Genomic DNA, 56283 nt, shown 5'->3' with positions numbered 1-56283 from the left:
TATGGCAAGCTCGCGTCAGAATATGGCATCAATGTCGTGCATGACTGGGCCGTGGATGTGGACCGCGATGCCAAGACGGTTGCGCTGGCAGGCGGCGGATCGGTTCCTTATGACCGGCTGATCCTGTCGCCCGGCATCGACTTTGTCGACGGCTCTGTCGCGGGCTGGGACCAGTCCTCGCAAGATGTCATGCCGCATGCCTATAAGGGCGGCACGCAGGCTGAACTGCTCAAGGCGCAGGTCATGGCGATGCCCGAAGGCGGCACGTTTGCGATGGTCGCCCCGCCCAACCCCTACCGCTGCCCGCCCGGCCCCTATGAGCGGATTTCGATGGTTGCGCACCTGCTGAAAGAGGTGAACCCGACCGCCAAGATCATCGTCGCGGACCCGAAAGAGAAGTTCTCGAAAATGGCGCTGTTCCAGGAAGGCTGGAACGACCATTACGCAGGTATGATCGACTGGATCGGCTCGGATTTCGGCGGCGGCAATGTCGAAGTGCGCCCCGACACGATGGAGGTTGTAATCGACGGGGAGGCTACCAAGGTTGACGCTGCCAATGTGATCCCTGCGATGAAAGCAGGCCTGATTGTGGAACGCGCAGGGCTGACCGAGGGCAACTGGGCACCGGTTGTGCCCGCGACGATGCAAAGCCGGATGGATGAAAACATCCACATTTTGGGCGACGCGTCCAGTCAGGGCGACATGCCAAAATCCGGCTACTCGGCCAATTCACAAGCGAAAGTGGCTGCAATGGCCGTGCGCGGTGCGTTGACAGACAGCCGGGTGTTCCCGGCCAAGTTCTCGAACACCTGCTGGTCGCTGATCGACACCAATGACGGTGTGAAGGTCGGCGCCACCTACGAGGCCACGGACGAGAAAATCGCCAAGGTCGATGGCTTCATCTCGGAGACCGGCGAAAGCGACGAGCTGCGTAAAGCCACCTACGAGGAAAGCCTCGGATGGTATGCAGGCATCACGTCCGACATGTTCGGCTAAACCAAAGCGCGGGGCGCAACACATGCGCGCGCCCCGCCTCTTTTTAAATCACTGACAAGCAAGCACATTCTGCCAGATGGTTCACCCGCTGTGTCGTGCTGCCTTGCAACAACGATCCCACAGAGCCCAGCCCGCGCCGCCCGGTGACAATCAGATCTGCGCCCACCTCTTTGGCGGTGGCGATGATCTGATCACCCGGATCGCCCATCTCCATATGGGTCTGGGTGACGCTCTGCCCCATCTCTTTGGCAATGGCGCGCGCGGCGTCGAAAATCTTCTCGCCCGCCGCTTTGACCTCTTCCTGGGACGGCATGGTGGTCGCCATGTGATAGCCCGCCACAGCGCCCATGGCGAAGGCAACCGTATGCGGCTGGGGCGTGTGTACCAGATGCAACTCAGAGCTATATTTACCTGCCAGATCGCACGCCAGACGCAAGGCGCGCTCTGACTGTTCCGATCCATCCAACCCGATCACGATCTTCCCAAACATCGTCTCTCCTCCCTCATGTGAAATGTGGCACCCAGCCTAGAGACAAAGCCCGCGCGGCGACTTGACCTGCGTCAATGTCGCATCAGCGCAGGGCCGTCATGGTGGCGGGCAGGAGGATATCTCATGAAAACCCAACTCATCGCAGCGCTTTGCCTGGCCGCCGCTCCGGCCTTTGCGGACGGCCTCACGACCTACCCGTTCGAGGGCAGTTTCGACGACGCCACCTTCGCCGTGGAAAGCGCAATTGTGGGCCAGGGTCTGGTGATTGATTATGTCTCCCATACGGGCGAGATGCTGAACCGCACCGGCGCGGATGTGGGCAGCGATGTGCAGCTTTTCACGGCGGCTGACATCTTTCTGTTCTGCTCGGCAACGCTGTCGCGCAAAGTGATGGAGGCGGACCCTGCCAATATCGCGCATTGCCCCTACGGTATTTTCGTGACCGATAAAGACGGCAGCGTCGAGATCGGCTATCGCCACTATCCCGAAGGCCCGATGCAAGAGGTGCAGGCCCCGCTGGACAGCATCGTTCAGAAGGCGCTTGAATAGCCGCCAGCCCTAAAAGTTTTCAGAAGACTTTTTAGAAAAGTCTTCCAGCGCTTACTCGAACTCCATCTGCTCAAACACCCGGCCTGCATTCTTCGTGGCCAGTTCTTCAAACGTGTCGAGATGGGTGTAGGGTGTTTGATCGACATAATAGGCGTCTTCCAACCCGCCCCCTGCTTCAAGATGCGCACCCACCTGTTCGCGCAGATAGACAAGGTAATCCTTCGTGTAGCGCCGCACCTGATCCATATTCGTAGGATGCCCGTGGCCGGGGATCACGTAGGTCGCGCCCAGCGGCTCGAACGCGGTGTCCCACGTCTCGATCCACTCGGCAGTGTAGGTATGCTCGAAAATTGGCAGCATGCGTTCGTGAAATGCGACATCGCCTGAAATCACCATGCTCTGACGCGGTAACCAGACAACGATATCACCGGGCGAATGGGCCGGACCCAGATAGCGCGCTTCGATCAGAAACGCGCCCAGCTCGACCGTATAGACATCCTCGAACGTCTCGGTCGGGCCTTGCAGTTCGGTGCCCTCGGACTTGTCGCGATTATAGCGCTTCATGTTCTCGAGGATTTGCGGTCCGTATGCCGCGAACTCCGCAGCCGCATCGACATGGGCGACAATCGGAACGCCCTGTTCGGCCCAATAATTGTTGCCAAGCATCGCATGGCCTTGCCCGTTTTCATTGATCACCAGAACCACCGGCTCATCTGTGATCCCCTTGATCTCGTCATGCAAAGCGCGGGCCAGACCATAGGCTGCGCCGCCATTGATAACGACAACGCCCTCTCCGGTCACAATGAAGGACAGGTTATTGTTATGGCCGGAGTTTTCATAGGTCGGCGGGGCCGTCGCCCCGATGGCCGAAAACACATGGGGGATCACCTCGACCGGCTTTTGATACAGCATCGAGCCCGGATACTGATCCGCGATATCCTCGCTCGCCTGTGCCGCGAAACCCGCAACAGCCAACGCGCATGCGCCTAGAAAAATCCGCACCCCATCCTCCCATTCAACTTCTTGAATAAGATGCGAAAGCGCGTCTCAAGTCAATGAAAAGGCTTATTCGGCCGGAACCGCCACAGCCCCTTGCGCGCCCGTCAAAACGCGATCTGCCAGCAACGCGCCGACGATCACGAAGACCAGCACCAGCGCGGCCGCAAAGCTGAGCGTCGCTGTGCCGGACAGGCCCGCGCCCACGGTGCAACCGCCCGCCAGAACGCCGCCAAAGCCCATCAGCGAGGCACCCAGCAAATAGCGGCCCGTCTGACGCGGTGTCTCGAAACCCTGCCATGCGAACTCGCGCGCGACCAGCGCGGCGATCAGGCTGCCGCCGATCACGCCCGCAGTCAGACCCACGCCGAAGCCCGCCGGAATAGCGCTGCTTGCAATGGTCCAAAAGAGCGTGTCCGCCCAAGGCAGCGTAAACGACAGCGACTGCATCGCAATCGGATCGAAATCATCAAAGAGCACAAAGCCCGTGCCGACCCAGCCTGCCGGGATCAACAGGCCAATCGCTCCGCCCATGGCCAAGTGCTGCCACTTCGCGCCGGACCGCGCCGCGATGCCAAAAGCCGCGATTGCCAGAACGGCGGTCCAAAGTGCTGCGCCGCCGGGAAGCCCCGCGAAAGAGGTGATCCCACGATCCACCGTCAGCGACCCGACGCCTGTGCGCACCGGTGCCAACACGCCCTTGAGCGTCGCATGGGCGACCAGCGCAAAGGCAGCAATCACAATCAGCGAGCGAGTGTTGCCCGTGCCCAACAGCACCGTCTGGCGCGAGATACAGCCCCGCGTCAGGACCATGCCTGCGCCGAACACCAACCCGCCCAGCGCGATGGAGGCCAACGGCAACGAGTCTGCCATAAACCGATGACCTGCAAAGGAAATCAGCCCGGCAGCGACAGCCGCCTGCGTGCCCAGAAGCGCTGTCGCCAGCGCCATAATCCATGTGCCAAAAGCTTGCCGACGGTCGGTGCTTTCCGACACCAGGCCGCGACGGATGCAAAAGCGAGACCGTTGCCCGAGTGCACCGAACAAAAGCCCCAGCACCGCGCCCAACAGAATCGAGGCGGTCAGCGGGGTCATGTCTCCAAGATTGAGATCGGCAAACATCGGATATCTCCTAAACGGGCAGCAGCGTCGGCTTTCACCACATCTTTCTATGGGGTGCAAACGGGCGAGATAGAACATCGTTCCGTCAAATCCACCCAGGTGAAGACAGCGTTCCGCACCTTCTGCACCGCAGAAAACCGCACCGGCATCTCTTTGACCCGCCGAACCATATGGTCCTTTTTTGCACCTTTCCTTGCCTGCGCCCCTGTGTTCAGGTCAGCCCATCACAGGAAAGGCACGCCTATGTCCCCTCTCGCCGGTCTTAAAGTCATCGAAATCGCCCGCATTCTGGCTGGCCCCTGGGCAGGGCAGGCGCTGGCCGATCTGGGGGCGGAGGTCCTTAAGATCGAAGCGCCCGCAGGGGATGACACCCGCCGCTGGGGTCCGCCCTTTATCGAGCGGGATGGTGACAAAAGTGCCGCCTATTTCTACGCCTGCAACCGGGGCAAGACCTCGCTCGTGATTGATTTCTCAACAGACGCAGGTCAGGCCGAGCTACGCGATCTGGTCAAAGACGCCGACATCCTGATCGAAAATTTCAAGGTCGGTGGCCTTGCCAAATACGGCCTTGATTACGCGTCTCTCAGCGCCCTGAATCCGCGCTTGATCTACTGCTCCATCACCGGGTTCGGTCAGAACGGCCCCTATGCTGATCGCGCGGGCTATGACTTTATGATCCAAGGGCTTTCCGGCCTCATGTCGATCACCGGCGCTCCCGACCAGCAGCCCCAGAAGGTCGGCGTCGCCGTCACCGATATCGTCACTGGCCTATATGCCACGACCGGTATCCTCGCCGCGGTGGAGCAACGCCACCGCACCGGAAAAGGCCAGCATATCGACATGGCGCTGATGGATTGCGCCACCGCGCTTTTGGCCAATCAGGCGATGAATTACCTCGCCACCGGCACCGCGCCAGAGCGTAAGGGCAACGCGCATCCCAATATTGCACCCTATCAAGTGTTGCCGACCGCCGACGGCCATATCATCGCCGCTGTCGGCAATGATGGCCAATTTCAGCGGTTTTGCGGGCTGCTGGGCTGCCCCGGTCTGGCCGAGGATGCGCGCTTTCTGAGCAACCAGCTGCGCGTGGAAAACCGAGACGCGCTGACAACAGCCCTTGAGGCCGAAACCTCCAAATGGCCCGCCACAAAACTGCTAAACGCATGTGATGCGGCCACCGTCCCTGCTGGTCCGATCAACGATATCGCGCAGGTTTTCGACAACCCGCAAGTGCAGCATCGCGGCCTTCAGATCACCCCGGATGGCGTCCCCGGTGTGCGCGGCCCTTGGCGGTTCTCGGACGCCGAGTTGAGCCTGGCGCGCACGGCCCCTGTCTTGCCAGTTAGGTATTTGGAGACAAAGGAAGACTAGGGCTTCACCCCACGCCAACCCGGCCTAAGTGATATGGCAGGTTGAAAAGGGCGTGAAAAAGCCGTGTTACAGGTCGAAAACTTAACTAAAACATACCCTTCCGAGGACGGCGTTCAGACCGTTTTGCGAGAGGTATCGCTGTCACTGGATGCGGGCGCCAGCCTTGCGCTGACCGGCGAAAGCGGCTCTGGCAAGAGCACGTTGTTAACCCTGGTGGCCGGTCTGGACGCGCCCGATAGCGGCGCGATCCGCTTTCAGAACCACGATCTGACGCAAATGGATGATGCCGCCCGCGCCGATTTGAGGCGGGGCGAGATTGGTGTGATCTTCCAGCAGTTCAATCTGATCCCGTCGCTGGACGTAGCGGCGAACATCGCCTTTCACGCCCGTCTTGCGGAGCGCGCCGATGCCGATTGGTGTTCGGAATTGGCGCGCCGTTTGGGTCTTGCCGGTCACCTGACCCGCTATCCTGAGCAGCTTTCTGGTGGCCAGCAACAGCGCGTTGCGATTGCACGCACACTCGCCGCGCGCCCGAAACTGGTGCTGGCGGACGAGCCCACCGGTAACCTTGATGAAGACAGCTCTGACACGGTGCTTGATCTTTTGATGAGCGGCGTTCGCGACACCGGTGCCGCGCTGCTGATGGTCACGCATTCCTTGCGCCAAGCCGAAAAGCTCGACCGGTGTCTGCATCTGTCCCACGGTCAGGTCAGCCCATGAGGCGCGCCGCCTTCAGCGCCCTGATCTCGCATTGGCGCAAGCACCCGATCCAGTTGGTCAGCCTTGTGCTGGGCCTCGCGCTCGCCACGGCCCTGTGGTCTGGCGTTCAGGCAATCAACACCGAGGCGCGCGCGAGCTATGATCGCGCCGCCGGGATCCTCGGTCAGGACGAACTCCAACGGCTAGAGCCGCGCGCTGGCACTATCCCTCTCTCCGACTATATCGCGATCCGTCGTGCTGGCTGGTTGGTCTCCCCCGTTATGGACGGCGCCATTAACCTTAACGGAAGTCGGGTCCGTCTGATCGGAATTGACCCGCTGACGACACCGCCGCAAAGCGCCCCTGTTGATCTGTCCGGTGACGGCGATCTGCAGAGTTTCATTCTGGATGGCCTCCTCTTCGCCCACCCAGACACGGCCGCCCAGATCCCCGACACGCTGCCTGCCGTCCGCGCCACCGAAACGCTGACCCCCGGCGTTATCATCACCGATCTCAGCACCGCTGCCGATCTGCTTGAGACCGACAGTTTCGCCCGTCTGATCCTCGCGCCAGCGCAACCGATCAACCTGCTTCCGCTGTCCGAGGTTGCGCCCAACCTCCTCCTCGTCGCGCCGGACGAGGGCAATGATATCGCCCGCCTGACCGACAGCTTCCACCTGAACCTGACCGCTTTTGGTCTGCTTTCATTTGGCGTCGGCCTCTTCATTGTCCATGCCGCCATCGGCCTCGCGTTCGAGCAACGTCGCCCCCTGTTTCGCACACTCCGCGCCCTTGGCTTGCGCAAATCCACCTTGCTCACGCTTCTGGCAACCGAGCTGTTGAGCCTCGCCCTCATCGCCGGAATGCTCGGTGTCGCGCTTGGCTATCTCGTTGCTGCCGCGCTGCTGCCCGACGTCGCCGCGACCCTGCGCGGCCTGTACGGTGCCCAAGTCTCAGGCGTGCTCACCCTGAATCCTGCGTGGTGGCTCTCCGGCCTCGCCATCGCCCTTCTCGGCACCGCCGTGGCGGGCGCGCAAAGCCTCTGGCGGACCGCACAATTGCCAATTCTGGCACCAGCCCAACCCCGCGCTTGGGCCATAGCCTCGCTGAAATCTCTCAAGCGCCAAGCCTTTGTTGGCGCAGGCTTAATCGTTTTCGCAGCCCTCCTCGCCACTTATGGCTCGGGCCTTACCATCGGCTTTGTCTTGCTTGGATGCCTGCTTGTCGGAGCCGCTCTCACGCTTCCGCTCTTCTTGCATCTCGCTCTCAATCTTGCTTCGAAATTCAGCCGGACCGCGTTGTCGGATTGGACCCTCGCCGACACCCGCCAACAGGTGCCCGGTCTGTCGCTTGCGCTCATGGCGCTGCTGCTTGCGATGGCCGCGAATATCGGCGTCGGCACGATGGTCAGTTCCTTTCGCGTGACCTTTACCGGCTGGCTCGACCAGCGATTGGCCGCGCAACTCTACGTTACCGCGCGCGATGAAACCGAGGCTGAAGACCTTGCCAGATTGCTCGACGGTCAAGTCGATGCGATCCTGCCAATCCGCTACATTGACGCGCAAATCGAAGGGGCACCCGGCCAGATTTACGGTATCATCGACGATGTCACCTACCGCGAAAACTGGCCGCTTCTGGCCGCCACGCCGGACGTCTGGGACCGCCTCGCCGCAGGCGATGGCGCGCTGATAAACGAGCAACTCAGCCTGCGCGAAGATCTCGCGCCCGGCGATCCCGTGACCCTCGGCGCTGCCCAATTCCCGGTCCTCGGTGTCTATTCCGATTACGGAAATCCTCGTGGCGAGGCCATTCTATCCCTCGCTCAACTCCGCGAGCAAGACGTCGCGATCAATGGCCTCAACTTCGCCCTTCGCCTGCCGGAAACCCGGATCGAAGACGTCACAAACCTGCTCACCAATGCAGGTCTTCCAGCCCGAAATATCCGCGATCAAGCCGCGATCAAAGCCTTCTCCCTCGACGTGTTCGAGCGCACATTCACCGTCACCGGCGCCCTCAATGTGTTAACACTTGGCGTTGCGGCACTGGCTCTTTTGACCAGCCTGTTAACCTTGTCCACCATGCGCCTGCCCCAGCTTGCCCCCGTCTGGGCGATGGGGCTGACACGCGCCAAACTAGCCCGGCTTGAGCTGCTTCGCGCTGTCATCCTTGCCGCGCTCACCGCCTTCATCGCCCTTCCCGTCGGCCTCGCCCTTGCTTGGGTTCTGCTTGCCATCGTCAACGTCGAAGCCTTCGGTTGGCGCCTGCCCATGACGCTCTTTCCCGGCGACTGGATCGGCCTTTTTCTGGCAGCCCTCATCGCCGCGGCGCTCTCCGCAGCTTGGCCAGCACGCCGCCTTGCGACCCGTCCCGCCGCCGATCTCATCAAGGTGTTCGCCCATGAACGTTAGCCCCCTCGCCCTTCTGCTTTGGCTCTGGGCCACCGCCCTTTCGGCTCAAGGCTTCGCCGGTCTCGGCACCGATGCGGAAGGCTTTGCGATCCCTCAACAAGGCACCGAATTAACCTTTCCAAACGACCACGGCGCACATCCCGACTACCGCATCGAATGGTGGTATCTGACCGCTGTGCTGGAGGGCGAAGACGGCCTCGACTACGGTGTCCAGTGGACCCTTTTCCGCTCGGCCCTCCAACCAGAAGCGGGATCCGGCTGGGATGCCCCCCAGCTTTGGATGGGCCACGCGGGCATCACGACACCCGACCGTCACTTTGTCGCTGAACGCCTGGCGCGCGGCGGGATCGGCCAGGCCGGTGTTGTCGCAAACCCGTTTGAAGCCTGGATAGACGACTGGTCCATGACGAGCACGGCGGAAGCGGGCGACCAACTTGATGCGTTAACCATAACTGCCCGCGGGATGGAGGCCGCCTACACCCTCGATCTGACCGCCGCAGGCCCCCTCGTCTTCCAAGGCGACCGCGGCTATTCGGTCAAATCCGCGTCCGGCCAAGCCAGCTATTACTATTCCCAACCCTTCTACGAGGTCTCCGGTGAACTTACGCTTCCAGGCGGCACGGTCAGCGTGACAGGCAATGCCTGGCTCGACCGCGAATGGTCCTCGCAACCGCTGGCCGAAGATCAAACCGGCTGGGATTGGTTCTCGTTGCATTTCGAAGACGGCGCCAAACTCATGGGTTTTGGCCTGCGCAGCGCCAGCGAGGTCTTCACCTCTGCCACCTATATTACCTCTGACGGAACCCCCACACCTTATGGCGACGGCGCATTAACCTTAACGCCGTTAACCTTAACGGATGTCGCAGGCCGCCAAATCCCAACCGAATGGCGGGTTCAGCTTCCCGCACACGGCATCGACATCACGACAAAACCGACCAATCCCCAAAGCTGGATGGACACGCTTTTCCCTTATTGGGAAGGCCCACTCCGCTTCACCGGCTCGCATACGGGCGTCGGCTATCTGGAAATGACCGGCTATGAGTGATCCCTTCCACCAGTTGGACAGCACCCTCACCCAAGTCTGGCAACGCCTTGCCCGCGGCACCAAGGATCGCCGTGCCGCAACCCGAAATCCGACGCTTGCCACAGTCGGCAACATGGGCCCTCAAGCCCGCACTGTCGTGCTGCGCGCTGTCGATCCAAACGCAAAAACCGTCGAGATTCACACCGACCGCCGCTCCTTAAAGGTCGCTGAGTTAACCAAAAATCCAAATGCGGCGCTTCACATCTGGGACGCCAAGGCCAACCTGCAAATCCGCCTGCGCTGCACGGCGACGCTCACCCATGCCGACGCAGAAAAATGGGCGCAAATCCCGGAAAATGCGCAACGCGCCTACGGTGGCTCCCCTGCGCCCGGCCACGAAATCCCTCGGCCAGACGCCCACGATCCGGCACCGAACCGGGATGACTTTACCACGATCACCCTGCACATCACCGAGATTGAAACTCTCCATCTCGGCTCCGACCTGCACCGGCGTGCGCGTTTTGCCGCCCCAAGCTGGCAAGGCCACTGGATCGCTCCCTAAACCCTTTCACTGCAGCGCAAATAACCAATTCGACTTCGCCCAAATACTCATTCCAACATCGCCTTCAGTGCCGCCAAATCCACCTTGCTCCCATGTCGCGCATCCATCGGAATCGCGTCCACAACCCGAATGTCCAACCCCTCCGGAACAGGCCAATCACGCAAGGCATCGGCCTCAATCGCCAATACCGACGCCCCTGCAATCTCCACCAAAGCCGCGCGCCGCACTCCCCCCCAAAGCCGTGCAGCAACTTCCACCTGAAATGGATAAAGCCACCCATCCTGCCACGTCACACGCGCGCTATGCCGGCCCAGCAACCACAACCGCCCTGTCGCATCCAAGCGCCCCGCATCACCAGTGCGATGCCAAATACGCCCCCCCTCGTTAACCTTGTTCGCGGCATCGTCCACCGGGTCCAGATACCCCTCGTTGACATGCGCTCCCGCAACCCAAATTTCATCGTCTTCCAACCGAAGCTCGACCACTGGCACCGGCTTGCCCACCAGCAACCCATCCCCCGCCGCCATCGCTGCCCAATCCGCCTCTGCGATATCCAACGCCGAGATTTCGGCAATCGGCTCTGCCTCGGTTGAGCCATAGACGGCCGTCACCCGGCACTGTGCTGCCAAGGCGCGCATGACATCGGGAAAAACCGGCCCACCTCCGGTGAACACATCCGTGACGGCTTCTGGCACGCCGACCTCGCCCAGCCGTTCGCAAAGCGCTGGCGGTAACAACGCCCGCGTGGCGCCCGAATGGTTAATCCAGTTAACCAAGTCTGTGCCCGTCACATCCCCCTGCTTCGACAGTTTCCAGTTCGGCAGGACAGAGCATCGCCCCGCCGCCAATCCCACCAACACGAACACCGGAAACGCCACCAAGTCCCGCGCGCCCTCCGCCTCCAGCAGCGGCGCCACTGCCGCCCGCTGCCCCATCAAAAATCCGTGGCTGCGCATAATGCATTTCGGCACGCCGGTTGAGCCTGACGTGAAAGACATCAGCGCCGGATCGTCCCTTTCAAATGCCACCGCCTCTGGCGCCCCCACTCCGCCCGGACGCAGCCCTTTCGCCCGCCAAAGCCCTGGTAATAAACGCAAAAACCTATACGCGCCCGTCGCCACCATCAGCTTTGGCCGCGTCACCCGCACCGCATGGCGCAAGCCTTTCAAGCCCAAGGCCGGCTCTGGAAAAACCGCCACCGCGCCTACCATCCACAGGCCCGCCAAAGCTGCGTAAAGGTCCGCGCCAACGGGCATGGCGACCAATGCGCGATCGCCTTTTCGCACGCCGCGCCGCTGTAAATCCGCGGCGAACCCTTCCGCCCGCGCCAGCAAATCCGCAAAGGAGACAGGCCGTCCATCACCCTCGATCAGCGCCACTGCGTCGCCGCGCGCCGCGACCGCATCTCGAAAGGCATTAACCAAGTCAGCCAAGCCGTCGCCCCATCAACCCATAGCGCCGGATCACGCCTGCACCTTCCTGCCGCGACCGTGTGGCAGATAGGTTATCTTCATGGATAAGCGCATGAATCGCATGGGAAAATCCGATCTGATGCGCCGTTGCATGAAACTGCTGCGCCAGCATCGCACCTGCCCCTTTCTGCAAGCTCGCATAGGTCTTCAAGATCACTGAAGATGGCGCGCGCCCCTCTGCGTAATTTGGCAGACCGAACAAAAACCCCGCCAACTCGCCCTGCTGTCCACGCGCAAACAAGATCAAATCTGGCACCAACATCGGCACATAAGGCAAATACATTGCCAGAAAATCCGCCTCAGATATCGGTTTATACAGCACATTTCCCGAAAATGCGTTCAGCGAAAGCGCATGCACATCCCGAAAAAATCCTTCCGGATCAGTGCCATCCCAAGTCTCCACCCACAGCGCCTCTGTCGCCTCCGGCATCTCATGAGCTTGGCTTTCTATCGCGACACGGGCCGAGAAATATCGCTCGATCACCTCAAAACCGGCCTTCTCGAACGCCGCCAAATTCTGTGGTTTCGACTGTGGCTCCATCACAAACGGTGCCGATCCGTCGCTCTCCAAAACCAAACGATAGGCATGCCAAGTAGAGCCATCCATGGGGCCAATGACGCTCTCAAACCCCTCTGATTTCAGCGCATCGCAGGCCTTGCTCAACATCTCGGCACCCGCTTCGGCATCTTCGCATTTGAATTTACCGACCGTCGCTGTGCGCCCCCGCCAAACCGGTGCATCCCGGTAAATCGTTAACGACGTCTTACCAGATATTAACGTTTCTTCGGTCATCGAAGCCCTCCGAATTGCAGCCCATACGCCCCCAGCGGAACGATCAGCGCCAAGACCGTCAGTTTCAGAACTCTAAGCCGCAGAAACGCCTTCGGTCGAAGGGCGGCCAAGGCCACGATCCCGGCGACGGATACAGCGCTGAGCGGCACGAGGAACGCACCTGCGGCTTCCCCGCTCAACGGCACGAATATCGCGCAGGCCGCAACCAAAAAAGCGCCTGCCAGAACGCCCCAGAGCGGCCTGCCCAAAGCGACCAGGCCCGCTGCCAAACCTGCGCATGTCATCGCATAAAAACCAAGCGCATTGGGACCCATCGCAAAGCCCAGGGCCAGCCATCCAAAGCTAATCAGGGCCAACCCGGCGACCACGTCCAACTCGGGAAACGGGTCCTCACTGGGCGCGATCCGGCGGGTCAACAGATGCGCCGCAAGCACGCAGGCGGGCAGCACCGCATTGCTCCATTCCGTAACCGACAGGATCAAGAAAAACGCCACCAGATAGACCCGCGCGACATGCGACGTGATCCTCAAAGAGCCCGAGATCAAAGGCACCATGACAAGTGCAGCGACATAGACAAGCGCCATCGCAAGAAGCGTCTCTACGGCGCTGTCACGATGAATCGCCAAGATAATCAAAAGACCTAATGGCAGGAAAAGATTGTCAAATCCGCGCCAACTATCCGCTTCGAACTGTGTGCCAAACACCGCAACGAGAAGTGCCAGAAGCAAGGTCTCAGGCCCGGTTTGCGCTTGCGTCAGGATCAGGACACTCATCGCAATGACAAGTGTCACAAGAAAAAAGATAGCGCTGCCTTCAAACGATTTGCGCCCGTCCTCGACCGTGTAAAATCGGCGCCCATAGGCTGATCCGGTCAGCGCGGCAGCAGCATCCGACAAGGTCAAAACGGCCAAGGGCAATGTGTAAAGCAGCATGTCGCGTTCCGACAAAAGCAACACCGCGCCAATGGCGACGGCAAGCAGGTAATCGCCGTAGCTGTTACGCTCAACACTGTGCAACGCCCCGCCTAAACCGCCCTTCGCAAAGCGCAATCCGGTCATCACGATCAGCGCCAAACCAAGAAGCAGATAGATCGGCCAGTTCTCAGCAAAAAGCCAAGGCAGTGCCAGCGCGTAAAGCCCGGTTCCAATATGCACCAGCTTGCGTTGAAGCTCGGCAGGCCAGCCCTGCCTTTGCGCCGCAAATCGCACAGCCGCTATCAGCGCCGTAAAGATGCCGACAGAGGCGAATGCCAGCCCGATTTGCAGCCCAAAACTCACCCCAAGACCTCTTCAATCACGAAATCTGAATAGAAAAACGCGTTGTCCTGGGCTTTCAGTTCGTTTTCGAGATGTGAAAGCGTTTTAACCTTCGTCAACAGCGCATCCGGCACCCTGCGCGGGGCCATCATGTTCCAATAAACAAGCCGCGCGCCGGGGTTTGAGGCTTTCAAAAGGCTTTCGTAAACCTGCGCCGCGATCTCGGGCGACATATACTCGAAAATGTCCGACAGATTATAACCATCGGCCTTTTCACCGCTCTCGACAAAGGCCTCCAAAGCGCCAAGGCGGATATCAAGTCGATCCAGCCTGTCGCGGATCGTATGAAAGTGCTCTTCTCGCCACGGCATGGGCAGGGCGTTGCCATGATCACCCTTCAAAATCCAATGTAGATACGGGTTATCCACAGGGTCCAAATCTATGGCGGCATGACGGATACGGCGAGCGACGTGATCGGAAACGGAGCCGTCCACATGATCAAAAAACGCCTTATCACGCCCCATTCGCCCCATCATGAAACGGGAAAAAAAGAGCTTGAGAAGTGTGTTCCAACGCCATGTCTCAAAACGATTTTCAAGGAAGACTTTTCGTTCGCTCTTTGGCTTGGAAACGAAGATTTCGTCCACCGTCGCACGGCTATGAGCAAGAGGCAGCACCACCTGTCGAAAGAGGCGGAAGTAACGCTCGAACTTGCCAACACCCCCCGCGCCATGGGCTTGCACATCTGCGACTTTATCCATCCAGAAGGCTTGTGTTTCGCTATCAAGCGGGGCCACCGCACGATCCAGCAGTGCTGCGCGGTTTTTGGCGGGCCGTGCGCCCATGAGGGCCAGGAACTCACCATGATGCAGGGTCTGAAACGCCCCAATCCGCAGCTTTAAACAGGCGATTTGAGCGGGGGATAAGTCCAGCACGACAACCTTCGCCGGATTTAGCGTCAGCAGGCTGAGCGCATTGTCTCCAGCCGAGCAGATTGACACCAATGTCCCGCCGACCACATCGCCCATCGCCTTGGTTAAGACGTCCGCATCCTCCCACAATTGGGCGTAGCGGATGATGTCGAATTGGGCGCGTTTGGCAATATCGGCTTGGCTCATGTCAGCTTCCTCACGGTGCCGGTTTCTCCATTTACTTCAAGGGTTTCGCCCGAGATGACCCACTCGGTTGCGCCCTTTAGACCCACGACGCAAGGAATGCCCAGTTCCCGCGCGACGATGGCGGAATGCGACAGCAGCGAACCACGCTCAACCACGATGGCGGAGGCGTTGGAAAAGACCGCGATCCAGCCGGGGTCAGTGTTGCGGGCGACCAGAATTTCGCCAGGCGTCAGGCTTTCGGTGCGCGGGTCAAGGATCACGCGGGCTTTTGCCGTGATCACGCCAGCCGAACAGCCGGTCGCCTGCTGCACATCGCCCGTGGGCGGGGGCGGTGCGGATGTGGCAACGGGCGCGGTGATCGCGGCGCCGCGGATCGTCAGGCGTTCATCGGGATCAGGGCGTGAAGCGGAGGCCTCTGTTTCCGCTTTTCGTAACGAAACCAATGCATTGAGGTCTTGTGTTAATCCTGATCCTTCGATGCTGCCCAGAACCTCGTCCACGGTCAGGAAGAACACGTCGCGCGGGTCGGACAGCTTGCCCAACGCGGTTAATTCGCGGCCCATGGCAAGGAAGATGCGGCGGGCATGGCCGAAGATGCGGGTGCGCTCGAACCGCAGGTTTTCGCGGTCGCGGACGCGGGCTTTGGCCCATGTGGTGACGGCCTTGGCGACGGTCCGTTTGAGGGGGTTCGCGATCAGCACGGACCAATCTGGATCGGTATGTTCGTGGACTGTGACGGGGCGCGCGGCTTGGGCGCTGATGGCGGCGTAAAGCTGGGCGGGATCGTCTGACAGCGGGATCGATTCCAGCTTGAGTTCTTGCGTGCAGCGGTCACCGAATTTGGCAAGATAGCTTTCGATCTCGGTGGCGATTTCGGGGTGTTGTTTCGCTGCGAATTCAGCGTCGGTCTCGCCTTTCGCCGCTACCATTGCGCCGATTTTTGCGATGCGTTGGGCGGGCTCGGCAGAGACGATATCGCCCTGCCCGATCATCACGTCATTGTGGAAGCTCAAGCCCTTGGGACCGGCCCATTTTTCCAGCAAGTTACGCGAGAGGCCGAAGCCGATCATGCACAGAAAATCGTTGACCAGCGGGGCGTCCCACTGGTCGAGCAGCTCGCTCTCAATCGCGCGGTATTCGGCGGCCAGTTCGGTGAGATTGGCGGTCTTGTAAGCGTCCCCACGAGAGAGGGCTTTGTTGAGCCGCGCATAGAAGCGCGCGCGGGTGCGGGGGAGGCGAATGGCTTGCCAGATCAGGCCGCCTCCGACCCGTGCGACGCGTCCGTAATCGCGCCATTTGGCCCAGCCTTCAAGGTCGGGGGGCGCGATGGCTTGGGTCAGCTCTTCGGGGAGGGGTTCATCGACGCCCATCATGGTTTCCATAAAGGCGCGGTTGAGGGTGAATCCGGGCAGCAATGCTAACGCGCGATACCAGTTTCCGAGGTTATAATAAACGCGGCCATCGAGGCGGGCGAGCATGTTGTCGAAAACGGCTGCGTTGGTCGCGATCTGGGGCTCGGAGACGCCCAGAAGGCGGACAAACGCGCGGTAGACGCGGGCATAGACGTATGTGGCAAAACTGTAAGTCAGGGGGCTGACGAGGCCGGGATAGCTCTCAACGATGTTGGAATTGTCGAGGATCACGAGGTTTGTGTCGCGCTGCGCAGGGGGCTTCAGGTCGGTTGTGATGGGGCGCGATTGCAGCATGTGGAGCGTGCCGTCCGCGATGGCCCATTCGATGTCTTGAGGCGCGCCGAAAGCGGCCTCAGCGGCGCGTGCGAGGGCGGCGACTTCGCGTGCTTGGTCTATGGTTAACACCTCTGGCGTTTCGGGCGCGGTCAGCGGGGTGTCTGCGGCATCGAAAAGCCAGTCCTCGCCGTCTTTTTCGCCGCTGACCAAGGCTTCGCCCAGCCCTTTGATGGCCGAAATCACGACGTGGCCCCGCAGGCCCGTGACGGGGTCGGCGGAGAAGGCGACGCCTGCGGCCTCGGCGGGGATCATTTGTTGGATGACGATGGCGGGCGGCTCTGCCGCGTCGCCAGTTTTGAGGTCGCGGTAGGTGGTCACGGTCGCAGCGAAACCGGAGGACCAGACTTGGGCGGCGGCGTCAAGCAGGCCGGTTTTCGGGACGTTCAGGACGGTGTCGAATTGGCCGGCATGGGAGTGCTCGGCCCCGTCTTCGGCGCGGGCCGAGGAGCGGACGGCGTAGGGGCCGGGGCCGAGGGTTGCGGCGGCTTTTGCGAGGGCGGTCTTCAGGCCGCGTTTTGGGGTTGGTTTGGCAGGGTCGCCGGAGAAGGCGTTGGCCTCAAGCACGCAAAACGGCGGGACGTGGAAACCGGCTTTGGTGAGGGCTGCGAGGGACGCGCCTTTGCCGCCTGCGGTGGCGGGGTCTGTGGCTTGGGTTTCGGTCAGGATCATGTCAGCACCAAGGGGAGAAAGCCTGCGGCGCCGTAGCAGATCAGGACCCAGAGGCCCGCCATGGTGTCAGCGCGTTTTTCGGCTTTGACGGTGGGATGTTTCGCGTATGAAACCGCGGTGGCGAGGGTGATAATGGCCCCTGCTCCGCCAATCAGGGCCATGGGGAAGAGCAAGCCGAGCGCGTGGCCGACGCCGAGAAGGAGGGCGTAGGCGAGGAGGATGAAGGCAGCCCAGACGGCGGCGGCGCGTTGCGGGCTCCAGAGTTTGGAGTAGGTCTCGACCCCTTCGCGCTCGCTTTCGGGCGCCCAGAGTTTGCGGCCGAGTTCGAGGACGACTCCGTTCACGAAACTCAGCGCGAGGAAGAGCCAGAGGGCGCTCGCGGGGCCGCCGCCGGGACGCCATTCGAGGCCGGTGAGCAGCAGGTCAATGAGCGGCATGATCGCCATGTGGCTCAGCAAATAAAGGACGGGGCGGGCCTTGAGCCATGCAGGCACGCCAAACTCTAACGTCATGGCGGCGAGCCAAGCCCATGTGAGGAGCAACAGAGTCAAGACGTCTGCGGGGACGGCAGCTAGCACTGCGATGGGGATTGTGGCGAGGCCGCAGATCACGATGGTTCGCAGCGAAACCAGACCGCGCGGGATCGGGCGTTCGGGGCGGTATCGGGCGTCGTCATCGGCGTCTTTGACCTCGTCCGCGACGCGCATCTGGAAGAAGAGGATCAGCGCAAGGGCGAAGCCGGTGAGGTAGGTCGGCAGGCCCGGCAGGTCTCTGCCTGCGAGGAAGGCGGAGACGTTGATCGAGGCGGCGGAGAAGACGGCCAGCAAGGGCACCGTTTTGGCGAGCGGGAAACGCTCGGACTGGTAGATCCAGAGGGTTTTGGCGAGGTTCATCGTTGGCGGGCCAAGCTATCGTGGGCACGGGTGAAATGGCCTGCGGCCATGGCGGCGACGATGGAGATTTCACCGCACAGACACAGGGCTGCGGTGACTTCGGCAAGGGCGGCTCCGTTGCCTGCGCCCTTGAGGCCGAGGATGTTGAGGCCCGCGGTTTGGGACGGCAGGGAGGTGCCGCCGCCGACGGAACCGACAAGGATATTTGGCATGGTGACAGAGCAGAAAAGACCACCCTCGCGCCGCTCCATCCGTGTGAAACCGACAGCGGATTCAGCAACGCAGGCGGCGTCTTGGCCGGTGGCGATGTAGAAGGCGGCGAGGCCGTTGGCGTAGTGGGCTTGCGCGCCCAACTGGCCCGACAAAAGCGCCCCGAGATTGGCGACGCGGGCGTAATCCAGCATCTCGTCGGTGGTGGTGTGCAGGGCCTTTTCGATCAGCGGATCGGGGAGCGTGACGGCGGCGGAGACCTTGCGGCCCCGGCCCGTGATGGTGCCGAGGGAGGAGGCTTTCTTGTCGCCGGAGAAGTTGCCTTCGACATACCAGCGTTTGATCGGGACGGGGCAGTGTTCGGCGATGGTTTCGCACAGGGCGTTGGTGGCGATTGTCACCATGTTTTGCCCTGCAGCGTCGCCGGTGGTGTAGCGGCACAGCAGGAAGGCGACGTTGTTGTCGATCACGGGTTCGAGCGAGGTGAGTTTGCCGTGATTTGTGGTGGCCTCGGCGGCCTCTTTCAGCAGGTCTGCGTTGCCGACAACCCAGTCTATGAAGGTGCCCGCCTGAAGCAGTGTGTCGAAGGTGAAGGCGGGGGTTCTGAGGACGCCTTCGTAAAGGACAGCGGTGGAGATGCCGCCCGCCTTGGTCGCCACGTAAGCGCCGCGCGCGTAGGAGGCGACAAGCGCGGCCTCGGACGTGGCCATGGGGATGTGATAATCGCCATCGGCGTAAAGGCCGTTGATGCGCAAAGGGCCTGCGATGCCAACGGGGAGCTTCACGGTGCCGATCATGTTTTCGATGTTCGCGGAGTAGTGGTTCGCGCGCGAAACGGTGTCCGGATCGGCGATGGCGGCTTTGTCGGCGTCCGTGGCGGGGCCTTGGATCAGGCGGGTCCAATAGCGGTTGATCGACGCCTCGGTCGCGGTGCGGACGGGGCGCAGGGTGGTGAAATCATCGTCTTTGGGGAGCATGCGGGATTCATGCCCCTGCTCGAAAAACCGCGCGCGGACACGTTTTAGCATCTCGGTGACGTGGAATGGAACGACCATACTGTAACCCCTGCCCCTTTTGTTAACCCTGATATTACACCGCTTTGCCGGGATTGGGACGGGAAATTGGCGTGTTAAGGAACCTTGCTTGCGGCCGGGTTTCGCACGCGAAACCGCGATGGCGAGCGCATTGGTTTGATTGAAAGATTCCCAATGCGCGTCGGTATTATGTTATGTTTCAAGCGTGCGGTCTGTTAAGAAATCCCCTCTTTTTCAGAGAGTTATACTGCCGCGCACGCGAGAGTTCGCCGAAGACTGGCAAGACCGGATCGCGCGACCGATATTTAGAACAGTGTCGACAGAAGGAGCCTTGCGATGATTACGGTGAACTTCACATCCCCGATTTCCGCCCCCCGCCGCGCGGCGTTTGAGCGTTCAGCCCAGCGCTGGGATGAGACGCTCAACACCAGTTTCGCGCCGGTGACAGTGGATGGGGTCACGATCGACGGGGTGACGATTGACGCGGCTATCACGCCAATTGACGGCGCGGGGGGCGTCTTGGGGCAAGCAGGGCCGTCGGTGCTGCTGCCGGGCAGCGAATTGCCCGCGAAAGGCGTGATGGAGTTCGACACGGCGGATGTGGAGCGGCTGGAGGCCGAGGGAAGCTTTGAAGACGTGGTGCTGCATGAAATGGCCCATGTGTTGGGCTTCGGCACGCTTTGGAGCCGCTTGGGGCTGATCGCGGCAAGCGGGACGAACAATCCGATTTTCACAGGGCCCGAGGCCGCCCGCGAATTTGGCGCGCTGGAGGGCGGATCGGCCCGGGCGGTGCCGATCGCGAACACAGGCGGGACCGGCACGCGCGAAGGGCATTGGCGCGAGCTGGTTTTTGGCGATGAACTGCTGACAGGATTTCTGTCAGGAGCGGATCGGCCCATCAGCCGTATGTCATTGGGATCATTCGCGGATATGGGCTATGAGGTGGATTACGCGGCGGCTGATCCGTTCGAGCTACCGAGCTTTCGCAAACTGGCCGAGATGGGGATCACCGAGGCCGTGCGGATCTGCGATCTGTGCCGGATGGGGCGGCCTGAACCTTGGGTTTTGGGTAGCTAGCACGCGCCAGGGCCTGTATGGGTTTGGCGACGGTCAGCGGCGCTGGCAAAGGTTCAAACAGACGGGGTTTCATCATGGCAAACAGCAAACGGATCGTGCTTTCGAGCGACCACGCGGCGATTGAGCTGCGCCAGGCGATCGCAGCGCATATCGCGGAACGCGGGTTTGAGGTGAACGATATCGGCCCGGTGAGCCCGGAAAGCACGCATTACCCCAAACATGGCGAGGCCGCTGCGCGGGCTGTGGCGGCTGGCGACGCTGATCTGGGGATTGTGGTGTGCGGGACAGGGCAAGGCATCATGATGGCCGCGAACAAGGTCAAAGGCATCCGGTGTGGCGTGTGCTCGGATACGTTTTCGGCTCAGATGATCCGCACGCATAATGACGCGAACATGCTGGCCCTGGGCGCGCGGGTGCTGGGCGAAGGTCTGGCGCTGGAGGTTGTCGATGCGTTTTTGAGCGCAGAGTTTGAGGGCGGACGGCATGGGCTGCGGGTGGATATGATTAAGGGGATTGAGGGGTAGATCGCTAACTTAATCAATGAACAATCAACCAGATGATTTAATCGCGCCTCGTGCGCCGCCCAAGAGGCCCTGGCGTTGGGTTTTTCTGATCCTGTGCGTGGCTATGGTCTTTTCGGCATATTTGATCTTCGTGCATCGGCAGAGCAGCACACTTAGCGAGATGCTTGAGGACGGCGTCCGGTTATCAGCACTCGACGATCACTTCGCACTATTCGACACAAGCTGGCGTCAGGTCGGAAGTAAGTACGAGCTTTCGGGCGCGGTTATCGTTTTTGCCAAGTCGCGCACTGAAACCTATTATTCTATCAACGCGACTTTCCTGCGCGCATTATGTGGCTCCGTTTTGACGGCTATAATCCAAATGCCAGAGGCACCTACGGAGCGAGGCGACGTTTTTCAGCTAATCCTTTGGTTCCCAGCTTTCGAAGACGGCGAACCAACAGGTGAGATTTGGGGTGGGCAGAGATTTAAGCTTCCTTTGACAAACGGCGTCTGTCCGACGCTTCAAGACTTAAATGACCTCGTCTTGATGCCGGTATTTGAGGCATAAGTGTTTAAGACACAAAGCGTTTTGTCTTGGCATAGCGATTGTTTGCTTTTGAGCCTCTATGTTGCGTTTTGCAGCCCTCGCCCGGACACAAGCCTAAGGCGCCGGGTATCGGCGACCCGTTCCACGGGGAGGCGCAAGGCTGAAAGAGGTCCCGGATCAGGTCCGGGACGGGGTTAGTGGGAGTGCCCACCCGTCGGGTCCATGCCCTCAATATCCCCATGCACGGCAAACTGGTCCAGTCCTGCGTCTTGGGGTTCGATCATGCGGAAGCTCTCTTTGACGCCGGCCTCGGTGAGTTCGCGCGCGACGGTCAGAAGCGTATTAGGCTCCTGGTCCTCGCAGAGCTCCATCATGTGGGCGATTTCTTCGCGGGCGGCGGGCATGGCGGCGTCTACGGAAGGCGCGCCGTACATGGCGACGAAGTGATCGGCCAGCGCGGCGGTTAGGATTTCGACCTCGTTTTCCTCGACCACGGTCACGGCGACGAAGGTGACGCGGCCGAAGGTTTCGACGCCGAGCCAGCCGTTAGAGAACGCCTGGCGGGCTTTGCCGGTCAGGTCGGCCTCGGACCAGTTGGAGAACTCGAAACCGCCGGAGATGCACCATTCGCCGGTGCGCGCGGGGTTGTGGAAGACGCGCTGGTCGCTTTCGTCAAAATGAATGGCGCGGGCCAGTTTCATCTCGGGCTTGGTGTCGAATTTCATGGCTCAGGCGTCCTTCAACTGGGTTGAGAGCGGGATCAGATCGGTGGTGTCCGCGTGGCGCAGGAGCATTCCGAAGCGCTCATCAACGCCAAGGAAGGTGCCTTTTTTTTCCATGATCTCAATCTCTTCGCCGATATTGCGGGCGAGACCACGCCATTCAGCATGCAGGGCTTGGACGCCATCATCGGACCAGCGGTTGATCCAGACCAGCGTGTGGCGCGACCAGCTTTCGAGAAGGCGGACGGGGTCAACCTCAACACAGCCTTCGTCGAAAAGGGAGGTGCGATCGGGGGTCAAGCCGGGATCGTCGGTGTCGGGGATCAACGGGACTTCGAGCCCGATGACCAGCCATTCGGGGTCTTCGCGCGGATCGGCGGTGTTGGCGGCGGCTTTGAGCGTGCCGCAGAACGCGCCGTTCACCGTGATGGGACCGGCCCAATCAAGGTGCACCGCGACCTCGGGCGGGGCAAGTGCACCCAGCGCGTTCTGATAGCCGACACCGCAGAGCGGCAGCATCGCCATCGCCTCTTCCAGCGGGACCTCGGGGGCGAAGACAATGGCGGCGCGCAGGTGGCTTTCGGTGATCTTGTAGAACACAAGGCCGGGATCGCAGCCCAAGGCGGCTTGCGCGCAGGCCTTGGTGAAGGGGTCGAGCGCGCCGTCGACGCACTCGCCTTTCAGCAGAGGTGGGAAGGTCGGCTCGGTCATGCGTTTCCGTCTGCGATCAGTTGCTTGGCCACGCTGCGGAAGGCTTGAGCCTGAGCGCTTTGGGGCTTGGAGACGACAAGGGGCGCGCCCCCGTCGGCGGCCATGCGGATGTCGAGATGCAGGGGGATTTCGGCGAGCAAAGGCGCGCCGATTTTCTCGGCCTCGGCTTTGACGCCGCCATGGCCGAACATGTGTTCCTCGTGACCGCAGTTAGAGCAGATATGGGTGCTCATGTTTTCGATCATCCCAAGGATCGGGACGTGCAATTGATTAAACATATCAATGCCTTTGCGGGCGTCGATCAGGGCCACGTCCTGCGGGGTCGAAACGACGATGGCGCCGGTCACTTCGGACTTTTGCGCAAGGGTCATCTGCACGTCGCCGGTGCCGGGCGGCAGATCGACCAGAAGCACATCAAGCGCGCCCCATTGCACTTGGGTCAACATCTGCTGCAGCGCGCCCATCAGCATGGGGCCGCGCCAGACGACGGCCTGATCTTCGTTCTGCATGAGACCCAGCGACATCATGGTGACGCCGTGGTTGCGCATGGGCAGGATTGTCTTGCCATCGGGGCTGGCGGGGCGACCCGAGACGCCGAGCATGCGGGGCTGAGATGGCCCGTAGACATCGGCATCCAGCAAGCCGACGCGGCGACCTTCGGCAGCGAGCGCGCAGGCGAGGTTGGCGGAGACGGTGGATTTGCCGACGCCACCTTTGCCCGACGCGATAGCGACGATGCGGTCGATGCCGGGGATTTTCTGGGGGCCTTGGGGTTCGGCCTTGCGACCCGGTTTCAGATCGGGCGGGGCCGCGGGTTTGGAATGTGCGGTCATTACGACCGAGACGGTTTCCACGCCGCCCAGGGCTTTCAGCTTGTCCTCGGCTTCTTTTTGGACAGGCGTAAGAGCCTCGGCCTTGGCGGGGTCAATCTCCATCACGAAGCGGACGGCACCTGCGTCGACATTCAGCGCGCGGACGAGCCCTGCGGCGACCATGTCGTCCCCGCTGATGGGGTCTTTGATGGTTTTCAGCGTCTCAAGGACGGCATCGCGGGTGGCAGCCACGTTATTCGGCCCCTTTGATCGTTCCGGTCACGGTGTGTTCGACGTCCAGCCCGTCGATGGTCAGCACGACCTTGGCCTCAAAGGTTTTTCCGGCGGTGCCGTCGGTGCTGCGCATACCTTCCTCGATGGCTTGCTGCGAGGTCACACCGACCTGCTTGAGGAACTTGCGCATCGACATGTTGAAATCTTCGTCCATTTTTCTTCCCCTCGTTTTTGTTGACCGGATCGCGGCCTGCCCCCTACCCTAGCGGTTGGGAGCCATAATGACAGGAGCCGCCATGCGACGGACCTGCGTGTTGATTTTGAGCGTGTTGGCGGGGCCTGCGATGGCCGACGACAAGCAATTCACCTTGGATGTGGACCCCGCTTTGGTTGAAGCGGGTGTCATGCAGCATCTGCTGCCACGCTTTTCGCTGAAGACCGGAATTAAGGTTAACATCGCGGGTGGTGAGGCCGATCTGATGCTGGGCGACGGGGGCGCTCCTGCGGTGGCGCAAGGCGACAGCGTCTGGGGCCTGTCGGAGGCCAGCGACCCGGATGCGGTGCGGTTTTCCGAGTGGCTTTTGTCGGAAGTGGGCGTGCGCACGCTGGAGAGCTTCGGAGGCGGCTTCGGCGCGCCCGTTGTTGAGGTTGCCGCTGGCGAAGAGGTGGCGATCACGGGCGATCTGGCCTTGGGCGAGACCGCCGCGCTCACGCATTGCGGGCGCTGTCATGTGGTGAACGAGAGCAACCGGATGAACGCCATCGGCTCCACCCCGTCTTTCGGAATGATGCGCAATTTCAGCGACTGGGACCTGCGGTTTGCGACCTTCTGGGAGTTGAAACCTCACGGCGCATTCACCCAGATTGACGGCGTGACAGAGCCGTTCGATCCCGAACGCCCCTCGCCCATCGCGCCGGTCGTGATGGACATGGCGGAGGTGGATGCAATCCTTGCCTATGTGGCCAGCCTCACACCTGCGGATTTGGGCGCGCCGATCCAATCTCAGTGATCCTTGCGCTTGGTGTAATAGTCGTCGGTGGTGCGCGGCTTGGGCCGCTCGTTTCCAGCGAAGGGGTTGTTTTCGCTGTGATATTGCGCCTGCACGCGGCAGTTGTCACACATCTGGATCATGCGGGCAGCGTCGGATGAGGCGAACATTGAGTGCTTGCCTGCGAGCTTTTCCGTGATCTTGTCGATCGTGGATTTGACGCCGAATAACGCGCCGCATTCGATGCAGGCGGCGGGCTCTTCTTCATGCAGGGTGGACTGGCTGAGCGCGGCATCTGAGAGATCGAAGCGCGGCTCGTATCCGATGGCATCTTCGGGGCAGACATTGGCGCAGAGGCCGCATTGCAGGCAGGCGTCTTCCTGAAACCTGAGTTCGGGTTTGTCGGGGTTGTCGGCCAGCGCGCCGGAAGGGCAAAGCGACACGCAAGACAAGCACAATGTGCAGGCCTCGGTGTCGACAAGGACCGCGCCGTAGGGGGCGGTGTCGGGCAGCGGGATGGGTGCGTCGGCATCGGGGCGCAGGGCTTTCGCGGCGGTGCGTGCGACTTGGCGGCGGGTGCCCATGGGCAAGATCGGCTCGGCCAGTGGCGCGGGCGCGTCGCCCAGCGCGTCCCAGAGCGCTTCGGGGTCGGTGATGTCGATCAGGCGGGCGTTGTCTTGGCCGCTGATCGCCAGCGTTAAGGTTAATTCACGCTCCAGCGCGTCGCGTTCTGTGGTCGGGGCCAGCAGGACTTGGACGTCGGCAAAACCCACGGCGAGGGCAGCGAGCATTTCGGCGTGGCCAAAGCCTGCGATTGTGTCTAGCGACATGGGGATGACGTTGGCGGGCAGGCCCTGCGCGTAACGGGCGGAGAGCTGGATCAGCTCGGCCCCGAATTTGGCGTCATGAACGAGAAGGCGGGGGTTTTGGCCGCCTGCTTGGACGTAGGCCGAGGCCAGCGTTTCCATCCGGCGGAAGGTGAAATTGGTGGGCGGGTCCTCGTACGTGATCGCGCCTGAGGGGCAGAGCGCGGAACACGCACCGCAGCCAGCGCAGACCATGGGGTCGATGGCGACGTGATCGCCAGCGGACGTGATGGCACCGGTCGGGCAGATATCGAGGCAGTTGGTGCAGGCGGTTTGACCCGCGCGGGAATGGGCGCAGAGCGAGGCTTCGAGCCGGACATAAAGCGGCTTCTCAAACGTGCCGATGAGTTGCGACGCGGCGAGGAGAGCGGCTTGCACGGTTTCGGGGCGTCCGGGGTCGGCGCGCAGGTAACCTTCGCGCTTTTCGGGGGCCGGAAAAAGCGCGGTTTCGCCCGTCAGATCAAGGATGATATCGCATTGGGAGGCGGCCCCGTTGCGGGGGGCGGTCCAGGTCAACTCGCGTCCGCCGGGGTTGAGCTGCTGCAGCGCATCAATCGTCAGGTTGAAGCCGCCAAAAGCGCCAGAGGCGCGGCGGATGCGGCCTTTGATCGGGTCATAACGGCGATCGAGAGGCGGCTCGGCATCGCTATCGGTGAGCAGAACGGTCACCGAAAGCGCGTCGGCCAGCTTGACAGCGGCGGGCAATGCGACGTCCGAATGCCCCACGATCAGGCACATGCCTTCGGACGTCACATCGACGGCGGGGGTGACCGGCGCATCCATCGTCGCCTCGGCCAATAACGCGGCCATTTTAGGGGTTTTCGAGGCAGTGTCGGCGGACCATCCGGCGCGATCCCGCAGGTCGACAAAGGCGGGCGCGTCGATCTCAAGATCGGCGGCGAGTTCCTCGAAGGTTGCGCGTTCTTGCTGGCAGGCGATAAGCGCATCGCCGGTCGCAATAGCGGCGCTCGCGGCCTCGATTTGCGTGGTGCAGAGCCCGGTATGCACGCGCGAGCAGGGCAGACCCGTGGCGGCCTCCAGCCCATCTCTATCGAGCGACTGACTTCCCAGACAATCGCATAAAATCAAATGCTTGGGCATCATGCCCCCTATTGGCTACGGCTCCGCATTCTTGCGGTATTTCGTTTGGCTTAACACAAGAGGTAGGTCCGAACCCGCTGGACCACAAGCCGAAAGGCGATTGCTGCGATGCGGCGTCCCTGGTGCAAGTGCAGCATTATATCTGACTGATTCTGTGGGTTTTTCTGCAACCTGCGGCAGGCGGTCGCGATCCAGTGAGCCCCCGTCTTAAAAAGCGCGACAAAACCGCCATTGTGCGCGGTTGTATACGCCAAACCCTTGGCACTCGATGCGGTGTTTGTAACAAATGTGATCAGCCAGCCGGACTAGCCGCCGCGCTCGCCAATTGGGAGGAGAGCTTGGGAACGCTCGCCGAAAAAGCCGTCATGATGCCGCTTGGTATTGTTATCCGCAAAAGCCCCGGGGTGACCCGCTGGGCTGCGTGGTCGTGGAAGGCTGTCGCGGTGTTGCCGGGGGCTGGTCCTGCGGAATGGGCCGAGCTGCGGCGTGAGGGCGACGTTGTCGAATACCATGCCGCCACCTGCCCGCTTGAGCTGCACCACACCCAGACGGAAGCCTATCTGACCGGATTGGCGGATGCGGTGCCTGCAATTTACGTGGTGATGCGCGATGAAGGCGATGGGCTTGAGGTGCTGTTGGTGACGGCCTCCCCCTATGAGGCGCAGGATTATCAGGACAGCGGCGAGGAGCTGGTCGAGAAGGTTCCGATGCCTGCCGGTCTGGTCGCCTGGATCCGGGATTTTGCCGATGCGCATCACGAAGAAGAAGAGTTCGTGAAGCGGCGTCGCGACAAGAAGCGGATTGATCTGGCCGAGGACGGCAAAGGCGATGCGCGTATTCGGCAGGTGGCGGATGTCTACCGCTCGCCCGCCAGCCGTCGGGAGCAGATGCATTGACCCGTGAGCGCAACTTCTGGTCGGCGCGCCGCCGTGCGGTGGAAGCCGAAGCGGAGGCCGAAGAGGCCGCGAAGATAGCCGCTGTCGAGGCAGAAGAGACCCGCGCGCTGGAAGAAAAGTCAGATGACGAGATTTTGGCCGAGCTGGAATTGCCCGCGCCGGAAAGCCTGAAAGAAGGCGATGATTTCAGCGCGTTCATGGCCAAGGCTGTCCCGGATCGCATTCGGCGCCGCGCGTTGCGGGTGCTGTGGCGGTCGAACCCTGTGTTGGCAAATGTCGATATGCTGGTCGATTACGGCGAGGATTTCACCGATGGCGCGAATGTCATCGAGAATATGCAGACCGCCTATCAGGTCGGCAAAGGCATGATGAAGCATGTCGAGGAAATGGCGCGGCAAGCAGCGGCGAAAGAGGCCGAGGCGGCGCGTGAAGACGATAACGAAGATGATGTGACCCCTGAGCAGGAGCCCGATGTGGAGATCGCGGCGGTGGCTGAGGCGGAGACGGAAGCGGACGAGGATGTGTCTGCTCCGGCGTATGAGTTTGAGCACACGGATGAGGATGCGGCACGCGATAACACAACGCCCGCCCCGGCCAAGCGCCGGATGCGGTTTGCATTTCAAGACAACTAGCCAAGGCCCGCGTAGACGGGACGGAAGGGACCATGACGAACACGATGGCAGAGACCAAGATCGCCGAAGAAGACCAGCTTCGCGCTGATCTTTATGACTTTCTGGCCGCTTTGCTGGCGCGCCCGGCGGATGAGGCGTTGCTCAAGCAATGCGCGGCCTTGTCGGGTGATGACAGTGATCTGGGTCAGGCGATTGGCGCGCTGAGCCGTGTGGCCCGTGCGGTGAAAGCCCGCGCGGTGGAAAGCGAGTTCAATGCGCTCTTCATCGGTTTGGGGCGCGGCGAGCTGTTGCCCTATGCCAGCTTTTATCTGACGGGCTTTTTGAATGAGAAGCCGCTGGCGACCCTGCGCAATGACATGTCAGCACAGCGCATCACGCGCGCGCCCAACGTCTATGAACCGGAAGACAACATCGCCTCTCTGATGGAGATGATGGCCGGGCTGATCACGGGGCGCTTTGGCGACCCAGCCAGCCTTGAGGCGCAAAAGACGTTTTACAACAAGCATATCGGCCCGTGGGCCGGTCACTTTTACAAGGATTTGGAAGGCGCAAAGAACTCGGTTCTTTATGCGGCTGTCGGCGCTGTCGGCAGTGCGTTCATGGAGATCGAGCGCGAGGCTTTTCGGATGATCGCGGAGTAATCCGCATTTTGAGCGGTCGGCATCCCCGGCCAAAACACGCAACGGGAGGAGACATCCCATGAGCAAGAAGACCGACGATGGCGCAAGCCGCCGTGACTTTCTGAAGCTCGCAGGCACCGCAGCCCCTGCGGTTGCTGTTGTGGCCGCCACCGGCGCCACGCAAGCCGAAGCAAGTCAGCCTGATCTGTCGAGCGACAAGATCCAGGACACAGCGCATACCCGCGCCTATCTCGACAGCGCCCGCTTCTAGGACGCCGTCACAAGAAGATCCCGGCGACTGGTTGCGTGACGCCCGACTGTCGGAAATGGAAACCCCGCGAGCCTGCGCAAGCAGTGCCAGCAAGGGAGAATTGAAATGCTTAGGAAAAAGACCAACGGGGTTGCGCGACGCTCCCAGCGGACAAGTATCCTGTCACAAGCCGCTGAGACATCAGTGGATCGCCGCACATTCCTGCGCGGATCGGGTCTGGCCATTGGTGGCCTTGCCGCGATCAGTGCAACGGGCGGCACGGTGACACAAGCCTCGGCAGCAGGTGCTGTCAACGGGGCGGTGGATTTGGTGAAATCGGTTTGTACACACTGCTCGGTCGGTTGCACCGTCATTGCAGAAGTGTCCAACGGTGTCTGGACAGGGCAAGAGCCCGGCTGGGACAGCCCCTTTAACCTTGGTGCACACTGCGCCAAAGGGGCCTCGGTCCGTGAGCACGCCCATGGCGAGCGCCGTCTGAAATATCCGATGAAGAAAGAGGGCGGTGAGTGGAAGCGCATCTCGTGGGAGCAGGCCATTGACGAGGTCGGCGATCAGATGATGCAGATCCGCGAAGAAAGCGGCCCTGACAGTGTCTATTGGCTGGGATCTGCCAAGCACAATAACGAGCAGGCGTATCTGTTCCGTAAGTTTGCCGCCTATTGGGGCACAAACAACGTGGATCACCAGGCACGTATCTGCCACTCGACCACCGTTGCGGGTGTTGCGAATACATGGGGCTACGGCGCCATGACCAACAGCTACAACGATATCCATAACTCCAAGGCGATCTTCATCATCGGCGGCAACCCGGCTGAGGCACACCCGGTGTCGCTGCTGCACCTGCTGAAGGCGAAAGAGCAGAACAACGCGCCCGTCATCGTGTGCGACCCGCGCTTTACGCGCACGGCCGCCCATGCGGATGAATATGTGCGTCTGCGTCCAGGCTCGGACGTCGCTTTGGTCTGGGGTATTCTCTACCACCTGTTCGAGAACGGTTGGGAAGACAAAGAGTTCATCCGCACCCGTGTCTGGGGCATGGACCAGATCAAGGAAGAGGTCGCCAAGTGGACCCCTGAAGAGGTTGAGCGCGTCACGGATGTGCCTGGTTCTCAGCTGAAGCGCGTGGCCCGGACCTTGGCGAACAACCGCCCCGGCACCGTGATCTGGTGCATGGGTGGAACGCAGCACACCACGGGTAACAACAACACCCGTGCCTACTGCATCCTGCAACTGGCTCTTGGCAACATGGGCGCAGAAGGCGGCGGCACCAACATCTTCCGCGGCCATGACAACGTGCAAGGCGCTACGGACCTTGGTGTTCTGTCCCACACCCTGCCCGGCTATTATGGCCTGTCCGCAGGCGCATGGGCGCACTGGTCGCGTGTCTGGAACGAAGACCTTGATTGGCTGAAAGGCCAGTTCGAGACAGTCAAAGCCGCTGACGGCAAAGACAAGAACCTGATGAACCTCACCGGTATTCCGGTGTCGCGTTGGATTGATGGTATCCTTGAAGACAAGGAAAACATGGATCAGCCGAACAACGTTCGCGCGATGGTTCTGTGGGGTCACGCTCCGAATTCGCAAACGCGGATGAAAGAGATGAAGACCGCGATGGAAAAGCTGGACATGCTGGTCGTGATCGACCCGTTCCCGACTGTGTCGGCTGTCCTGCATGACCGTGAAGACGGTGTGTATCTGTTGCCCGCAGCGACACAGTTCGAGACGCGTGGCTCTGTCACGGCCTCGAACCGGTCGATCCAGTGGCGCGACAAGATCATGGACCCGCTCTTTGAGTCCAAGCCCGATCACGTCATCATCGCCAAGCTGGCCAACAAGTTTGGCTTTGGGGATCGTCTCTTCCGCAATATCGAGATGGAAGATGCCGAAACACCCAACATCGAAAGCGTCACCCGCGAATTCAACGCGGGCATGTGGACGGTGGGTTACACCGGTCAGTCGCCTGAGCGGATCAAGCTGCATATGGCCAACCAGCACACGTTCGACAGAACGACGCTGCAAGCCATCGGTGGCCCTGCTGACGGGGATTACTACGGGATGCCGTGGCCGTGCTGGGGCACTGCCGAGATGAAGCACCCGGGCACGCCGAACCTCTATGATATGTCGAAGCCTGTGTCTGAGGGTGGTCTCACCTTCCGTGCGCGTTTCGGTGTTGAGCGGGACGGTGACAACCTTCTGGCCGAAGGCGTCTACAGCAAGAACTCGGACATTCAGGACGGATATCCTGAATTTACCTACCAGATGCTGAAAGATCTGGGCTGGCACACCGAACTGACTGATCAGGAAAAGGCCGCCATCGCGCGCGCTGCGGGGATCCCCGAATTCCAGAAAGGTCAGGACGAAGTTGGCGAGGCGGGCATGTCGCCCTTCCCGTCCGACTTCGACGACAAGGTGGCCAAGGTAAACTGGAAGACTGACCTGTCGGGCGGTATTCAGCGGGTTGCGATTGCGCATGAATGTGCGCCTTTCGGCAACGCGAAAGCCCGTGCGGTTGTGTGGACCTTCCCCGATCCGGTGCCTGTGCACCGCGAGCCGCTTTATTCAAACCGCCGCGATCTGGTGGCAGACTATCCGACCTACGAGGACCGGAAATTCTATCGTCTGCCGACCATGTATGCGTCGATCCAGAAGAACGATTTCAGCAAGGATTATCCGATCGTGCTGACCTCGGGACGTCTGGTCGAATATGAAGGTGGCGGGGATGAAACCCGCTCCAACCCGTGGCTTGCTGAGCTTCAGCAGGACATGTTCGTCGAGATCAACCCGCGTGATGCGAATGATCTGGGCGTGCGGGATGGTGCACAAGTGTGGGTCGAAGGCCCCGAAGGCGGCAAGGTCAAGGTTATGGCCATGGTCACCGAACGGGTCGGCGCAGGGGTTGCGTTTATGCCCTTCCACTTTGGCGGCCACTTCGAGGGCGAGGACCAGCGGAGCAAGTATCCCGATGGTGCAGACCCGTATGTGTTGGGCGAGAGCACGAACACTGCTCAGACCTATGGCTACGACTCAGTGACCCAGATGCAGGAGACGAAAGCCACTCTCTGCAAAATCTGGTCAGCTTAAGGAGACTTGAAACATGGCAAGAGCTAAGTTTCTCTGCGACGCCGAACGCTGCATTGAGTGTAATGCCTGCGTGACGGCCTGTAAGAACGAGCACGAGGTGCCCTGGGGCATCAATCGTCGCCGTGTCGTGACCATCAATGATGGCTCGCCCGGCGAACGCTCGATCTCGGTGGCGTGTATGCACTGTTCAGACGCGCCCTGCATGGCCGTCTGCCCGGTGGATTGCTTCTACCAGAACGAAGAAGGCGTGGTTCTGCACAGCAAAGACCTGTGCATCGGCTGCGGCTACTGCTTCTACGCGTGCCCGTTTGGCGCGCCGCAGTATCCGCAGGCTGGCAACTTCGGTTCCCGCGGCAAGATGGACAAATGTACCTTCTGCGCCGGTGGCCCTGAAGAGAACCACTCGGAAGCTGAATTCAGCAAATACGGTCGCAACCGTATCGCTGAAGGCAAGCTGCCGATCTGCGCCGAGATGTGCTCCACCAAGGCGCTGCTGGCAGGTGACGGGGACGTTGTGTCCGGCATCTACCGCGAGCGTGTTGTCGCCCGTGGCTTCGGCTCGGGCGCGTGGGGCTGGGGCACAGCCTACGACCAGAAAGACGGCTAACGTCTTCTGACATAACAAGAAATGAGGGGCGGCCTATGATGGGCCGCCCTTCCGACCTTCCCCCAACAGGATCAGGTATAAAACCATGCTTCGCAATTTTATCGCCCTACTGCTGACGATAACTCTTGCCTCTGTCGCGCCCGCTCAGGACGCCGCGACAACGACTGATACGCCCGTTGATGATACACGCGCCGCTACGGGTGGCGCCCCGACACTGGCCGATATCATGGCCCGCCAGAACGGTGAGCGCGTTCCCAACGCGACCCGCGAATTGCTGACAGGCGATCCGCTGAATGCGGCCAATGTGGCCAACCAGCTGGGCACGCTTGGTGGCGCGTCCGACAGCGAAGTTTACCGCGCGCTGCGTTTCGGCACGGCGGATGTGACCGTGTCTACGCAACAACCCGCCGCAGGTGTCCTGATCCAGGATCGCGGCATGGCATGGCTACAGTTTCGCGAAGGCCCCCTGCTGACATGGGGCGGCTATGGCATGCTGGGCATGCTGGGTCTGCTGGTTCTATTCTATCTGATCCGCGGCCGCATCCGCATTGATGGCGAGAAAACCGGCAACAAAATCCTGCGCTTCACCAATGTCGAGCGCTTTGGCCATTGGCTGTTTGCAGGCTCTTTTATCCTGCTGGGCATCACCGGCCTGATCTCGCTTTTCGGGCGGGTCGCGCTGATCCCGCTCTTCGGCAAGGAGAGCTTTGCCTGGCTCGCGATGGTCAGCAAATGGGTCCACAACAATGTGGCTTGGGCCTTCATGCTTGGCCTGATCATGATCACCGTGATGTGGATCGTGCATAACATTCCGAACCGTCACGACCTGAAATGGCTGGCGGTGGGGGGCGGTCTGTTCTCCAAAGATGTCCACCCGCCGGCACGCAAATTCAACGCGGGGCAAAAGATGATCTTCTGGTCCTGCGTTGTGCTGGGTGTGTCGATCTCGGCCTCGGGTCTGTCGCTGCTCTTCCCGTTTGAGCTGCCGATGTTTGCCAAGACCTTCGAGATCCTGAACGATACCGGCATCCCTGCCCTTCTGGGTCTGGGCACCCTGCCCGAGGTGATGGCCCCGCATGAAGAAATGCAGTTCGCACAAGCGTGGCATTCCATTGTGGCGTTTGTCTTCATGATCATCATCATCGCCCATATCTATCTGGGCTCGGTGGGCATGGAAGGCGCATATGATGCAATGGGCACCGGCGAGGTCGAAGAGCAGTGGGCGCGCGAGCACCACGGCCTTTGGGTCGAGGAAATGGAGGAAAAGGGCAAGATCCCCCCGAAATCAGGTGCAGCGACGCCGGCAGAATGATGTGCCTGCTGGCACGGGCTGAATAATGCGGCTTCTTGCTTTCGCATTGGCCTGTCTGCCGTCTTTCGGGATGGCGGACGGGTTCTTTACCCTCAAGGGCCATGGCGGCCCTGTCATGGGGGTCGCGGTCTCGCCCACGGGCCAGATCGCGACAGCCAGTTTTGACAACACGGTCGGGCTTTGGGATGGCACGACGCCTGTCTGGCTGGAGGGCCATGAGGCGGCTGTGAAAGCCGTGCGCTTCGTGGACGACACGCGGTTGGTTTCCGCAGGCGACGATTTCCGCGTGTTGCTGTGGGACGACGGCGTGGCCCGCGAGCTGGGCGCGCATCAGGGCAAAGTGATGGCGCTGGCGGTGTCTGGCACGCGCGTGGCCTCGGCCAGTTGGGACGGGACGATCGGGTTGTGGTCGCTCGGCGGGGCCGATCCGATCTTTCTGGAAGGTCACACCGCAGGCGTGAACGATGTGGCGTTCAGCGCCGACGGCACCCTGCTCTATTCCGCTTCGACGGATGGCACGCTGAGGGTCTGGGACGTGGCGACAGGAGAGGCGAAACGCCTGCTGCTGCGCCATGGCTTCGGGATCAACCAGTTGGTTCTGAACGAGGCTGAGGGCTGGCTGGCTTATGGCGCGGTCGATGGGGTCACCCGGGTGCTGGATCTGGCCACTGACGCGCAAGTAGCGGACTTCACGCTGGACCGTCGCCCAGTGCTGGCCATGGCCGCGAACCCGGAGATGAGCCGTATTGCCGTGGGCGACGGCGAGGGCTTCATCATGGTGATTGATAGCGTCGAATGGCGCATCGCCCGCGATTACCGCGCGACCGCTCAAGGCCCTGTCTGGGCGCTTAGCTTTTCAGCCGATGGCGCGAACATCCATGCAGGCGGACTGGATGACGCGATGTATAGCTGGCCGCTGGAGACGCTGACCGAGCATGGCCAAATGACAACTGAGACGCGGGAGTTCCTGAAAGACCCCGACGAGATGAGCAATGGCGAGCGCCAATTCGCCCGCAAATGCTCCATCTGCCACACGCTGACGCCCGGAAGCGCGCGGCGCGCGGGGCCGACGCTCTACAAGGTATTCGGGCGGCCTGCGGGCACGGTCGCCGATTACAGCTATTCAGACACGCTGACCGGATCAGACATCATCTGGGACGAGGACAGCATTAACGCCCTTTTCGATCTCGGCCCCGATCACTATATACCGGGCAGCAAGATGCCCATGCAGCGCATCACAGCCGAACAGGATCGAAAAGACCTGATTACATATCTCCGCGGAGCCACCGCGGGTGGGGAGGACCGACCATGAAAACCATGTTGCTTGCCTTTGTCGCGATGGGTGTGATTTCCGTCGGTGCGTATTTCGTGCTGGGTGAGCTGGGCTTCACGGCCGAGCAGGCCAACACGACGCCGACCAGCGGAAATGTCCGGCTCGATTGATTTTTGAGTATTTGAACAAAGATGAAAGCCAGGGTTGGTCTTCATCTTTGCCCAAATACTCGAAATCCACAGTGGCCTAGAGCGCCATCTGTGCCTTGCCGAGCTCTGTCAGATCATCAAGCGTGGCGCGCCCTTTGAAATCCACTTCATAGTCTTCAGCCGCGAAATCGGGAGCCGAGCGGCCTTCAAGGAACTTCGCCGCCTGTTTGCGCGCATAGGCTTCGTTTTTGGGGCATTTCGGGGACGCGCCAATATAGATCACGTTGGCGTAGTCGGACCCGTTATGTTCGTTCGCGACGGCGTGGATGACGTCGGGATGCCACCAGACCGTATCGCCTGCGTGAACGGTCGGGATGCTGACAAGCCCCTTGAGGATATCGCTGTGCCATTGCTTGGTGGCCCCCAGCGCGCGGCCGGGTTTGGCGCCACAAAGATCGTCGTCGTCGACGTCATCCTGCAAGGCGCGCAGCAGGAAGTAGGCGACAGAATTGGCGATGGGCAGAAGCGACAGCGTGCCGTCCTCTGGCCCTTGGCTGGTCAGACCGGTCCAGCCCTGGAACGTGCGAAACATGGAGCAGACAGCGGGCGATTCATACTCGCGCGTTTGGGTGCGGAAGGTGGCTTTCCACGGGTCATAATCGCGCCAGTTCCCTTCAAAGATGGGGGCATAGATTTTCTGATAGGCCGGGTCGACCCAGCGCTCGTAGCTGCCTGAATCCATATGCGGGGACAGGCCAAGGGTGGTATCGCCAGGCTCACGGCGGCGGGTGCGATCGGCATAGGCATAGTCTTGATCGGGGTCGAACTCGTCGCCCATCGGTCCGCTGACATCGTAGAGCCGGTTCAGGAAACGCTTGGTGAGGGCCATGCTTTCGGCCTGGCGCGCCTCGACCTGTGGCTTGGACCAATAAAGCCCGTAGATTTGCGGCGCGCCGTCTTTGAGATCGGCGAAATATGTGTCCATCCCGGCCTTTTCCTTGGCGCGGGTCAGGTAGTCATTCGCTTCGATATACTCACCGATTTGGCGGTTCCACGCCTCGGCTTGGTCGCGGGGGAAAACGCCGCGCACGATGGCGCAGCCGCGATGTTTGAGAGTGGCGATCTGGTCGTCGGTGACCGCGCCGCTTTCGATGTCGGCGTATTGGATTTCGGGGATCACGCTGCCGCCCTTGTCCTGGGTCTCGCGGATGATGGCGACCTCTTTGGCCATGGCTTCTGCTACGTCCTCAAACGCCGCTTTGACGTCCGTCAGGCCCTTCAGATGCGCTTTGGTCGCGCGGATGTAGTCCTTGAGTTCTTCGTCCATTTTTCGGTCCTCCCTGCCCTCACCTTGGAAAGCGTTGCATTCGGCGTCAAGAGCGCGATGATACCGCTAACGAAATGATGCGAGGGAGGATGCGCCATGGCCGTCAAAGCAGGGATCGTTGGATATGGGTTGGCGGGTCGGGTGTTTCACGCGCCGCTTTTACCGGCGGCGGGGATTGAGTTGCATGGCGTCGCGTCCTCGAAACCCGAGGCGGTGAAGGTGGATCATCCGGAGGCTGTGGTCTATGCGACGCCGGAGGACATGTTCGCGGATGCGGCGATTGATCTGGCGATCGTGGCATCACCCACGCCGACGCATACGCCGTTGGCGATCAAGGCGTTAGAGGCCGGCAAGCATGTGATCGTGGACAAGCCGTTTGCGGCGACGGTGGCGGATGCGGATGCGATGATTGCGGCGGCGGAGAAGGCTGGGCGCATTTTGACGTGCTTTCAGAACCGGCGCTGGGACGGGGATTTTCTGACCTTGCAGAAGTTGCGGGATGAAGGGGCATTGGGAAATATCCAATGTTTTCAATCGCATTTCGAGTTTTACAAGGGTGAGACGCAGGATCGCTGGCAGGAGAGGGCGGCGCCGGGGGTGGGCGTGCAGTATGATCTGGGGGCGCATCAAGTGGACCAAGCCTTGGTGCTTTTCGGGCGTCCGAAATGGGTTGAGGGCGAGGTAATTATCCAACGAAATCAAGGGGAAGTGGCGGATACGTTCTTCTTGCGGATGGGGTATGAGGGGGCGTTGCGGGTGCATGTGTATTGCAGCTATGTGAGCCCGGATTTCCGGACGAAATACGTCGTGCAAGGGGATCAGGGGGCGTATCGCAAGTACCATATGGACATTCAGGAGCCGCAACTGCGCGAGGGGATGACGCCGCTGGATGCAGGCTTCGGCGTGGAGCCAAAAGAGCGGTTCGGGACGTTGAGCCGCGTCCGAAATGGTAAGGTTATCAATGAGATATACCCTACGGAGCCGGGGACGCAGCATGAGATTTATGTGCGTCTTCGGAAGGCGATTGAGGAGGGAGGGGCGCCGCCGGTGCTGCCCGCCGAGGCCCGCATGACGATTGAAGTGATCGAGGCGGGGGTAAAGGCCGGGGAGACGGGTCAGCGCGTAATTTTGTAGGGGTGGCGTGTGCAGATCGTGTACGTATACTGTACATACAGCGTACATATCTTGTGCATACAGGTTGGGGATCGGCGAATTGTTCAGCCATTTTGCTGACGGAGGTACGCCGCCTGTACCGCCGTCCGAGGTCCGCATGACGATTGCAGGGGTCGAGGTGGGAGTGAAGGCTGGGGAACGGGTGGTGTTGTAGGGAAACGCGTGAATGCATAGGCAATGAATTTTGTGCGGCTTTCATCCACTTAACAGCTCGGTAAAGAAACCTACGATAGTATCCTCTGACACCATACGCTAACTAAACTCAAAGAAACCAGATGTAGTGCCTTTTAAGCAGTCCCCCACAAGTCTATGATCTGAGAGAAAGGGTTCTCGATGCAGTCGAATCTCACATCTGTCGAACTTTGCGCAGGCGCCGGAGGACAAGCTCTCGGGATGGAGCGCGCAGGGTTTAACCACGAGGCGCTGGTAGAAGTTGATCAGCATTGCCGAAACACCCTGTTACTCAACCGTCCTTCTTGGAACGTGCTGAACGATGAGCAGGCTGACTTAACTAAATTTGATGGACGACCATTTCGCGGCGTTGATGTGCTTGCCGGAGGTCTACCCTGTCCACCTTTCTCTGTAGCAGGAAAGCAACTTGGCCACGCAGATGAGCGAAACCTTTTTCCAGAAGCCATGCGCTTGGTCGATGAGATTAGACCGCAGGCGGTGATGATAGAGAACGTGCGGGGTTTCCTTGACGCAGTATTTGCTGACTACAGGCAACAGCTAAAACGCCAACTTGATAGACTAGGTTATCAAACCGACTGGCACCTTTTCAATGCGTCAGATTTTGGGGTCCCACAGTTGCGCCCTCGTGTGGTGATCGTCGCAATCCGTAAGGATTTATCCGAAAATTTTTCTTGGCCAGTTTCGTCCGGTGTATCACCTCGAACTGTTGGTGAAACACTATACGACCTAATGGCGGAAGATGGCTGGAAAGGCGCTGCACAATGGAGCAAACAAGCTGACGAAATTGCACCGACCGTTGTTGGAGGTTCAAAAAAACACGGGGGTCCTGACTTGGGACCAACTCGGGCGAAACGGGCGTGGGCGACGCTTGGCGTTGACGGGAAGGGTATTGCGAACGAAGCCCCAGCGTATGACTTTGTTGGGATGCCGCGTTTGACCGTACGTATGGTAGCAAGACTTCAGGGTTTTACAGATGATTGGCAGTTTTCTGGAAAGAAAACCCCAGCCTACCGTCAAGTCGGGAATGCCTTCCCGCCTCCGGTAGCTGAAGCTGTCGCTCTGAAAATCAGGGAAGCTATTTCCCTGCGGAAGTCTATTCAGGTCGTGGCCTGATGGTCGAGGCATGGCTCACCAAGGCGAGGCGCGAGTTTCATGCAACTCTTCTTGAAGGAATACTTACCAGAAGCACTTTAGGTGTACCCAGCAATGCTGATAAGGCGTCAAAGCCAAGTCGTGAAATAGCAAATTGCATCGTTGATCAACTTGGTCCGGCAATAACAGCGGCAAAACTACCGGGTCAAACCGCTGGCGCAGACTTCGAAAGCGTATGTGCGAGCTTTGTCCGTGTTTGCTTTGAACGAATGCATCATTTACGCCCCGGGAGTTTCACCGTAAACAAGGGTGGTGGTATCGCGCTGTTCGACCAATATGCGCATCTGGATGATCTTGAAGCAATCGCTAAAGCCAATCGGGAGATCGCCACAGCGATTGGTTCGGACTACCTGATCAAACCAGATATTGTTGTGACACGCGCACCTGAATCCGATGAAGTAATCAATGCCGAAGGCCCCTTGGTCGATACGGATAGTGCAAGGCTTTCCAGTCTTCGGGGTCTAAATCAGCAACTTGAAATTCTACACGCCTCAATCAGCTGCAAATGGACATTGCGCAGTGACCGGGCGCAGAATGCCCGCTCGGAAGGCTTGAACCTAGTGCGCAACCGAAAAGGGCGATTACCTCATATCGCCGTTATAACAGGCGAACCGACGCCAGGGCGCGTGGCGTCGCTAGCACTTGGTACAGGTGATATCGATTGCGTCTATCATTTCGCGCTTTACGAATTAAGAAATGCGCTTATTGACCAGGATCGCGAAGAAACACTCGAACTGCTTGATACTATGGTTGAAGGCAAACGGCTAAGAGATATTTCGGACTTGCCACTCGACTTGGTGACTTAGAGTCATTTGCTTGTATCGCCAGAAATAGAAGAACCTTTAGATCAAACGGTCGACCTTCAAAATCTGATCCTTCGAAACTTCAGAGCCATCCCTCATAATCCGACACCAGCAGATGCACCGGGGCCTCGTCTTCCTCGACCGTCGCAAACCGCCCGATATCCATCTCGAAGATATTATCCGTCTTGTCGTCGTTGACGGTGGAGACCTCTCCGATCAGCACATCCGCGCCTTCGCCCCAGAAGGCGTGCCAGATACCCGGCATGAGAGTGACGCTTTCGCCCGGGTCGAGTTTGAGGAGGCCTCCGGCGTCTAGGGTGCGCAGCTCTCCGTCCACGGGCACGGTCACGTCGGAGGTGCGGTCGATGGAGCCGTCTTCCGCGGAGGCGAAAAGCTCGAGGACGAGTTTGCCGCCGCCGCGGTTGATGATGTCCTCGGCCTTGATGTTGTGGCGGTGCATGGGGCTGAGCTGGTCGCGGCGCGAGATCATGATCTTTTCGGCGTAGAGCATGCCTCGGTCGGCGCCCAGATCGGCGGCGTCTCCGTTGCGGGTGGTGAAGAGGAAGAGGCCCATTTCATCGAAGCGCTCTGCCCCGTAATCGGTGATGTCCCAACCCATTCCGCGGTCTTTGATGAGGCCTGCGCCGCGTTTGGCCATTTCTTCGGGGGACCAGTAGGCGAAGGGGGGCATGACATAGCCGTGGGAGCGGATGAAGGCGTCGCCCTCGCGGAGGATTTCGTTGATGCGGGAGCGTTTCATCGGATGCGGGCCGTGGTTTTGGGATCGAAGAAGACGGCTTTGGTCATGTTGAAGGCCAAGGGCGCGGTTTGGCCTGCGTGGATATCGGCGTCGGCGCGCAGGCGGGCGATGGCCTCGACCCCGCCGAGGCGGGTGACGGCGAAGGTGTCGGAGCCTGCGGGCTCAACCACCTCAATCAGGCAGTCCTGCTGGATGATGTCCGCGCCGGTACGGTCGGCGCCTTCGGGGTCGGTGAGGGCCTCGGGGCGGATGCCGAACATGACCTTGCCGCCCATATGATCGCGCAGGCCGGGGGTGTTGGCGGGCAGCGTGATGTCGCCGGCCCCTGCCCCGTCGCCTGCGATTTGGATGGCGGCTTTGCCGTTTTCTTCGCGGACCGTGGCCTCGATCAGGTTCATGGAGGGGGAGCCCATGAAATCGGCGACAAACATGTTTTCGGGGTCGTTATAGACTTCCGCGGGGGTGCCGAATTGCTGGAGGTAGCCGTCTTTGAGGACGGCGATTTTGGTGGCGAGGGTGAGGGCTTCGATCTGGTCGTGGGTGACGTAGACGATGGTGGTGCCCATGCGCTGGTGCAGGCGCTTGATCTCGGTGCGCATGTCGACGCGGAGCTTGGCGTCGAGGTTCGAGAGCGGCTCATCAAACAGGAAGACCTGCGGGTCGCGGACAAGGGCGCGGCCCATGGCGACGCGCTGGCGTTGGCCGCCGGAGAGTTGGCTGGGCTTGCGGTGCAGAAGCTCGCCGATCTGGAGCATGTCGGCGACCTTTTGGATTGCGGCCTCGCGTTCGGATTTGTCGATGCCGCGGATCTCCATCCCGAAAGAGATGTTCTGGGCGACGGTCATGTTGGGGTAGAGCGCGTAGCTTTGGAACACCATCGCGATGTCGCGCTTGGAGGGGTGCAGGCCGGAAACGGATTTGGGGCCAATCTTGATATCGCCAGAGGTGATTTCCTCTAGCCCCGCGATGGTGTTCAGAAGCGTGGACTTGCCGCAACCGGACGGGCCGACGAGAACGAGGAAACCGCCATCGTCAATCTCGATGTCGATGCCCTTGAGCACCTCGGTCGCGCCGTAGTTCTTGCGGAGGTTTTCGATGGTGAGCGAGGCCATGGTTTATCCTTTGACGGCACCGGCCATAAGGCCGCGCACGAAGTAACGCCCGGAGACGATGTAGACGATGAGGGTGGGAAGTGCTGCCAGGATCGCGCCTGCGAAATGGACGTTGTATTCTTTGACGCCGGTGGAACTGCTGACGAGGTTGTTCAGCGCGACGGTCATGGGCACGGAGTCAAAGTCCGAGAAGGACGCGCCGAAGAGGAAGTCATTCCAGACGTTGGTGAACTGCCAGATGATCGTGACAACCGCGATGGGGGCCGAGCTGGGCAGCAGGATACGCCAGAAGATCTGGAAGAACCCTGCCCCGTCGATTTGCGCCGCGCGCACCAGCTCGGTGGGAAAGGCCGCGTAGTAGTTGCGGAAAAAGAGCGTCGTGAAACCTATACCGTAGATCAGGTGGACGAGGACGAGGCCGGGGATTGTGCCTGAGATGCCAAGGAAGCCCAGCACGCGGGCCATGGGGATCAGGACGATCTGGAACGGGATGAAGCAGGAGAGAAGCAGCAGGCCGAAGACGATGCCGTGGCCCTTGAATTGCCATTTGGTAAGTACGTAGCCGTTGAGCGCGCCAAGGATCGTGGAGAGCAGAACGGCGGGGACGACCATGAGGATTGAGTTGATGAAATAGGGGCGCAGGCCGGAAGGTTCGACGCCGATCTGGGCGTAGGACCACGCGGCGCGCCAGGGTTCCAGCGTCCAGACTTTAGGGAACTCCATCATGTTGCCTGAGCGAATTTCCTCGAGCGGTTTGACCGAGTTGACCAGCATCACGTAGAGCGGCAGCAGGTAGTAGATCACGAAGAGGATCAGCACCACGTAGATGATGGCGCGGGTGATGATCGAGCCTTTGACGGCGTTGTCTTGGGAGGGGGCGCTCATTTCTGCTCCCCGCTTTTCAGCTCGGAATAGAGATACGGCACGATGATCGAGAAGATCATGATCAGCATGATGATGGCGGACGACGCGCCGATGCCCATCTGGTTGCGGGTGAAGGTGTAGGAATACATGAACGTCGCGGGCAGTTCGGTGGCCCGGCCCGGCCCGCCGCCTGTGAGCGCGATGACAAGGTCATAGGCTTTGATGGCAAGGTGGGCGAGGACCACGAAGGCGGACAGGAACACGGGGCGCATCATCGGGATGATGATCTTGCGGTAAATGCGGAAGCCCGACGCACCGTCGATCTGGGCGGCTTTGATGATCTCGTTATCGACGCCTCTGAGCCCGGCCAAGAACATCGCCATGACGAAGCCGGAGCTTTGCCAGACGGCGGCGAGGACAACGGTGTAGATCGCAAAATCGCGGTCCTTGATCCAGTTGAACTCAAAATTCTCCCAGCCCCATTGCTGCATCACGTTTTCAAGGCCGATGCCGGGGTCGAGGAACCATTTCCAAGCGGTGCCGGTGACGATGAAACTGAGGGCCATGGGATAGAGGTAGATCGGGCGGATCAGTCCTTCGGCGCGGATTTTCTGATCGAGCAGGATCGCCAGAAACAGGCCGAGGAGCGAGGAAATGAGGATATAAAGGATGCCGAAAATGGCGAGGTTCGTGAGGGCCGTGTTCCAGTGGCGCAGGGCGAACAGCTTTTGGTAGTTCTCAAGCCCGACGAACCCGTAGGAGGGCAGCATCCGGCTGTCGGTCATGGACAGGTAGCCGGTGTAAAGGATGAACCCGTAGACAAAGAGCAGCACCAGCAAGAAGCTTGGGGCAAGCACCAGTCGCGGCACCCATTCCTGGAGGCGGTCTTTCATGCCTTAACTTTCATGGGGGGTATCCTAGCAGCAGCATTGGGTGGCGAGGTTATCCCCCGCCACCCGAAAGCGATTTACATCGCGGCTTCGACAGCGTTCACCAGCTCTTGAGCTGCTTCTTCGGCTTCAAACTCGCCGTTGAAGTGGGCTGTGACGACGTCATAGACGGCGTTCTTCACAGCAGCCGGGGCCGCGTGACCGTGGGCCATGGAGCCAAAGAGGCCGCCATTGGAGCCAGCTTCCGCCAGATCCGCCATGCCTTTCTTGCCGCAATAGCCGAAGTCATCATTCGGCACATCTGTGCGTGCAGGGACAGAGCCTTTGACCACGTTGAACGCAGACTGGAAGCCCGGATCCATCACGGAGGCTGCCATCGCCTGCTGTGCGTCACCGCCTTCTTCGATGTCGAACATCACGAACTGGTCGGAGTTGAACGTGACCGACCCTTGGGTACCGGGGAAGCGGATGCAGACAAAGTCTTCTTCGGCTGTCAGACCGGCTTTGAGGAATTCACCCTTGGCCCAGTCGCCCATCATCTGCATGCCGGCTTCGCCGTTGATGACCATGGCGGAGGCAAGGTTCCAGTCGCGGCCCGAGAAGTTGTCGTCAACCATGGAGCGCAGGGTCGCCATGCGGTTGAAGACCTCAACCATCTGCTCACCGCCCAAGGCTTCGGGATCCAGATCAATCATGGAGGCTTTGTAGAAGTCGTTGCCCATGGACAGCACGACCGCATCAAAGAGCGTGGCGTCCTGCCAGGCCTGACCGCCGTGGGCGAGCGGCGTGATGCCGTTCTCTTTCATGGCTTCCATGACGGAGACCATTTCTTCCCACGTCTCGGGTGCCTTGCCGCCCGCAGCGTCCAGAGCGGATTTGTTGATCCAGACCCAGTTGGTGGAGTGGACGTTCACAGGGGCGGCAATCCAGTTGCCGTCATGCTTGGAGAATTCCTGCAACGCGGCAGGCACCACGTCGTCCCAGCCTTCGGCGGCGGCGACATCGTTGAGGTTGCCGAGCACGCCTTCGTTTGCCCAGTCTTTGATGTCAAAGCCCAGCATCTGAACGGCGGTCGGTGCGTTGCCAGCGGTCACGCGGGCGCGCAGGGCGGTCATGGCAGCTTCGCCACCGCCACCGGCGACGGGCATGTCCTGCCAGCCGACGCCTTTGCCGGACAAGTCTTCTTTGAGAACGTTCAGAGCGGCAGCTTCACCGCCCGATGTCCACCAGTGCAGCACTTCCACATCGGATGCTGTCGCGGTGGTTGCGGCTGCGGCCATGATGGCGGCAGACACAGTAAGTTTGAGTCCGCGTACGGATTTCATTGATATTCCTCCCATTAGTGCCCAGATAATTCTGTTGGCTGGCTGTGTTATCGCTAACGGCTTTTAGCGAGTCAACGGATAAGGTCCGCTGGCTGGTTGTTATTCTCACTAGGCGCTGGTGTAGTGGTCAATAGAAAATTTCGAAGGACCCGTGTGATGAGCCAGGACACAGCCACCACCCATGATGCCGAGGAAGACGCGCGGAATTCCCAATTAAAATATTGGCTTAACGGCAAGATCGTTGCGCGCGAGGACGCCGTCGTGTCGATCTATGACAGCGGATTTATGCTGGGTGACGGCATGTGGGAGGGGCTGCGGCTTTATGACGGGGTCTGGGCGTTCTTTGACGATCACATGGACCGCTTGTTTGGCAGCTGTAAGGCAGTGTCGCTGGAGATCGGGATGTCGCGGGACGAGGTTTTGCATGCGCTAAAGGCGCTGGCGCATGCCAACGGGATGCACACGGATGTGCATTGTCGGTTGATGGTGACACGTGGGGTGAAGGTGAAGCCGTTTCAGCATCCGTCGCTGTCACGATCCGGGCCGACGGTGGCGATCATCATGGAGCATTCGCGCCCTGCAGAGCGGGTGCAGGAGCGTGGCATCCGGCTGGCCACGGTGCCCCAGGTGCGCGGGCTGCCGATGTCTCAGGATGCCAAGTATAACTCGCACTCCAAACTGAACTGCGTGATCGCGTGTTTGCAGGCCGAACAAGCAGGCGCGGAGGAAGGGCTGATGCTGGACCCGCATGGGTTTGTGAACACGACCAATGCGTGCAACTTCTTTATTGTGAAGAAGGGAGAGGTTTGGACCTCGACCGGGGATTACTGCATGAACGGGGTGACGCGGCAGAAGGTCATTGATCTGTGTCGCGAGAACGGGATCCCGGTGTTTGAGCGGAATAATTCGTTGTTTGACGCCTATGCGGCGGATGAGGCGTTTTTGACCGGAACGTTCGGGGCGCAGACGCCGGTAGCGGAGATAGACGGCAAGCCGATTGGGAACGGCAGCGCGGGGCCGGTCACGCGGCGGATCAGGGCTTTGTATAAAGAGTTGATCGCGGCGCATGTGGCGGAAAGACACGCGCTGCGCTGAGACGCGCCTCATTCAGTGGCTTTTTCATGATCTGAATCGGTCAGGGCTGGCTTTTTTGTGTCTATTTGATGAAGAACCTCAAAAAAGCCATAAAATTATACGATTTTTGTCTGATTTCCTCATACATCATACAACCATGGCGCGATAAAAAAGATCGCTTACCACCTGAAGAACTACGGTGATGAGCCCTCTGCAAAGCGCCCCCTCCGCGAAAGTCGCGGGCCAGTTTGTGAACGTACCAGTGCGCTAATCGTGGCCTGTTTCCGAGTGAAGCCAAAGGGTTAGATACCCGGCTTATCGTATGATTACTCCCGTGAGAATACGCGAGACAGGCCATCCTGATCTGATGAACGTATGAAACCGAGGGTCCTAAAATGCAAAGCACCATTCTACACTTTCCATCACGCCAGACACCTGTTCGCCACGCGGCACCGCGCAATCAATCCGCCGAAGTGATCTCGCTTTCCGAGTATCGGAACCGCGCACGTAAATTGCGGACGGCGACCGGCGTTTACTTTGTTTCTCGCGTCCTGGCGTACCCCGACGGATGCACTGCGGCGTGACGATCGCCCCGCCACTCACGACCACACTCAATTTGCTCACCACTCACCTGCCAAGGAGACCAAAAAATGTCTGCAACCAACCTTGTTGATCTCGCCCGGGAACGCCGTATCCGTGCTTTGGCCACCCTCGAACATCGCGAGGATAACCTGTTCTACATCGCGGATCAAAAAATGCGCCGCCAAGAGCGCAGGGTTCGTCCGACCCCGCTTTTCGTCACTGTGCGAAAGACTGCACCGGTCATGTCTTTGGTCTACGATGTGGATCGCAAGGCCGCCTGAGACGACCACTGGGTGAGGATCTGCCGTGGGGGCAGGCAGGGGCACGGGCTGAGAAATCGGTCCGTGCTTTTCTTTATTTGACGCGAGGTATGGCTGAACGAGACGGTTTACATTCATGTAAGACTCTCTAACTTTATCCAAAGCCAGGGAGGTTGCCATGAAGCTGAAGGTCAACGGAACCGAGCATGAGGTGGATGTCGAAGAGGACATGCCACTGCTTTGGGTGCTGCGCGACGAATTGGGGATCACGGGGCCGAAATACGGCTGCGGGATTGCGCAATGTGGGGCGTGCACGGTGCATCTGGATGGCGTTGCCGCGAAATCCTGTCAGGTTTGGGCGGCGGATGCGGAAGGCGTAGAGGTGACCACGATCGAAGGGCTTGGCACGCCGGAGGCATTGCATGCGGTGCAGGCGGCTTGGGTCGAGCATCAGGTGGGGCAATGCGGCTACTGCCAGTCGGGACAGATCATGCTCGCGGCGTCTTTGCTGGCCGAAAGCCCCTCCCCCACAGACGACGAAATTGACGATGCGATGTCGGCCAATCTGTGCCGCTGCGGGACATATCCGCGTATCCGCGCGGCTGTGAAAACCGCCGCCGCCAAGCTGCAGGAGGCGTGAGCATGGGACGTTTGAAGACGATTGCGCGACGAACATTCCTGATCGGCTCGGCGGCTGTGATCGGGGGCGTCGCGTTTGGCGTCTATACCTATCGCAAGCCGGTGAAGAACCCATTGGAAGAGGGGCTGGCGCAAGGCGAGGCAGCGCTGACGCCCTATGTGAAGATCGACGCGGACGGGATCACGTTGATCACGCCGCGCGCCGAGGTGGGACAAGGCGCCTACATGGTGCAAGCCGCTTTGATCGCGGAAGAACTGGACGTGCGGCTGGATCAGATCACCGCCGATCCGGGCGTGCCATCGGCGGCGTATTATAACGGCACCGTGGCGGCGGAAGGGTTTCCGCTGGCGGCCACGGATGATCGACTGATCGCACGCACCGGGCGCGGGGCAGCAGATGTGGCGGGCAAGTTGCTGGGGCTGCAACTAACCGGTGGGTCGTCGACCGTGCCGGATGCGTTCGAGAAATTGCGCGTGGCAGGGGCTGTGGCGCGGGCGACATTGCTGCGGGCGGCGAGCGAGGAAACAGGCATTCCCGTGGACCAGCTAAGCACCAAGGACGGCGCAGTTGTGCTGCCCGATGGCGGGACGCTTGCCTATACGGCCTTGGCCACTCAGGCCGCCGGGATTGAGACTGTTCAGGATGTTGCGCTCAAGGATCCGTCTGAATGGCGCTATATCGGTAAGGACATGCAGCGGATTGATATCGTTGCGAAATCCACCGGCACGCAGGAGTACGGCATTGATCTGCAAATGGACGGAATGCTCCATGCGACAGTGAAGTGTAACCCCCGCATGGGCGGCGAAATGGTCTCGTATGACGCGACAGAGGCCGAGACCATGAGCGGTGTGAAGCGGGTCGTGCCGATCACCGGCGGGGTTGGCGTGTTAGCCGATAACACCTGGCGCGCGTTTCAGGCGGCGGAGGCTGTGACGTTCGAGTGGGGGGAGGCCCCCTACCCTTCGGATGACGCCGCCATGTGGGATCAGGTCGCGGCAAGCTTTACAGCAGACCGGCAGGACAGCCAGTTCAGGGATGACGGCGATGTGGAGGCGATGGAGGTCGCGGTCGAGGCCGAATATCGCATCCCTTATCTGGCCCATGCCCCGCTGGAGCCGATGACAGCGACGGTGCTGCTGGATGGCGGGCGGTTGGATATCTGGACCGGCACGCAAATCCCGCGCTTCATGCAGGTGAATGCGGCGAAACTTGCCGGTTTGGATGCCGCACAGGTGCATGTGCATGTGCTGGTGTCGGGCGGCAGTTTCGGACGGCGCTTGGAGGATGACTATGTTCTGCAAGCGGTTGAACTGGCGATGGCCGAACCGGGCGTCCCGATCAAGCTGACATGGTCTCGCGAGGAGGATATGAGCCACGATTTCCCAAGGCCTTTGCAGATGGCGCGGGCGCGTGGAGCGGTCTCGGGCGGTCAGGTGACGGGCTTTGATCTGGGGATCGCTGCCCCGTCTGTGGCGGCGTCTCAGCTGGGGCGTTTGGGCCAGCCTGCGATGGGACCGGACGTGGCAATCGTGGCCGGGGCCTGGGACCAGCCTTACACCATCCCCGATTACCGCGTGACAGGCTACCGAGTGCCGCCCATGGTGCCTGTCAGCTCGTGGCGGTCGGTGGGCGCGTCGGGCAACGGGTTTCTGCACGAAGGTTTCTTGGACGAGGTGATCCATGCGGCGGGGGCCGACCCGTTGGAAGAGCGCTTGCGGCTATGCTGGCACGAACCGTCGCGTCGCGTGTTGGAGGCGGTGGGCGAGATGTCGAACTGGGGCGAGGCATTGCCCGGGGGGCGCGGACGCGGCGTGGCGTTTACCTTGTCGTTCGGCGTGCCGACGGCGGAGGTCGTCGAGGTCACGGCGACGGATCGCGGCATCCGATTGGACAAGGTTTATGTGGCTTGCGAAGTGGGCCGGGTGATTGACCCGGTGAATTTCGACAATCAGGTCAAAGGCGGCGTGATCTGGGGTTTGGGTCACGCAATGATGTCGGAGCTAACCTATTCGGACGGCATGGCCGAGCAGACGAATTACGACGGCTATCCGGGGATACGGATGTATCAGACGCCCGAAATTGAAGTGCGCGCGCTGGAGACAGACGCGCTGCGCGGTATTGGTGAGCCGAGCGTGCCGCCCGCCGCCCCGGCCCTTGCGAACGCGATTTTCGCAGCAACAGGGCAGCGGATCAGGGAGCTTCCGCTGAACAAATCAGTGGATTTCGTTTAAGGCGCGGCAGTGGTCGTGATCCAGTCGGTGATGCGGTCAAGCGCGCCATGTGCAAAAGCATAGCGGCCGTCGATGGTGAAGCGGGCTTGGGCGTGCCACGGCCAGTCGGAGGTCAGGTGCCAATTATACGGGCCTGATTTCAGAAGGCCGTGGGTGGCGTTCGGAAGGATCTCGATCCGCGTGGCAGGATGTGGGGTTTGCATCGTGGCGCGGTAGATCGCGGCGTCGGTTCGGGCATCCACATTCAGATCATCAGCGCCCCATATGGCGAGCAGCGGGATGGTGAGCGTCGCCAGATCGGCGCGCGCGTCGGCATCGCGGTTGCGCTGGATAAAGGCCCAGCGATCCTCCGTCAGGTTGGTGGTGGGATCGTAGGCTGCGGTGGGGCCGAAAGTGGCCTCGTTTTCGATAGCAATACGTCCGAGGGTTTCAGTGATCTCGGCAGCGGAGCGGCCTTCGCGCGCAAGCCGGGTGGCCGTGTAGTAGGCGCCCTGATCGCGCCATGAGACCGCGGGGCCGATCAGCACGAGGAAGGCGGCCTCCGGTGCGTTGAGGCCGGGGAGCACCCAACCGGCCTGAGAAAAGCCGAGTGCTCCGACCGGGGTGTCGGCGCGGGTTGCGAGGGTGGCAAGGGCGGCGCGGGCCTCGATCTGGCGGTCCTGCATGGATTGATCAAGCCAGTTGCCAGTGGAACCGCCAACACCCGGCTTATCCCACGCGGCGACAGCGATGCCTGCGTCGAGCAGCGTGTTGATAAAAGGCGCGTAGCCACCGGCGGAGCTGCGGTCTTGCGCGCCGTCGCCATGCACAAGGATGACGGCGGCCTGGGCGGGGGTATCGGGCCGCCAGAGGGTTCCGGCGAGCTGGGTGTTGCCTGCGGTGAAGGTAAAGGGCTCTTGCTGGCGATCCGCCAGGTCGTGATCGGCCAGACGCATCAACAGCGCGATGCCAAGCAGGGTCACGCTCACGGCCAAAAGCGTCAGCGGTCTGCGCCAGTTTCGTCTCATGGGGGAAGCCTTGCCGTTGCGCCTGTCCTGCCCGGTATATGGGCATGACGCGGACCGAGGGAAAGATGCAAGCCCTTAGAACGACATGCCAATCTCGACCCCAGCCGTGGCAGTCAGGCCAAGAATTGGAAAACAACTCTTGTTAGGATTTGAGCGGTCATGAAATTTGCCTGTTGCGGGCTCTGCTTGCCCAACTTGTTGCACGCGCGCGCACACAGTTTTCCCACCAAAGGCGCATTTACGCGCTCAAAACGAGGCTTTTTCGTTCCAAACCGGGCTTTTGTCTGCAAGGTTAACGCCTGATTAACCGTTCTGGCCGAAGGGTTAATGCGGGAAGGCAGAGGTGCGCGCAGATCATGCAGACGATCTATCCGGTTTTATTATGTGGCGGCTCTGGCACGCGGTTGTGGCCGCTCTCGCGCAAGAGCTATCCCAAGCAATTCGTGCAATTGGTGGGCGACGAGAGCCTGTTCATGGCCTCGGCAAAACGCTTTTCAGGGCGCGCTGAGGGGCTGCATTTTGCGCGTCCCACAGTGCTGACCCACTCGGACTTTCGTTTCATCGTGACCGAGCAACTGGCGGAGGCCGGGATTGATCCGGGCGCGATTTTGATCGAGCCGGAAGGGAAGAATACCGCGCCTGCGATTTTGGCGGCTGCGTTGCATCTGGCCGAAAAGGATCCGTCGGCGGTGATGCTGGTGGCACCATCAGATCACGTCGTGCCGGATGTCAGCGCATTTCACAAAGCTGTCGCCAAAGGGATGGCGGCGGTTGCAGATGGGGCGCTTGTGACGTTCGGGATCACGCCGCAGCATCCAGAGACGGCCTATGGCTATCTGGAACTGGCAGAGGCGTGCGACGGATCAGGTGCCGCGATGCCTTTGACGCGGTTTGTCGAAAAGCCAGATGCGGAGGCGGCGAAGGCGATGCTGGCCGAAGGGCGGTATCTTTGGAACGCGGGTATTTTCCTCTGCGCGGTCGATGACATCATTGCGGCGTTCATGGCGCATGCGCCGGATTTGGTGGCCCCGGTGAAAGCGGCGGTCGCACAGGCCGAGGTTGATCTGGGGTTCTTGCGGTTGGCGCCCACCGCTTGGTCGGGCTTGCGCGATGTGTCGGTCGATTATGCCGTGATGGAGAAGGCGGACAATCTGGCGGTCGTGCCGTTTGACGCGCATTGGTCTGATCTGGGCGGCTGGGATGCGGTCTGGCGGGAAAGCGGTGGTGGGGTAGTGACCTCGGGACCGGCGGAGGCGATCGAGTGTTCCGAGACATTGCTGCGGGCCGAGGCCGAAGGACAGGAAGTTGTTGGGATCGGGCTGGAAAACATCATGGTTGTCGCGATGCCGGATGCGGTTCTGGTGGCCGACATGCGCCGCGCACAGGATGTGAAGCGCGCGGTTGAGGTGCTGAAAGCAAAGGGTGCTGCGCAGGCGGAACAGGCCGCGAAAGATCACCGGCCCTGGGGCTGGTTTGAGTGCCTGATGGCGGGACCGCGCTTTCAGGTGAAGCGGATTTCGGTGCATCCGGGGGCGGCACTGAGTTTGCAGAGCCATGTCCATCGCTCGGAGCATTGGATCGTGGTCGAGGGGACTGCGAAGGTGACTTTGGGCGATGAGGTGCGGCTGATTACCGAGAACGAGTCTGTCTATATCCCAGTGGGTGCCAAGCACCGTTTGGAGAACCCCGGCAAAGTGCCGATGGTGTTGATCGAAGTGCAGACGGGCGCCTATGTGGGCGAGGACGATATCGTCCGCTATGAGGATAATTATGCGCGGGGATGACCTGTCGCTGCCGCCTGTCAGTGCGCGGGCGGCGATTGTACATGACTGGCTGCCACTGATCGGCGGGGCGGAACGGGTGCTGGCCGATATGGTGCGGGTCTGTCCGAACTCGGAAATCTTCACGACATTCGATTTTCTGACCGACGCCGAACGGGCGGAGGTATCGCTGGGCGTGCCGGTGCATGCGAGCGGGTTGAACCGGTTGCCGATGGTGCAGCGGTATTATCGCAATTTGCTGATGGGCTGCACCCGCGCGGTCGAGGCTTTCGACGTCACGGGGCATGACGTGGTGCTGTCCTCCTCGGCGGCCTTCGCGAAAGGGGTGATTACCTCGCCAGAGCAGGTGCATATCGGCTATGTGCATTCCCCTGCCCGTTATGCTTGGGATTTGAGCCATGCGTATATCGGGGCGATGGGCGGGATTGCGGCTCCGCTCAAGCGTGCGATTGCGCGGCGGATGATGCACCGGTTTCGGATGTGGGATGCGCGCACGGCGGCTGGGGTGGACACGTTTGTGGCGAACTCGGCCTTTATCGCGAAGCGGATCAAGAAGGTTTACCGGCGCGAGGCGGTGGTGATCCATCCGCCGGTGGATACGTCTGCGTTTACCATGGGGGACACGCGGGAGGATGTCTATGTGACGGCCTCGCGGATGGTGCCATATAAGAGCATTCCGATGATTGTGGCCGCCTTTGCGGAACGCCCGCATCTGAAGCTGCGGGTGCTGGGCGACGGGCCGGATATGGCCGAGGTGCGTCGACTCGCGGGACCGAATGTTGAGATTTGCGGCTATGTGGACGCAGACCGGATGCGGGCCGAGATGCAACGCGCCAAGGCATTTGTTTTTGCCGCGAAAGAGGATTTCGGGATTGTTCCGGTGGAGGCGCAGGCTTGCGGCACGCCGGTGATTTGTCTGGATGCAGGCGGCACGGCGGAAACCGTGCGGCCTTTGGGTGAGAGCGCGCCGACAGGGGTCTGGTTTTCTGAACAGACGCGGGAGGCGCTGTTGGCAGCGGTGGATACGTTCGAGGCGGAGGGCCACGTAATCCGGGCCGAAGACTGCCGCGCGAACGCGCTGCAGTTCAGTGCAGAGCGGTTCCGGGAGGAATTGCGCGGGCTGATATATGAAGTGGCGGGCGTTTAGGCGCGCACCACCTCAACTGTTTTTCTGGACAGAGCTTTCACCTTCGGTAGATGTGCGTCGATCCGATCCGCCAATGTCTCGCGTGCGTCGAGATGTTTGGCGGCGGCCTCGGCGAAAGCGGTGGCTTCGAGAAGATCGGCGGGGGTGAAGGCCAGCTCGGGCAGAGAGAACAGGCCCAGAAGGCCACGGACCTTGCCTTGATAGTCGAGGATCATCGCAGGCGTGCCTGCGCCCAGCGCCGCGATGCCAAGGTGCATGCGCCCCGTGATGGCGAGGTCGGCAAGATGGCACAGGCGCTTGATATCGGTGGGGCGCACCGTCTCGGGAACAAAGTGGTAGGGGATATCCTCGGGCAGGTGGACCGCGATCTGGGCCATGAACTGCGCGTCTGAATGGGCGGGACGGTTGTCATGGGTCAGCAGCAGGATCGCAGCGCGGGTCTTGCGCGACAAAGCCGCCATGGCGGCAGCATAAGCGCGGGCGGCTGTTGCCAGGTCGATATCCGGACGTTCGGCGATCAGGCTGAGGGGGTTGGCATTGAGGATAACAACGCGACGGCCCTGATCGCGCCAGTCGGCCATCAGACGCTCGGCCCGTTGGGCGGCAGAGATGTCGCAATGGGCGGGCAGCGGCAAAAGGAAGGCGATGTCGGCGCCGCTTTCGACTGGCTTGCCGATGATCTTGGAGACACGGGCTGCAGAGAGCGGCTCGCGGCAGAAGATGTTGAAGGCGCGGCCGTGTTGAGCGAGCCATGTAACGATGCGCGGGTTCGCAGCCTCGGCAAAGCTGAAGCCGGTGATATGGGCGCGCACGCCAAGGCGGTGGGCCATATGGGCCAGGTAGAGGCGGCGGAAGCTACGGGACTCGGAATAGCGGCCATCAAGAATATCTGCGCCAAGCACCACGAAATCAGTGCAGGTGCCAAACAGCGCACCAAGGGCGCGGCAGGCTTTGGGCGATGGCACACGGGCGAAGTAGCCTTTGAGGCAAAGGTGTTCGGTTTTCAGATAGGCATAGCTGTCAGCATCGCCGGGTTCATGACTGATGAGCGTGATGCGCACATGAGGGTGCGTGCTGCGCAGGCCCTGAACGGCAGCGTGGGTCATCGCCGCGTCACCGACGCTGCCTGCGCCGGAGGTGATGAGGACAGCAATATGCGGGGCGCGGCGCTTTTTGTGCTTGGCGGCGTGGGCAAACGTGGGTGGCGCGATGGTGCGCAGCATAGCGTCGGAGGCACGCCAAGCGTGGGGTTTAAGGGCGGCTTTGAGAGGGGTCATGTCGGGTCCTTTCTGAGGAGAGCGAGGAAAGAGGGGTCGATGCCAGTGCGGCGGCGTGTGGCGCGGATGCCGAGGACACTGAGCATTGCGAGGGCAGCGATGTTGGCGCTCGCGCAGCCGATGGCTCCGAATTTTGGGATCAGGATCAGATCGAGGATCAGGTTTACCGCGAGGGCGATCCAGAGGATGCGCGCGGCTGTTTTTTCGGCGTCGCAAAGGGTGAGGAGCAGCGTGCAGGGGCCAGCAAGGAGCGTGAGACCGACAGCGATGAGGTAGAGGCGGAGAACGGGGGCGGCGGCGGTGAACTCAGGCCCGAAAAGTGTCAGAAGCTGGGGCGCGAGGAGCCAGAGCAGCGTGAAGAGCGGGAGGCCAGAGGCGTTGAAGATCAGCGTCAGGCTTCGGGTCTGGGCGATCAGTTGCGCGCGGTTTTGCTGGCCGTAAGCAGCAGCAAGTTTGGGTTTGAAATGCAGGACGGCAACCATGCGCAAGAGGCCCAACATCTCGGCCAAGCGGGCGGAGACGCGGACAAGGGCTGTGTCGGTAGGATCGGAGAGCAGGCCGGTGAGCAGGACGTCGATATGCTGGCTGGCGAGGAAGCCGAAAGTGACGAGTGCCAATGCACGGCCTGTGGCGAGGGGCGCGAGGTCGTTGGTTTTGATCGCAGCGGGGAGCGTTCGGCGGATCGTGCCGGCAGAGAGGATGAATGCGGCGATGACACTTGTCAGAGCCGCGGTCGTGTAGAGTGTCTGACGTCAGCACCAATGGGACAGTTTAGGTTGATTTGATAAGAGAGGGTTTCTGGCACATCGTAACCACCAAGGAGTGGAGATGAGACAGAAACCCGGAACACGTAAGAGCCACGGCGAGAAG

At 60.7% G+C, this 56283-nt stretch carries 53 protein-coding genes (1 of these 53 only partly in view); 29 read left to right on the top strand and 24 right to left on the bottom strand.

The genetic code is table 11. From position 1 onward, the window contains the following. On the top strand, window positions 1-996 hold the 3' portion of the coding sequence (locus KUW67_RS12930; protein WP_224825737.1) for an NAD(P)/FAD-dependent oxidoreductase. The gene continues 270 nt to the left of window position 1, outside the view; only the last 996 of its 1266 coding nucleotides appear in the window; the start codon falls outside the window, past its left edge; it ends in the stop codon at window positions 994-996. Between the two features lie 43 nt (window positions 997-1039). On the opposite strand, the gene KUW67_RS12925 is transcribed toward KUW67_RS12930, so the two are convergent. Next, window positions 1040-1486, bottom strand: a complete 447-nt coding sequence (locus KUW67_RS12925) for a universal stress protein (RefSeq protein ID WP_224825736.1) — start codon at window positions 1484-1486, stop codon at window positions 1040-1042. A gap of 123 nt (window positions 1487-1609) precedes the next feature. Between KUW67_RS12925 and KUW67_RS12920 the strand changes: the two genes are divergently transcribed. Further along, window positions 1610-2035: a DUF302 domain-containing protein gene (locus KUW67_RS12920; RefSeq protein ID WP_224825735.1), complete on the top strand. Its 426-nt coding sequence runs from the start codon at window positions 1610-1612 to the stop codon at window positions 2033-2035. A gap of 51 nt (window positions 2036-2086) precedes the next feature. Here KUW67_RS12920 and KUW67_RS12915 read toward each other — a convergent pair whose 3' ends face one another. Together KUW67_RS12915 and KUW67_RS12910 are read right to left on the bottom strand one after the other, a co-directional pair. Beyond that, a complete protein-coding gene (locus KUW67_RS12915; protein WP_224825903.1) occupies window positions 2087-2947 on the bottom strand; it encodes an MBL fold metallo-hydrolase in 861 nt (286 codons plus the stop codon). A gap of 153 nt (window positions 2948-3100) precedes the next feature. Further along, window positions 3101-4153 carry a YeeE/YedE family protein gene (locus KUW67_RS12910; protein ID WP_224825734.1) on the bottom strand — a complete coding sequence of 351 codons (1053 nt, stop codon included), beginning with the start codon at window positions 4151-4153 and terminating at the stop codon, window positions 3101-3103. 243 nt (window positions 4154-4396) lie between these two features. Here KUW67_RS12910 and KUW67_RS12905 point away from each other — a divergent pair, with 243 nt between their 5' ends. The 5 genes from KUW67_RS12905 to KUW67_RS12885 all read left to right on the top strand — a co-directional run bounded on the left by KUW67_RS12905 (window position 4397) and on the right by KUW67_RS12885 (window position 10217). After that, on the top strand, window positions 4397-5524 hold the full coding sequence (locus tag KUW67_RS12905) for a CaiB/BaiF CoA-transferase family protein (RefSeq protein ID WP_224825733.1): 1128 nt from the start codon (window positions 4397-4399) through the stop codon (window positions 5522-5524). Between the two features lie 63 nt (window positions 5525-5587). Next, complete coding sequence (locus tag KUW67_RS12900; RefSeq protein WP_224825732.1) at window positions 5588-6244, top strand: ABC transporter ATP-binding protein; 657 nt, start codon at window positions 5588-5590, stop codon at window positions 6242-6244. Continuing rightward, window positions 6241-8631 (top strand): ABC transporter permease, encoded by a 2391-nt coding sequence (locus tag KUW67_RS12895; RefSeq protein WP_224825731.1) that lies wholly within the window; start codon window positions 6241-6243, stop codon window positions 8629-8631. The genes KUW67_RS12900 and KUW67_RS12895 overlap by 4 nt, the downstream gene beginning before the upstream one ends. Next, window positions 8621-9676: a lipocalin-like domain-containing protein gene (locus KUW67_RS12890; protein WP_224825730.1), complete on the top strand. Its 1056-nt coding sequence runs from the start codon at window positions 8621-8623 to the stop codon at window positions 9674-9676. The genes KUW67_RS12895 and KUW67_RS12890 overlap by 11 nt, the downstream gene beginning before the upstream one ends. Continuing rightward, on the top strand, window positions 9669-10217 hold the full coding sequence (locus tag KUW67_RS12885; protein WP_224825729.1) for a pyridoxamine 5'-phosphate oxidase family protein: 549 nt from the start codon (window positions 9669-9671) through the stop codon (window positions 10215-10217). Before KUW67_RS12890 ends, KUW67_RS12885 begins: the two co-directional genes overlap by 8 nt. Window positions 10218-10264: 47 nt before the next feature. Here the strand turns inward: KUW67_RS12885 and KUW67_RS12880 are convergent, their stop codons facing one another. From KUW67_RS12880 to KUW67_RS12850, 7 genes are read right to left on the bottom strand one after another with little or no spacing between them, the layout of a single operon-like run. Continuing rightward, a complete protein-coding gene (locus tag KUW67_RS12880; protein WP_224825728.1) occupies window positions 10265-11650 on the bottom strand; it encodes an AMP-binding protein in 1386 nt (461 codons plus the stop codon). Next, window positions 11643-12482, bottom strand: coding sequence for a hypothetical protein (locus tag KUW67_RS12875; RefSeq protein WP_224825727.1), 840 nt, complete (start codon window positions 12480-12482; stop codon window positions 11643-11645). The genes KUW67_RS12880 and KUW67_RS12875 overlap by 8 nt, the downstream gene beginning before the upstream one ends. Then, window positions 12479-13759, bottom strand: coding sequence for a hypothetical protein (locus tag KUW67_RS12870; RefSeq protein ID WP_224825726.1), 1281 nt, complete (start codon window positions 13757-13759; stop codon window positions 12479-12481). The genes KUW67_RS12875 and KUW67_RS12870 overlap by 4 nt, the downstream gene beginning before the upstream one ends. Beyond that, a complete protein-coding gene (locus tag KUW67_RS12865; RefSeq protein WP_224825725.1) occupies window positions 13756-14856 on the bottom strand; it encodes a DUF3419 family protein in 1101 nt (366 codons plus the stop codon). Before KUW67_RS12865 ends, KUW67_RS12870 begins: the two co-directional genes overlap by 4 nt. After that, a complete protein-coding gene (locus KUW67_RS12860) occupies window positions 14853-17273 on the bottom strand; it encodes a PEP/pyruvate-binding domain-containing protein (RefSeq protein WP_224825724.1) in 2421 nt (806 codons plus the stop codon). The genes KUW67_RS12865 and KUW67_RS12860 overlap by 4 nt, the downstream gene beginning before the upstream one ends. Further along, window positions 17270-18166, bottom strand: coding sequence for a UbiA family prenyltransferase (locus KUW67_RS12855; protein WP_224825723.1), 897 nt, complete (start codon window positions 18164-18166; stop codon window positions 17270-17272). Before KUW67_RS12855 ends, KUW67_RS12860 begins: the two co-directional genes overlap by 4 nt. Beyond that, complete coding sequence (locus KUW67_RS12850; protein WP_224825722.1) at window positions 18163-19431, bottom strand: hydroxymethylglutaryl-CoA reductase; 1269 nt, start codon at window positions 19429-19431, stop codon at window positions 18163-18165. Before KUW67_RS12850 ends, KUW67_RS12855 begins: the two co-directional genes overlap by 4 nt. Before the next feature lie 315 nt (window positions 19432-19746). Between KUW67_RS12850 and KUW67_RS12845 the strand changes: the two genes are divergently transcribed. The 3 genes from KUW67_RS12845 (at window position 19747) to KUW67_RS12835 (ending at window position 21561) form a co-directional block, all read left to right on the top strand. Beyond that, window positions 19747-20487, top strand: coding sequence for a leishmanolysin-related zinc metalloendopeptidase (locus KUW67_RS12845; protein ID WP_224825721.1), 741 nt, complete (start codon window positions 19747-19749; stop codon window positions 20485-20487). A 74-nt stretch (window positions 20488-20561) separates the two neighbouring features. Then, complete coding sequence (gene rpiB / locus KUW67_RS12840) at window positions 20562-21011, top strand: ribose 5-phosphate isomerase B (protein ID WP_224825720.1); 450 nt, start codon at window positions 20562-20564, stop codon at window positions 21009-21011. Window positions 21012-21027: 16 nt separating this feature from the next. Next, window positions 21028-21561, top strand: a complete 534-nt coding sequence (locus KUW67_RS12835; RefSeq protein ID WP_224825719.1) for a hypothetical protein — start codon at window positions 21028-21030, stop codon at window positions 21559-21561. 173 nt (window positions 21562-21734) lie between these two features. On the opposite strand, the gene KUW67_RS12830 is transcribed toward KUW67_RS12835, so the two are convergent. From KUW67_RS12830 to KUW67_RS12815, 4 genes are read right to left on the bottom strand one after another with little or no spacing between them, the layout of a single operon-like run. After that, complete coding sequence (locus KUW67_RS12830) at window positions 21735-22241, bottom strand: DUF6505 family protein (RefSeq protein WP_224825902.1); 507 nt, start codon at window positions 22239-22241, stop codon at window positions 21735-21737. A 27-nt stretch (window positions 22242-22268) separates the two neighbouring features. After that, on the bottom strand, window positions 22269-22973 hold the full coding sequence (locus tag KUW67_RS12825) for a biotin/lipoate--protein ligase family protein (RefSeq protein WP_224825718.1): 705 nt from the start codon (window positions 22971-22973) through the stop codon (window positions 22269-22271). Further along, window positions 22970-24037: an iron-sulfur cluster carrier protein ApbC gene (apbC, locus tag KUW67_RS12820; RefSeq protein WP_224825717.1), complete on the bottom strand. Its 1068-nt coding sequence runs from the start codon at window positions 24035-24037 to the stop codon at window positions 22970-22972. Before apbC ends, KUW67_RS12825 begins: the two co-directional genes overlap by 4 nt. A gap of 1 nt (window position 24038) precedes the next feature. Further along, window positions 24039-24233: a DUF6494 family protein gene (locus tag KUW67_RS12815; RefSeq protein WP_224825716.1), complete on the bottom strand. Its 195-nt coding sequence runs from the start codon at window positions 24231-24233 to the stop codon at window positions 24039-24041. A 67-nt stretch (window positions 24234-24300) separates the two neighbouring features. Between KUW67_RS12815 and KUW67_RS12810 the strand changes: the two genes are divergently transcribed. After that, entirely contained in the window at window positions 24301-25029 is a 729-nt protein-coding gene (locus tag KUW67_RS12810; RefSeq protein WP_224825715.1) for a hypothetical protein, read from the top strand. Here the strand turns inward: KUW67_RS12810 and KUW67_RS12805 are convergent. Beyond that, window positions 25023-26975, bottom strand: a complete 1953-nt coding sequence (locus KUW67_RS12805; protein WP_224825714.1) for a 4Fe-4S binding protein — start codon at window positions 26973-26975, stop codon at window positions 25023-25025. The genes KUW67_RS12810 and KUW67_RS12805 overlap by 7 nt on opposite strands. A gap of 368 nt (window positions 26976-27343) precedes the next feature. Between KUW67_RS12805 and KUW67_RS12800 the strand changes: the two genes are divergently transcribed. The 9 genes from KUW67_RS12800 to KUW67_RS18390 all read left to right on the top strand — a co-directional run bounded on the left by KUW67_RS12800 (window position 27344) and on the right by KUW67_RS18390 (window position 35837). Next, window positions 27344-27871: a DUF3305 domain-containing protein gene (locus tag KUW67_RS12800; RefSeq protein WP_224825901.1), complete on the top strand. Its 528-nt coding sequence runs from the start codon at window positions 27344-27346 to the stop codon at window positions 27869-27871. Further along, window positions 27868-28503, top strand: a complete 636-nt coding sequence (locus tag KUW67_RS12795; RefSeq protein WP_224825713.1) for a DUF3306 domain-containing protein — start codon at window positions 27868-27870, stop codon at window positions 28501-28503. The genes KUW67_RS12800 and KUW67_RS12795 overlap by 4 nt, the downstream gene beginning before the upstream one ends. Before the next feature lie 32 nt (window positions 28504-28535). Next, entirely contained in the window at window positions 28536-29144 is a 609-nt protein-coding gene (locus tag KUW67_RS12790) for a molecular chaperone (RefSeq protein ID WP_224825712.1), read from the top strand. A gap of 58 nt (window positions 29145-29202) precedes the next feature. Further along, window positions 29203-29394 carry a ubiquinol-cytochrome c reductase iron-sulfur subunit N-terminal domain-containing protein gene (locus KUW67_RS12785; protein WP_224825711.1) on the top strand — a complete coding sequence of 64 codons (192 nt, stop codon included), beginning with the start codon at window positions 29203-29205 and terminating at the stop codon, window positions 29392-29394. Between the two features lie 105 nt (window positions 29395-29499). After that, entirely contained in the window at window positions 29500-32475 is a 2976-nt protein-coding gene (locus tag KUW67_RS12780) for a formate dehydrogenase subunit alpha (RefSeq protein ID WP_224825710.1), read from the top strand. A 13-nt stretch (window positions 32476-32488) separates the two neighbouring features. Then, window positions 32489-33082 (top strand): formate dehydrogenase FDH3 subunit beta, encoded by a 594-nt coding sequence (gene fdh3B, locus KUW67_RS12775; protein ID WP_224825709.1) that lies wholly within the window; start codon window positions 32489-32491, stop codon window positions 33080-33082. 85 nt (window positions 33083-33167) lie between these two features. After that, window positions 33168-34394: a formate dehydrogenase subunit gamma gene (locus KUW67_RS12770; protein WP_224825708.1), complete on the top strand. Its 1227-nt coding sequence runs from the start codon at window positions 33168-33170 to the stop codon at window positions 34392-34394. A 25-nt stretch (window positions 34395-34419) separates the two neighbouring features. Further along, the gene (locus tag KUW67_RS12765; protein WP_224825707.1) at window positions 34420-35706 is read left to right on the top strand and encodes a c-type cytochrome; all 1287 of its coding nucleotides are present in this window, start codon (window positions 34420-34422) and stop codon (window positions 35704-35706) included. After that, on the top strand, window positions 35703-35837 hold the full coding sequence (locus tag KUW67_RS18390; RefSeq protein ID WP_255596825.1) for a hypothetical protein: 135 nt from the start codon (window positions 35703-35705) through the stop codon (window positions 35835-35837). Before KUW67_RS12765 ends, KUW67_RS18390 begins: the two co-directional genes overlap by 4 nt. Window positions 35838-35913: 76 nt before the next feature. Here the strand turns inward: KUW67_RS18390 and KUW67_RS12760 are convergent, their stop codons facing one another. Further along, window positions 35914-37143: a YbiU family protein gene (locus KUW67_RS12760; protein WP_224825706.1), complete on the bottom strand. Its 1230-nt coding sequence runs from the start codon at window positions 37141-37143 to the stop codon at window positions 35914-35916. Between the two features lie 96 nt (window positions 37144-37239). Between KUW67_RS12760 and KUW67_RS12755 the strand changes: the two genes are divergently transcribed. From KUW67_RS12755 to KUW67_RS12745, 3 genes are all read left to right on the top strand, one after another. Then, complete coding sequence (locus tag KUW67_RS12755) at window positions 37240-38277, top strand: Gfo/Idh/MocA family oxidoreductase (RefSeq protein ID WP_224825705.1); 1038 nt, start codon at window positions 37240-37242, stop codon at window positions 38275-38277. Window positions 38278-38649: 372 nt separating this feature from the next. Then, window positions 38650-39621 carry a DNA cytosine methyltransferase gene (locus tag KUW67_RS12750; RefSeq protein WP_224825704.1) on the top strand — a complete coding sequence of 324 codons (972 nt, stop codon included), beginning with the start codon at window positions 38650-38652 and terminating at the stop codon, window positions 39619-39621. Beyond that, complete coding sequence (locus KUW67_RS12745; RefSeq protein ID WP_224825703.1) at window positions 39621-40466, top strand: NgoMIV family type II restriction endonuclease; 846 nt, start codon at window positions 39621-39623, stop codon at window positions 40464-40466. Before KUW67_RS12750 ends, KUW67_RS12745 begins: the two co-directional genes overlap by 1 nt. Before the next feature lie 79 nt (window positions 40467-40545). Here the strand turns inward: KUW67_RS12745 and KUW67_RS12740 are convergent, their stop codons facing one another. From KUW67_RS12740 to KUW67_RS12720, 5 genes are all read right to left on the bottom strand, one after another. Further along, the gene (locus KUW67_RS12740) at window positions 40546-41223 is read right to left on the bottom strand and encodes a D-lyxose/D-mannose family sugar isomerase (protein ID WP_224825702.1); all 678 of its coding nucleotides are present in this window, start codon (window positions 41221-41223) and stop codon (window positions 40546-40548) included. After that, on the bottom strand, window positions 41220-42335 hold the full coding sequence (locus tag KUW67_RS12735) for an ABC transporter ATP-binding protein (protein WP_224825701.1): 1116 nt from the start codon (window positions 42333-42335) through the stop codon (window positions 41220-41222). Before KUW67_RS12735 ends, KUW67_RS12740 begins: the two co-directional genes overlap by 4 nt. 3 nt (window positions 42336-42338) lie before the next feature. After that, on the bottom strand, window positions 42339-43220 hold the full coding sequence (locus tag KUW67_RS12730) for a carbohydrate ABC transporter permease (protein ID WP_224825700.1): 882 nt from the start codon (window positions 43218-43220) through the stop codon (window positions 42339-42341). Further along, window positions 43217-44092, bottom strand: a complete 876-nt coding sequence (locus tag KUW67_RS12725; protein WP_224825699.1) for a carbohydrate ABC transporter permease — start codon at window positions 44090-44092, stop codon at window positions 43217-43219. The genes KUW67_RS12730 and KUW67_RS12725 overlap by 4 nt, the downstream gene beginning before the upstream one ends. A 74-nt stretch (window positions 44093-44166) precedes the next feature. After that, window positions 44167-45414, bottom strand: coding sequence for an ABC transporter substrate-binding protein (locus KUW67_RS12720; RefSeq protein ID WP_224825698.1), 1248 nt, complete (start codon window positions 45412-45414; stop codon window positions 44167-44169). A 156-nt stretch (window positions 45415-45570) separates the two neighbouring features. On the opposite strand from KUW67_RS12720, the gene KUW67_RS12715 reads away from it, so the two are divergent. The 4 genes from KUW67_RS12715 to KUW67_RS12700 all read left to right on the top strand — a co-directional run bounded on the left by KUW67_RS12715 (window position 45571) and on the right by KUW67_RS12700 (window position 50201). Beyond that, window positions 45571-46509, top strand: coding sequence for a D-amino acid aminotransferase (locus tag KUW67_RS12715; RefSeq protein WP_224825697.1), 939 nt, complete (start codon window positions 45571-45573; stop codon window positions 46507-46509). 629 nt (window positions 46510-47138) lie between these two features. Continuing rightward, window positions 47139-47351, top strand: a complete 213-nt coding sequence (locus KUW67_RS12710) for a hypothetical protein (protein WP_224825696.1) — start codon at window positions 47139-47141, stop codon at window positions 47349-47351. A 157-nt stretch (window positions 47352-47508) separates the two neighbouring features. Continuing rightward, window positions 47509-47970, top strand: coding sequence for a (2Fe-2S)-binding protein (locus KUW67_RS12705; RefSeq protein WP_224825695.1), 462 nt, complete (start codon window positions 47509-47511; stop codon window positions 47968-47970). 2 nt (window positions 47971-47972) lie between these two features. After that, the gene (locus tag KUW67_RS12700; RefSeq protein ID WP_224825694.1) at window positions 47973-50201 is read left to right on the top strand and encodes a xanthine dehydrogenase family protein molybdopterin-binding subunit; all 2229 of its coding nucleotides are present in this window, start codon (window positions 47973-47975) and stop codon (window positions 50199-50201) included. On the opposite strand, the gene KUW67_RS12695 is transcribed toward KUW67_RS12700, so the two are convergent. Next, window positions 50198-51208 carry an alpha/beta hydrolase gene (locus KUW67_RS12695; RefSeq protein ID WP_224825693.1) on the bottom strand — a complete coding sequence of 337 codons (1011 nt, stop codon included), beginning with the start codon at window positions 51206-51208 and terminating at the stop codon, window positions 50198-50200. The genes KUW67_RS12700 and KUW67_RS12695 overlap by 4 nt on opposite strands. Window positions 51209-51564: 356 nt before the next feature. Here KUW67_RS12695 and KUW67_RS12690 point away from each other — a divergent pair, with 356 nt between their 5' ends. Beyond that, window positions 51565-52992 (top strand): mannose-1-phosphate guanylyltransferase/mannose-6-phosphate isomerase, encoded by a 1428-nt coding sequence (locus tag KUW67_RS12690; protein WP_224825692.1) that lies wholly within the window; start codon window positions 51565-51567, stop codon window positions 52990-52992. Next, the gene (locus tag KUW67_RS12685) at window positions 52979-54136 is read left to right on the top strand and encodes a glycosyltransferase (RefSeq protein ID WP_224825691.1); all 1158 of its coding nucleotides are present in this window, start codon (window positions 52979-52981) and stop codon (window positions 54134-54136) included. The genes KUW67_RS12690 and KUW67_RS12685 overlap by 14 nt, the downstream gene beginning before the upstream one ends. On the opposite strand, the gene KUW67_RS12680 is transcribed toward KUW67_RS12685, so the two are convergent. Both KUW67_RS12680 and KUW67_RS12675 read right to left on the bottom strand, forming a co-directional pair. Beyond that, a complete protein-coding gene (locus KUW67_RS12680) occupies window positions 54133-55413 on the bottom strand; it encodes a polysaccharide pyruvyl transferase family protein (protein ID WP_224825690.1) in 1281 nt (426 codons plus the stop codon). The two genes, KUW67_RS12685 and KUW67_RS12680, sit on opposite strands and share 4 nt — an antisense overlap. Next, window positions 55410-56030, bottom strand: a complete 621-nt coding sequence (locus KUW67_RS12675; RefSeq protein WP_224825689.1) for a lipopolysaccharide biosynthesis protein — start codon at window positions 56028-56030, stop codon at window positions 55410-55412. Before KUW67_RS12675 ends, KUW67_RS12680 begins: the two co-directional genes overlap by 4 nt. Window positions 56031-56283: the final 253 nt, after the last annotated feature.

It is taken from the genome of Cognatishimia sp. MH4019, assembly GCF_020177595.1.
Lineage (GTDB): Bacteria > Pseudomonadota > Alphaproteobacteria > Rhodobacterales > Rhodobacteraceae > JAHTBL01.
This window is presented reverse-complemented; position numbering and strand designations above follow the sequence as displayed.

Bases quoted from the DNA above. Each gene is read 5' to 3' on its own strand.
- KUW67_RS12765 (WP_224825707.1), top strand. From the start codon at position 34,420: ATGCGGCTTCTTGCTTTCGCATTGGCCTGTCTGCCGTCTTTCGGGATG.
- KUW67_RS12855 (WP_224825723.1), bottom strand. From the start codon at position 18,166: ATGAACCTCGCCAAAACCCTCTGGATCTACCAGTCCGAGCGTTTCCCG.
- KUW67_RS12685 (WP_224825691.1), top strand. From the start codon at position 52,979: ATGCGCGGGGATGACCTGTCGCTGCCGCCTGTCAGTGCGCGGGCGGCG.
- KUW67_RS12905 (WP_224825733.1), top strand. From the start codon at position 4,397: ATGTCCCCTCTCGCCGGTCTTAAAGTCATCGAAATCGCCCGCATTCTG.
- KUW67_RS12750 (WP_224825704.1), top strand. From the start codon at position 38,650: ATGCAGTCGAATCTCACATCTGTCGAACTTTGCGCAGGCGCCGGAGGA.
- KUW67_RS12875 (WP_224825727.1), bottom strand. From the start codon at position 12,482: ATGACCGAAGAAACGTTAATATCTGGTAAGACGTCGTTAACGATTTAC.
- KUW67_RS12860 (WP_224825724.1), bottom strand. From the start codon at position 17,273: ATGATCCTGACCGAAACCCAAGCCACAGACCCCGCCACCGCAGGCGGC.
- KUW67_RS12760 (WP_224825706.1), bottom strand. From the start codon at position 37,143: ATGGACGAAGAACTCAAGGACTACATCCGCGCGACCAAAGCGCATCTG.
- KUW67_RS12920 (WP_224825735.1), top strand. From the start codon at position 1,610: ATGAAAACCCAACTCATCGCAGCGCTTTGCCTGGCCGCCGCTCCGGCC.
- KUW67_RS12695 (WP_224825693.1), bottom strand. From the start codon at position 51,208: ATGAGACGAAACTGGCGCAGACCGCTGACGCTTTTGGCCGTGAGCGTG.
- KUW67_RS12680 (WP_224825690.1), bottom strand. From the start codon at position 55,413: ATGACCCCTCTCAAAGCCGCCCTTAAACCCCACGCTTGGCGTGCCTCC.
- KUW67_RS12700 (WP_224825694.1), top strand. From the start codon at position 47,973: ATGGGACGTTTGAAGACGATTGCGCGACGAACATTCCTGATCGGCTCG.
- KUW67_RS12725 (WP_224825699.1), bottom strand. From the start codon at position 44,092: ATGAAAGACCGCCTCCAGGAATGGGTGCCGCGACTGGTGCTTGCCCCA.
- KUW67_RS12690 (WP_224825692.1), top strand. From the start codon at position 51,565: ATGCAGACGATCTATCCGGTTTTATTATGTGGCGGCTCTGGCACGCGG.
- KUW67_RS12825 (WP_224825718.1), bottom strand. From the start codon at position 22,973: ATGACCGAGCCGACCTTCCCACCTCTGCTGAAAGGCGAGTGCGTCGAC.
- KUW67_RS12710 (WP_224825696.1), top strand. From the start codon at position 47,139: ATGTCTGCAACCAACCTTGTTGATCTCGCCCGGGAACGCCGTATCCGT.
- KUW67_RS12845 (WP_224825721.1), top strand. From the start codon at position 19,747: ATGATTACGGTGAACTTCACATCCCCGATTTCCGCCCCCCGCCGCGCG.
- KUW67_RS12865 (WP_224825725.1), bottom strand. From the start codon at position 14,856: ATGAGCCAAGCCGATATTGCCAAACGCGCCCAATTCGACATCATCCGC.
- KUW67_RS12715 (WP_224825697.1), top strand. From the start codon at position 45,571: ATGAGCCAGGACACAGCCACCACCCATGATGCCGAGGAAGACGCGCGG.
- rpiB (WP_224825720.1), top strand. From the start codon at position 20,562: ATGGCAAACAGCAAACGGATCGTGCTTTCGAGCGACCACGCGGCGATT.
- KUW67_RS12770 (WP_224825708.1), top strand. From the start codon at position 33,168: ATGCTTCGCAATTTTATCGCCCTACTGCTGACGATAACTCTTGCCTCT.
- KUW67_RS12915 (WP_224825903.1), bottom strand. From the start codon at position 2,947: ATGCTGTATCAAAAGCCGGTCGAGGTGATCCCCCATGTGTTTTCGGCC.
- KUW67_RS12720 (WP_224825698.1), bottom strand. From the start codon at position 45,414: ATGAAATCCGTACGCGGACTCAAACTTACTGTGTCTGCCGCCATCATG.
- KUW67_RS12800 (WP_224825901.1), top strand. From the start codon at position 27,344: ATGCCGCTTGGTATTGTTATCCGCAAAAGCCCCGGGGTGACCCGCTGG.
- KUW67_RS18390 (WP_255596825.1), top strand. From the start codon at position 35,703: ATGAAAACCATGTTGCTTGCCTTTGTCGCGATGGGTGTGATTTCCGTC.
- KUW67_RS12790 (WP_224825712.1), top strand. From the start codon at position 28,536: ATGACGAACACGATGGCAGAGACCAAGATCGCCGAAGAAGACCAGCTT.
- KUW67_RS12805 (WP_224825714.1), bottom strand. From the start codon at position 26,975: ATGCCCAAGCATTTGATTTTATGCGATTGTCTGGGAAGTCAGTCGCTC.
- KUW67_RS12810 (WP_224825715.1), top strand. From the start codon at position 24,301: ATGACAGGAGCCGCCATGCGACGGACCTGCGTGTTGATTTTGAGCGTG.
- KUW67_RS12740 (WP_224825702.1), bottom strand. From the start codon at position 41,223: ATGAAACGCTCCCGCATCAACGAAATCCTCCGCGAGGGCGACGCCTTC.
- KUW67_RS12705 (WP_224825695.1), top strand. From the start codon at position 47,509: ATGAAGCTGAAGGTCAACGGAACCGAGCATGAGGTGGATGTCGAAGAG.
- KUW67_RS12815 (WP_224825716.1), bottom strand. From the start codon at position 24,233: ATGGACGAAGATTTCAACATGTCGATGCGCAAGTTCCTCAAGCAGGTC.
- KUW67_RS12745 (WP_224825703.1), top strand. From the start codon at position 39,621: ATGGTCGAGGCATGGCTCACCAAGGCGAGGCGCGAGTTTCATGCAACT.
- KUW67_RS12735 (WP_224825701.1), bottom strand. From the start codon at position 42,335: ATGGCCTCGCTCACCATCGAAAACCTCCGCAAGAACTACGGCGCGACC.
- KUW67_RS12785 (WP_224825711.1), top strand. From the start codon at position 29,203: ATGAGCAAGAAGACCGACGATGGCGCAAGCCGCCGTGACTTTCTGAAG.
- KUW67_RS12730 (WP_224825700.1), bottom strand. From the start codon at position 43,220: ATGAGCGCCCCCTCCCAAGACAACGCCGTCAAAGGCTCGATCATCACC.
- fdh3B (WP_224825709.1), top strand. From the start codon at position 32,489: ATGGCAAGAGCTAAGTTTCTCTGCGACGCCGAACGCTGCATTGAGTGT.
- KUW67_RS12835 (WP_224825719.1), top strand. From the start codon at position 21,028: ATGAACAATCAACCAGATGATTTAATCGCGCCTCGTGCGCCGCCCAAG.
- KUW67_RS12925 (WP_224825736.1), bottom strand. From the start codon at position 1,486: ATGTTTGGGAAGATCGTGATCGGGTTGGATGGATCGGAACAGTCAGAG.
- KUW67_RS12850 (WP_224825722.1), bottom strand. From the start codon at position 19,431: ATGGTCGTTCCATTCCACGTCACCGAGATGCTAAAACGTGTCCGCGCG.
- KUW67_RS12890 (WP_224825730.1), top strand. From the start codon at position 8,621: ATGAACGTTAGCCCCCTCGCCCTTCTGCTTTGGCTCTGGGCCACCGCC.
- KUW67_RS12895 (WP_224825731.1), top strand. From the start codon at position 6,241: ATGAGGCGCGCCGCCTTCAGCGCCCTGATCTCGCATTGGCGCAAGCAC.
- KUW67_RS12755 (WP_224825705.1), top strand. From the start codon at position 37,240: ATGGCCGTCAAAGCAGGGATCGTTGGATATGGGTTGGCGGGTCGGGTG.
- KUW67_RS12885 (WP_224825729.1), top strand. From the start codon at position 9,669: ATGAGTGATCCCTTCCACCAGTTGGACAGCACCCTCACCCAAGTCTGG.
- KUW67_RS12910 (WP_224825734.1), bottom strand. From the start codon at position 4,153: ATGTTTGCCGATCTCAATCTTGGAGACATGACCCCGCTGACCGCCTCG.
- KUW67_RS12830 (WP_224825902.1), bottom strand. From the start codon at position 22,241: ATGAAACTGGCCCGCGCCATTCATTTTGACGAAAGCGACCAGCGCGTC.
- KUW67_RS12780 (WP_224825710.1), top strand. From the start codon at position 29,500: ATGCTTAGGAAAAAGACCAACGGGGTTGCGCGACGCTCCCAGCGGACA.